The 57,671-nt window shown below is 32.2% G+C and carries 56 protein-coding genes (1 of these 56 running past the window's edge); 34 read left to right on the forward strand and 22 right to left on the reverse strand.

Annotated features, from left to right (window positions below):
* Window positions 1-181 precede the first annotated feature (181 nt).
* Both AC1EU5_RS04105 and AC1EU5_RS04110 read left to right on the forward strand, forming a co-directional pair.
* Window positions 182-973: a helix-turn-helix domain-containing protein gene (locus AC1EU5_RS04105; protein WP_480191090.1), complete on the forward strand. Its 792-nt coding sequence runs from the start codon at window positions 182-184 to the stop codon at window positions 971-973.
* Between the two features lie 64 nt (window positions 974-1,037).
* Window positions 1,038-2,432: a serine hydrolase domain-containing protein gene (locus tag AC1EU5_RS04110; RefSeq protein WP_480191091.1), complete on the forward strand. Its 1,395-nt coding sequence runs from the start codon at window positions 1,038-1,040 to the stop codon at window positions 2,430-2,432.
* Between the two features lie 429 nt (window positions 2,433-2,861).
* Here the strand turns inward: AC1EU5_RS04110 and AC1EU5_RS04115 are convergent, their stop codons facing one another.
* Genes AC1EU5_RS04115 through AC1EU5_RS04140 form a run of 6 tightly spaced genes read right to left on the reverse strand, consistent with a single transcriptional unit; the run spans window position 2,862 to window position 8,496 of the window.
* On the reverse strand, window positions 2,862-4,154 hold the full coding sequence (locus AC1EU5_RS04115; RefSeq protein ID WP_480191092.1) for a cryptochrome/photolyase family protein: 1,293 nt from the start codon (window positions 4,152-4,154) through the stop codon (window positions 2,862-2,864).
* Window positions 4,147-4,833, reverse strand: a complete 687-nt coding sequence (locus tag AC1EU5_RS04120; protein WP_480191093.1) for a lycopene cyclase domain-containing protein — start codon at window positions 4,831-4,833, stop codon at window positions 4,147-4,149. The genes AC1EU5_RS04115 and AC1EU5_RS04120 overlap by 8 nt, the downstream gene beginning before the upstream one ends.
* Window positions 4,834-5,280 carry a sterol desaturase family protein gene (locus tag AC1EU5_RS04125; RefSeq protein WP_480191094.1) on the reverse strand — a complete coding sequence of 149 codons (447 nt, stop codon included), beginning with the start codon at window positions 5,278-5,280 and terminating at the stop codon, window positions 4,834-4,836.
* Window positions 5,281-6,123: a phytoene/squalene synthase family protein gene (locus AC1EU5_RS04130; RefSeq protein ID WP_480191095.1), complete on the reverse strand. Its 843-nt coding sequence runs from the start codon at window positions 6,121-6,123 to the stop codon at window positions 5,281-5,283.
* Window positions 6,107-7,597: a phytoene desaturase family protein gene (locus AC1EU5_RS04135; RefSeq protein ID WP_480191096.1), complete on the reverse strand. Its 1,491-nt coding sequence runs from the start codon at window positions 7,595-7,597 to the stop codon at window positions 6,107-6,109. The genes AC1EU5_RS04130 and AC1EU5_RS04135 overlap by 17 nt, the downstream gene beginning before the upstream one ends.
* Window positions 7,597-8,496, reverse strand: a complete 900-nt coding sequence (locus AC1EU5_RS04140; RefSeq protein ID WP_480191097.1) for a MerR family transcriptional regulator — start codon at window positions 8,494-8,496, stop codon at window positions 7,597-7,599. Before AC1EU5_RS04140 ends, AC1EU5_RS04135 begins: the two co-directional genes overlap by 1 nt.
* Before the next feature lie 171 nt (window positions 8,497-8,667).
* Between AC1EU5_RS04140 and AC1EU5_RS04145 the strand changes: the two genes are divergently transcribed.
* Together AC1EU5_RS04145 and AC1EU5_RS04150 are read left to right on the forward strand one after the other, a co-directional pair.
* The gene (locus AC1EU5_RS04145; protein WP_480191098.1) at window positions 8,668-9,162 is read left to right on the forward strand and encodes an RNA polymerase sigma factor; all 495 of its coding nucleotides are present in this window, start codon (window positions 8,668-8,670) and stop codon (window positions 9,160-9,162) included.
* A gap of 4 nt (window positions 9,163-9,166) precedes the next feature.
* Window positions 9,167-9,790: a hypothetical protein gene (locus AC1EU5_RS04150; RefSeq protein WP_480191099.1), complete on the forward strand. Its 624-nt coding sequence runs from the start codon at window positions 9,167-9,169 to the stop codon at window positions 9,788-9,790.
* On the opposite strand, the gene AC1EU5_RS04155 is transcribed toward AC1EU5_RS04150, so the two are convergent.
* The 8 genes from AC1EU5_RS04155 to nusB form a co-directional block, all read right to left on the reverse strand.
* The gene (locus tag AC1EU5_RS04155) at window positions 9,785-10,405 is read right to left on the reverse strand and encodes an L-threonylcarbamoyladenylate synthase (RefSeq protein ID WP_480191100.1); all 621 of its coding nucleotides are present in this window, start codon (window positions 10,403-10,405) and stop codon (window positions 9,785-9,787) included. The two genes, AC1EU5_RS04150 and AC1EU5_RS04155, sit on opposite strands and share 6 nt — an antisense overlap.
* 40 nt (window positions 10,406-10,445) lie before the next feature.
* Complete coding sequence (locus AC1EU5_RS04160; protein WP_480191101.1) at window positions 10,446-11,144, reverse strand: response regulator transcription factor; 699 nt, start codon at window positions 11,142-11,144, stop codon at window positions 10,446-10,448.
* Between the two features lie 9 nt (window positions 11,145-11,153).
* Complete coding sequence (locus AC1EU5_RS04165) at window positions 11,154-12,719, reverse strand: sensor histidine kinase (protein ID WP_480191102.1); 1,566 nt, start codon at window positions 12,717-12,719, stop codon at window positions 11,154-11,156.
* A 105-nt stretch (window positions 12,720-12,824) separates the two neighbouring features.
* Window positions 12,825-13,415 (reverse strand): dephospho-CoA kinase, encoded by a 591-nt coding sequence (gene coaE, locus AC1EU5_RS04170; protein ID WP_480191103.1) that lies wholly within the window; start codon window positions 13,413-13,415, stop codon window positions 12,825-12,827.
* Window positions 13,412-14,365, reverse strand: coding sequence for a YbbR-like domain-containing protein (locus AC1EU5_RS04175; protein WP_480191104.1), 954 nt, complete (start codon window positions 14,363-14,365; stop codon window positions 13,412-13,414). Before AC1EU5_RS04175 ends, coaE begins: the two co-directional genes overlap by 4 nt.
* A gap of 84 nt (window positions 14,366-14,449) precedes the next feature.
* Window positions 14,450-14,773: a preprotein translocase subunit YajC gene (yajC, locus tag AC1EU5_RS04180; RefSeq protein ID WP_480191105.1), complete on the reverse strand. Its 324-nt coding sequence runs from the start codon at window positions 14,771-14,773 to the stop codon at window positions 14,450-14,452.
* 9 nt (window positions 14,774-14,782) lie between these two features.
* Window positions 14,783-15,250, reverse strand: a complete 468-nt coding sequence (locus AC1EU5_RS04185; protein WP_480191106.1) for a DUF1573 domain-containing protein — start codon at window positions 15,248-15,250, stop codon at window positions 14,783-14,785.
* A gap of 38 nt (window positions 15,251-15,288) precedes the next feature.
* The gene (gene nusB, locus AC1EU5_RS04190) at window positions 15,289-16,227 is read right to left on the reverse strand and encodes a transcription antitermination factor NusB (protein ID WP_480191107.1); all 939 of its coding nucleotides are present in this window, start codon (window positions 16,225-16,227) and stop codon (window positions 15,289-15,291) included.
* Window positions 16,228-16,406: 179 nt separating this feature from the next.
* Between nusB and AC1EU5_RS04195 the strand changes: the two genes are divergently transcribed.
* Complete coding sequence (locus tag AC1EU5_RS04195; RefSeq protein ID WP_480191108.1) at window positions 16,407-18,167, forward strand: ABC transporter ATP-binding protein; 1,761 nt, start codon at window positions 16,407-16,409, stop codon at window positions 18,165-18,167.
* 97 nt (window positions 18,168-18,264) lie between these two features.
* Window positions 18,265-18,633: a PUR family DNA/RNA-binding protein gene (locus tag AC1EU5_RS04200; protein WP_480191109.1), complete on the forward strand. Its 369-nt coding sequence runs from the start codon at window positions 18,265-18,267 to the stop codon at window positions 18,631-18,633.
* A gap of 231 nt (window positions 18,634-18,864) precedes the next feature.
* Here the strand turns inward: AC1EU5_RS04200 and AC1EU5_RS04205 are convergent, their stop codons facing one another.
* The 3 genes from AC1EU5_RS04205 to AC1EU5_RS04215 form a co-directional block, all read right to left on the reverse strand.
* A complete protein-coding gene (locus tag AC1EU5_RS04205; protein ID WP_480191110.1) occupies window positions 18,865-20,856 on the reverse strand; it encodes a toxin-antitoxin system YwqK family antitoxin in 1,992 nt (663 codons plus the stop codon).
* A 42-nt stretch (window positions 20,857-20,898) separates the two neighbouring features.
* A complete protein-coding gene (locus AC1EU5_RS04210) occupies window positions 20,899-22,587 on the reverse strand; it encodes a sodium:solute symporter family protein (protein WP_480191111.1) in 1,689 nt (562 codons plus the stop codon).
* A 115-nt stretch (window positions 22,588-22,702) separates the two neighbouring features.
* Window positions 22,703-25,204 (reverse strand): PIG-L family deacetylase, encoded by a 2,502-nt coding sequence (locus AC1EU5_RS04215; RefSeq protein ID WP_480191112.1) that lies wholly within the window; start codon window positions 25,202-25,204, stop codon window positions 22,703-22,705.
* Window positions 25,205-25,378: 174 nt separating this feature from the next.
* On the opposite strand from AC1EU5_RS04215, the gene dnaN reads away from it, so the two are divergent.
* The 5 genes from dnaN (at window position 25,379) to ggt (ending at window position 30,626) form a co-directional block, all read left to right on the forward strand.
* Entirely contained in the window at window positions 25,379-26,497 is a 1,119-nt protein-coding gene (gene dnaN / locus AC1EU5_RS04220; RefSeq protein WP_480191113.1) for a DNA polymerase III subunit beta, read from the forward strand.
* Between the two features lie 307 nt (window positions 26,498-26,804).
* A complete protein-coding gene (locus tag AC1EU5_RS04225) occupies window positions 26,805-27,500 on the forward strand; it encodes a hypothetical protein (protein ID WP_480191114.1) in 696 nt (231 codons plus the stop codon).
* Between the two features lie 55 nt (window positions 27,501-27,555).
* The gene (locus tag AC1EU5_RS04230; protein ID WP_480191115.1) at window positions 27,556-28,263 is read left to right on the forward strand and encodes a hypothetical protein; all 708 of its coding nucleotides are present in this window, start codon (window positions 27,556-27,558) and stop codon (window positions 28,261-28,263) included.
* A gap of 75 nt (window positions 28,264-28,338) precedes the next feature.
* Window positions 28,339-28,926, forward strand: coding sequence for an acyl carrier protein phosphodiesterase (locus AC1EU5_RS04235; RefSeq protein ID WP_480191116.1), 588 nt, complete (start codon window positions 28,339-28,341; stop codon window positions 28,924-28,926).
* Complete coding sequence (gene ggt, locus AC1EU5_RS04240) at window positions 28,923-30,626, forward strand: gamma-glutamyltransferase (protein WP_480191117.1); 1,704 nt, start codon at window positions 28,923-28,925, stop codon at window positions 30,624-30,626. Before AC1EU5_RS04235 ends, ggt begins: the two co-directional genes overlap by 4 nt.
* A 97-nt stretch (window positions 30,627-30,723) precedes the next feature.
* Here ggt and pdxR read toward each other — a convergent pair whose 3' ends face one another.
* A complete protein-coding gene (gene pdxR / locus AC1EU5_RS04245; protein ID WP_480191118.1) occupies window positions 30,724-32,205 on the reverse strand; it encodes a MocR-like pyridoxine biosynthesis transcription factor PdxR in 1,482 nt (493 codons plus the stop codon).
* An 80-nt stretch (window positions 32,206-32,285) separates the two neighbouring features.
* On the opposite strand from pdxR, the gene AC1EU5_RS04250 reads away from it, so the two are divergent.
* From AC1EU5_RS04250 to AC1EU5_RS04280, 7 genes are all read left to right on the forward strand, one after another.
* Window positions 32,286-32,804, forward strand: coding sequence for a DinB family protein (locus AC1EU5_RS04250; protein ID WP_480191119.1), 519 nt, complete (start codon window positions 32,286-32,288; stop codon window positions 32,802-32,804).
* 1 nt (window position 32,805) lies between these two features.
* The gene (locus tag AC1EU5_RS04255) at window positions 32,806-33,096 is read left to right on the forward strand and encodes a DUF1272 domain-containing protein (protein WP_480191120.1); all 291 of its coding nucleotides are present in this window, start codon (window positions 32,806-32,808) and stop codon (window positions 33,094-33,096) included.
* Window positions 33,093-33,563 (forward strand): hypothetical protein, encoded by a 471-nt coding sequence (locus tag AC1EU5_RS04260; protein WP_480191121.1) that lies wholly within the window; start codon window positions 33,093-33,095, stop codon window positions 33,561-33,563. Before AC1EU5_RS04255 ends, AC1EU5_RS04260 begins: the two co-directional genes overlap by 4 nt.
* A 30-nt stretch (window positions 33,564-33,593) precedes the next feature.
* Window positions 33,594-35,096 (forward strand): serine hydrolase, encoded by a 1,503-nt coding sequence (locus AC1EU5_RS04265; protein ID WP_480191122.1) that lies wholly within the window; start codon window positions 33,594-33,596, stop codon window positions 35,094-35,096.
* Window positions 35,097-35,179: 83 nt separating this feature from the next.
* Window positions 35,180-35,842: a pyridoxamine 5'-phosphate oxidase family protein gene (locus tag AC1EU5_RS04270; RefSeq protein WP_480191123.1), complete on the forward strand. Its 663-nt coding sequence runs from the start codon at window positions 35,180-35,182 to the stop codon at window positions 35,840-35,842.
* A complete protein-coding gene (locus AC1EU5_RS04275) occupies window positions 35,842-36,396 on the forward strand; it encodes a GNAT family N-acetyltransferase (protein ID WP_480191124.1) in 555 nt (184 codons plus the stop codon). Before AC1EU5_RS04270 ends, AC1EU5_RS04275 begins: the two co-directional genes overlap by 1 nt.
* Window positions 36,397-36,400: 4 nt before the next feature.
* Window positions 36,401-37,309 (forward strand): ATP-grasp domain-containing protein, encoded by a 909-nt coding sequence (locus AC1EU5_RS04280; protein WP_480191125.1) that lies wholly within the window; start codon window positions 36,401-36,403, stop codon window positions 37,307-37,309.
* A gap of 5 nt (window positions 37,310-37,314) precedes the next feature.
* Here AC1EU5_RS04280 and AC1EU5_RS04285 read toward each other — a convergent pair whose 3' ends face one another.
* Window positions 37,315-38,196, reverse strand: coding sequence for a porin family protein (locus AC1EU5_RS04285; protein WP_480191126.1), 882 nt, complete (start codon window positions 38,194-38,196; stop codon window positions 37,315-37,317).
* Between the two features lie 298 nt (window positions 38,197-38,494).
* On the opposite strand from AC1EU5_RS04285, the gene yidC reads away from it, so the two are divergent.
* Window positions 38,495-40,405: a membrane protein insertase YidC gene (gene yidC / locus AC1EU5_RS04290; RefSeq protein WP_480191127.1), complete on the forward strand. Its 1,911-nt coding sequence runs from the start codon at window positions 38,495-38,497 to the stop codon at window positions 40,403-40,405.
* A gap of 63 nt (window positions 40,406-40,468) precedes the next feature.
* Here yidC and AC1EU5_RS04295 read toward each other — a convergent pair whose 3' ends face one another.
* Both AC1EU5_RS04295 and AC1EU5_RS04300 read right to left on the reverse strand, forming a co-directional pair.
* On the reverse strand, window positions 40,469-41,992 hold the full coding sequence (locus AC1EU5_RS04295; RefSeq protein ID WP_480191128.1) for a hypothetical protein: 1,524 nt from the start codon (window positions 41,990-41,992) through the stop codon (window positions 40,469-40,471).
* A 17-nt stretch (window positions 41,993-42,009) separates the two neighbouring features.
* Window positions 42,010-43,023 carry a glutaminyl-peptide cyclotransferase gene (locus AC1EU5_RS04300; protein WP_480191129.1) on the reverse strand — a complete coding sequence of 338 codons (1,014 nt, stop codon included), beginning with the start codon at window positions 43,021-43,023 and terminating at the stop codon, window positions 42,010-42,012.
* Window positions 43,024-43,156: 133 nt separating this feature from the next.
* Between AC1EU5_RS04300 and AC1EU5_RS04305 the strand changes: the two genes are divergently transcribed.
* Entirely contained in the window at window positions 43,157-43,408 is a 252-nt protein-coding gene (locus tag AC1EU5_RS04305) for a type B 50S ribosomal protein L31 (protein WP_480191130.1), read from the forward strand.
* A gap of 74 nt (window positions 43,409-43,482) precedes the next feature.
* Here AC1EU5_RS04305 and AC1EU5_RS04310 read toward each other — a convergent pair whose 3' ends face one another.
* Window positions 43,483-43,998: a DUF2892 domain-containing protein gene (locus AC1EU5_RS04310; protein WP_480191131.1), complete on the reverse strand. Its 516-nt coding sequence runs from the start codon at window positions 43,996-43,998 to the stop codon at window positions 43,483-43,485.
* A 153-nt stretch (window positions 43,999-44,151) separates the two neighbouring features.
* On the opposite strand from AC1EU5_RS04310, the gene AC1EU5_RS04315 reads away from it, so the two are divergent.
* From AC1EU5_RS04315 to AC1EU5_RS04380, 14 genes are all read left to right on the forward strand, one after another.
* On the forward strand, window positions 44,152-46,413 hold the full coding sequence (locus AC1EU5_RS04315) for a transglycosylase domain-containing protein (protein ID WP_480191132.1): 2,262 nt from the start codon (window positions 44,152-44,154) through the stop codon (window positions 46,411-46,413).
* 139 nt (window positions 46,414-46,552) lie between these two features.
* Entirely contained in the window at window positions 46,553-47,323 is a 771-nt protein-coding gene (locus tag AC1EU5_RS04320; RefSeq protein ID WP_480191133.1) for a hypothetical protein, read from the forward strand.
* 82 nt (window positions 47,324-47,405) lie between these two features.
* Window positions 47,406-48,197, forward strand: a complete 792-nt coding sequence (locus AC1EU5_RS04325) for a DUF1295 domain-containing protein (RefSeq protein ID WP_480191134.1) — start codon at window positions 47,406-47,408, stop codon at window positions 48,195-48,197.
* Between the two features lie 262 nt (window positions 48,198-48,459).
* Complete coding sequence (locus tag AC1EU5_RS04330; RefSeq protein ID WP_480191135.1) at window positions 48,460-48,744, forward strand: hypothetical protein; 285 nt, start codon at window positions 48,460-48,462, stop codon at window positions 48,742-48,744.
* 51 nt (window positions 48,745-48,795) lie between these two features.
* Window positions 48,796-49,155, forward strand: a complete 360-nt coding sequence (locus AC1EU5_RS04335) for a cupin domain-containing protein (RefSeq protein WP_480191136.1) — start codon at window positions 48,796-48,798, stop codon at window positions 49,153-49,155.
* A gap of 60 nt (window positions 49,156-49,215) precedes the next feature.
* Window positions 49,216-50,751, forward strand: a complete 1,536-nt coding sequence (locus tag AC1EU5_RS04340; protein WP_480191829.1) for an amidohydrolase family protein — start codon at window positions 49,216-49,218, stop codon at window positions 50,749-50,751.
* A gap of 127 nt (window positions 50,752-50,878) precedes the next feature.
* Window positions 50,879-51,265, forward strand: a complete 387-nt coding sequence (locus tag AC1EU5_RS04345; RefSeq protein ID WP_480191137.1) for a DoxX family membrane protein — start codon at window positions 50,879-50,881, stop codon at window positions 51,263-51,265.
* Between the two features lie 76 nt (window positions 51,266-51,341).
* Entirely contained in the window at window positions 51,342-51,809 is a 468-nt protein-coding gene (locus AC1EU5_RS04350; protein WP_480191138.1) for a hypothetical protein, read from the forward strand.
* Window positions 51,810-51,855: 46 nt separating this feature from the next.
* Window positions 51,856-52,293 (forward strand): NUDIX hydrolase, encoded by a 438-nt coding sequence (locus AC1EU5_RS04355; protein ID WP_480191139.1) that lies wholly within the window; start codon window positions 51,856-51,858, stop codon window positions 52,291-52,293.
* Between the two features lie 44 nt (window positions 52,294-52,337).
* On the forward strand, window positions 52,338-54,176 hold the full coding sequence (locus AC1EU5_RS04360) for a tetratricopeptide repeat protein (RefSeq protein ID WP_480191140.1): 1,839 nt from the start codon (window positions 52,338-52,340) through the stop codon (window positions 54,174-54,176).
* A gap of 5 nt (window positions 54,177-54,181) precedes the next feature.
* Window positions 54,182-56,053 carry a tetratricopeptide repeat protein gene (locus AC1EU5_RS04365; RefSeq protein WP_480191141.1) on the forward strand — a complete coding sequence of 624 codons (1,872 nt, stop codon included), beginning with the start codon at window positions 54,182-54,184 and terminating at the stop codon, window positions 56,051-56,053.
* A 189-nt stretch (window positions 56,054-56,242) separates the two neighbouring features.
* Window positions 56,243-56,935, forward strand: a complete 693-nt coding sequence (locus AC1EU5_RS04370) for a hypothetical protein (RefSeq protein ID WP_480191142.1) — start codon at window positions 56,243-56,245, stop codon at window positions 56,933-56,935.
* A gap of 38 nt (window positions 56,936-56,973) precedes the next feature.
* Window positions 56,974-57,645, forward strand: a complete 672-nt coding sequence (locus AC1EU5_RS04375; protein ID WP_480191143.1) for a hypothetical protein — start codon at window positions 56,974-56,976, stop codon at window positions 57,643-57,645.
* 10 nt (window positions 57,646-57,655) lie between these two features.
* Window positions 57,656-57,671, forward strand: the 5' end (the start) of a protein-coding gene (locus AC1EU5_RS04380) for a hypothetical protein (protein WP_480191144.1). The gene runs 2,276 nt beyond the window's last position; only the first 16 of its 2,292 coding nucleotides appear in the window; the start codon lies at window positions 57,656-57,658; its stop codon lies beyond the right edge, outside the window.

A 57,671-nucleotide genomic window follows, 5' to 3' on the forward strand; every position in this document is an offset into this window, starting at 1 on the left:
CCCTGCTCCTCGAATTCCCAATCTAATAAATGCTACAATCAACACTTCACTAACGTGAAGCTAATTGACAATCAATAATTTAAGAGTAATAGGAAGTCTGATTCTCAAATTATTGATAAAGAATTTAGTATCTTTTCATTCTCAAAGCAGAACTACGTTTAACCCTTGAGTTGGCAGCAATTTGAAAAACAAAAAAGATATAAATGAATACCATCGACTTCCTATTCTTGACGGATTAGAATTGCTAAATGCAAAATCTTGTACATTTGATTTCCCATTTCACGCTCACGAATCTTTCAACATTTCTTTAATTTTAAAAAATACTTTTAATACAAAACTTAATTATAGAACTTTGCAAGCACCTGTTGGTGCAATTTGTATTACAAATTCCAAAGAAGTTCACGCCACGCCTTGCGACAGTTATGTAGGCAATTCATTTTTTACTTTCTATGTCTCACCAGACGTAATTAAAAAACTAAACAACAATCAAGATATGTTTTTTAAAGACAAAGTCATCTATGACCAGAATATATTTAATGAACTTTATTTTCTGTCACTTAATTTAAACAAAAACAATGTTCAGTTTGAAAGGAGACTAAAATCAGCCTTAACATCGTTGATTTCGAATTACTCAACTGTTAGAGAAATTAGCCACAAAACGAATCAACTTTTTCAAAGTTTTGTCAATAATACATCTTTTGATACTTTTTCATTAAGCAAAACAGCTTCGCAATTTGGAATGAGTAAATTCAAATTCATAAGACTGTTCAAGCAAGAAACAGGATTAACACCTAACAACTTTATTCTTCTAAAAAAAATTGAGCAAAGCAAAGAGATGTTGAAAAATGGAAATCCAATATTTGATGTTGCTATCGACTGTGGATTTTACGACAATTCTCATTTCTATAAAAACTTCAAGCGATTCATAGGAGTTAATCCGTTGGAATTCCAAAATGCTCTCTATGCCAATTAGTGCAATATTTTACAATAGAAACGAATTTTAAATTTTCATCTTTGCTTAAATTAAAACTAAGAAGATGAAAATTTATCTTTCAATAATATTTGTACTAATAACTGCTATTTCGTTCGCTCAAAACAAAGGGTATGCAATTGGAGGTTTAGAGAACAAACTCGATTCTTTAATTACAAAGACAATGGAATCCGAGCACATCCCAGGAGCATCATTTATTATTGTTAAGGATGGTAAAACATTATTAAAAAAGGGATATGGATTTACAACATTGGGAGAAAATTTGGCTTATGTGGATCCAGACTCAACCATATTTAGAATTGGGTCAATAACAAAAACTTTTACTGCACTTGCATTACTTCAACAAGTAGACCGTGGTAAAATCAAGTTAACAGACGATGTAAACAATCATCTGAAATTAGTTAAAGTTCCTAGTGCATTTTCAATTCCTATTACACCACATCATTTATTAACGCATAGCGCAGGATTTGATGAAATAGGTGGAAGGAGAGTGTTTGAAAAAAACAAACAAATACCTTTGTCAAAATTTTTAAATTCAAACCTTACTCGTATTCGAGAACCAGGCAAAATTTCAGCTTATAGCACCTATGGAATAGCTTTAGCTGGTTTGCTTGTAGAAGATTTAAGTGGACTTTCTCTAGAGAGCTATATGAGAAAGAACATATGGAATCCTTTAGGAATGACAAAAACCAGTATTGATTTACCAAAAAAAGACAGGGGAAGTCTATCATTAGGTTATGAAATGTATAACGGAATTAATCTTCCTCAGCCTTGGGAATGGTATCATACTTATCCTGCTTCGTCTATTAATAGTACCGTTTCTGATATGGGAAAATATCTGAAAATGCTTTTGAATAATGGCTCATTCAATAATCAAAGAGTATTATCTAAAGAAATTACTTTATCTATGCAACAACAACAACTATCTATACATCCAGAAGTTTTCGGTTTTGCATATGGTTTCTATGAAAAAAATCAATTTGGACTTAATGCATATAATCATGGTGGCGATATGTTGGGTTATAGTTCTTTCATAACTTTAGTACCCAAAATTAATTTAGGAATTTTTGTTGTTCATCATCACGAAAATACAAATTTGAGAGGTAAAGTTATATCTGAAGTTTTAAAGTACTTTGGTACTAAAATTATAATTGATGAAAATACCGACAGAATGAAAACAGATGTTTCCATATTTTCAGGAAAATACCAATGGATGAGCAATTGTAAAACTTGTCCAGGTAGTAACAAACGAAGAACTTATGAGCTTACAGAAAATGATGACCATACACTTTCTGGTTTTGGAAGAAAATTTTATCAAGTTGAACCTTTATTATTTAAAAGTTATGATGGTAAAAGGATTATGGGGTTTTTAAAAAACGAGAATGGAAAAATTCAATATATGTCATTAGGAAATGTAAACGCATTTGAGAAAGTGGAATAAAAACTGCTGGCAACAAAGAACTGATTTAAAAAACAAGCTTATTAGGCTAATTTTGAATATACAACTAATGATGGAAGAGAGGTCTTAATAAAGCAAATAATGCGCTATGAAAACAAAACACAAATCAATTGTATAGAATGGCATTATTATATTAATGGCGAATTTAATCCCTCCAAAATTTAGATATGAGAATGTTTTACCCTCAAGAGTTAGATTCCTATTTGGAAAGGAATGGTTTTAACATTATTCATAAATTTGGAGATTTTGAAGAAAAAATTTTTAATGATCATTCCGAAAAGCAAATTTTTGTTTGTCAAAAAACTGTTTAACTTATCATTTATAGTTAGCTTCTATTTACGGCTAAATGATATATTATGATATAAGTTAGGAAAACTTAAAAAAATCACTAGATCAAACCATATCTTTCACTCAGTTCAAAATACCAGCTTTGTAAGTTTCAATAGCCCGTTGCCGTGCTAATTTATGCTCAACAATTGGTTTAGGATACGTTAGTTCATCAAAATCATTTACCCATTTGCGGATATAAATTAAATCTTTATCAAACTTTTTTTGCTGAGATTCTGGATTGAACACTCTAAAATAAGGTGAAGCATCACAACCAGTGCCTGCAACCCATTGCCAATTACCATTGTTAGATGATAATTCATAGTCTAATAATTTTTCAGCAAAATAAGCCTCACCCCAACGCCAATCTATTAATAAATGCTTACATAAAAAACTAGCAGTAATCATTCGTACACGATTGTGCATATATCCCGTTTTATTTAGTTGGCGCATGCCTGCATCAACTATAGGGTATCCTGTTTTTCCTTCACACCATACTTTGAATTCATCTTCATTGTTTCGCCATTGAATTCCATTATATCTCGATCTAAAATTTTCTGTGACTACATTTGGAAAATGAAATAATATCTGCATAAAAAACTCACGCCAAATCAATTCACTCAAAAAGGTTTGGTTTCTTTTTCCACCTATTTGTGCTAACTGACGAATACTTACTGTACCAAACCTAAGATGTGGTGAAAGATAAGTTGTTTCATCTTTATAAGGAAAATCTCGATGTGATTCATAATGATCTACTCCCATCAAATCATAAGGCTGTACTTTTATAGTACTTTTTACAAATCCTATGGATTTCAGTAAAGGGAAATCATGCTTATATTTATAATATTGGGTTATTTCACAGCTATATTCAAAAAACTTCTCCATTTGATTGAATAGACTGAGCCATTTATTTTTATAAGGTGTAAAAACTGTATAAGGTTTACCATCATTTTTGACAACCTCAGATTCCTCAAATATTACTTGATCTTTACAAGCATAAGCTGCAACTCCGTTTGTATTTAGAAAATCAATAATTTCTTGATCTCTTTTTAGAGCATAAGGCTCATAGTCTTTGTTAAAAAATACTTTTTTAATCTTATAAGACTGCAGAAATTTTCTCCAAATCTCTAACGGCACTCCTTTTTCTATAAGAATACTACTTCCTTTTTCCAGAAGTTTATGATGCATGCTTTGCAGACAATCAAAAATAAAATTCACCCTTGGATCGTCGTTAGGTAATTTATCTAAAATATTATCGTCAAAAATGAAAACAGGAAGTACTTTTAAGCCAGATGTCAATGCTTTATGAAGTGCTACATTGTCAAACAAACGTAAATCACGTCTAAACCACATTACAGCAATTTCTTGACTAGACATTCTTGCGTTTCTTAAATTTTTCTATTAGAATTATACTTATAAATAACATACTAAAGGCATATCCAATGTCTTCAATAGGTATGGTACCTAAACGAATGCCAAGATTTTCGTCATTATTGTACCAAACTATCTCATCTTGAATAAAACTTCCTGTAAGAACACCATTAACAATAAAAAAAGGAATTAAAATCACTAGAAAATTAATATAGAAATGTTGCAATTCTTTTTCTTTACTGATCAAGCTATAAGTTAAAACTAACACCAGTAATAAGTAATTAAAAAAGGTATAATCCTTTTGAAAATTATAGATCATTACCAATGTTAGAACAAGTATGAGTACCATGGAAATAAGGTCAGTCAAATTTTTTGAAAGCTTTAAATTTGGAAAGAAATACTTTAGGGCATAATGTGTAAAAATACTTGCATAAGGAATACAGATAAAAAACAGCCATTCTTCTAATGGTAAGTTTAGAATATTTACGCCTAATAAATATGCATCGTTAAAACCCCATACTCCATTTCCGGTAAAAATCACATCCCAAACTATAAACAAAATACCTGTGATGAAAATGGCCAAAAACACTTCTCTCCACCATTGAATAAAGCGCATGCGTTTTTCAAAACTGTAGATCAATGGAATGCTAATAGAAGCTAGGTTGATCAGTAAATACAAATACATCTATACTTTGAAGTATTTAAACGGAACGAAGAGCATGCCAAAACATTCACCATCTTCCTTTCCCAGATGTTTATGATGTATTTTATGCGCTTTTCTTAACCCTATTAAATATTTATTCTTTGTACGCTTAAACCATTTAAATCGTTGATGTATTAATACGTCATGTACTAGGAAATAGGCCAATCCATAAAAAAAAATACCGAGTCCTATAAAAAATAAATAATTCAAACCTCCTTGCAACCCAAAATAAAAGAGTGAAATACTAGGAAGGGCAAAAATTACAAAGAAAGCATCATTCTTTTCAAACGTATGAGGATATCCAGGTTGATGATGATCTTCGTGCAAATACCAACCAAAACCATGCATTATATACTTATGTGTACACCAAGTGATGCATTCCATTATGGCAAAAGTTGAAATAGTGATTAGAATATACAGAACAATCATTTAAATCAAATTTAACTTATACTTCACATAACTACGTGCAAGTAAATTTAACTTCATAGGATCTGAGATACGCACTCTGGTTTCTATAATTTTTGTTGAGGGTACGTGTTTCAATTTTCTCAACAATCTTGTATAATATCTATACGCCATATAAACACCAAATTTGGCTTCAACAGGTAGCTTTAAAATACCATGTTTTAAAGCATAATCAAAATCATCTTGAATTTCTCTGATAATGGCATCTTTAGACTCAGCATCTAATGATTTTAAATTAACTCCAGGAAAATAAGAACGATTCAAAAACTCATAGTCATCTTTTAAATCGCGTAAAAAATTAACTTTTTGAAACGCTGAACCTAAACGCATAGCAGCTTTTTCTAATTCTTTGTATTGCTGTTCATCTCCATTTACAAACACTTTTAAACACATTAATCCTACAACGTCTGCTGAGCCATAAATGTACTCTTTATATTCCTCTTCTGTTGTATAGTTTGTTTTGTGTAGATCAAGCTTCATGCTGTTGAGAAAAGCCTGTACCAAATCATCTGTAATATTATATTTCTTAACGGTTAATTGAAAGGCATTTAAAATAGGGTTCAAACTAATACCATCTTCATAAGCTTTGTAATAATCAGCTTCAAATTTAGTAATTAGTTCCTCCTTATTGAACTCATGAAATGTATCTACTATTTCGTCTGCAAAACGCACAAAACCATAAATGCTATAAATTGCATTTCTAATTGTAGGTGACAACATCTTAACAGCCATAGAAAATGAAGTACTGTAAGACTTAGTTACCAATTTACTACAATCAATTGATACGCTATTAAACAACTTTTCCATAAGCTTTACTTATTATTGGATAATTTTTAAGAATTAAGTTGGCGGCAATCTTACCCGAAATTAATGATGGTGGTACGCCTGGTCCAGGAACAGTCAATTGACCAGTAAAAAATAGGTTTGTAACTTTTTTGCTCTTTATTTTTGGTCTTAAAAAAGCTGTTTGGGTTAAGATATTTGCTAAACCGTAGGCGTTTCCTTTATACGAATTGTAATCTTCAATAAAATCATTAACACAATATGAATCTTTAAAAACAATATCTTTTGTAACATCTTGTTTTGTTAGTTTCTCAAATCTTTTAATGATTTTATGAAAATACAAATCGCGTATTTTGGGAGTATCTTTGATACCTGGAGCTAACGGTATTAAGAATACACCTGCTTCCTTACCTTCAGGGGCAAAAGAATCATCAGTCATACTAGGAAAACTAGCATAAAACAGCGGATCATTAGGCCAAGAAGGAACATCATAGATAGCTTTAGCATGTACATCAAAATCAGTATCAAAAAATAAAGTATGATGCTCTACATTCTTTAACTTCTTATCAAAGCCAACATAAAAAAGTAATGATGAAGGCGCGAAAGTTTTCTTGCTCCAATATGATTCTGAGTATTGCCTAAATGATTTATCAAGAAGCGTTTCTGTATGATGATAATCAGCACCACTTAGCACAATATCGGCATCAAAAAAGCCGGCATTGGTTTCAACGCCTAAGGCTCTACCATTTGCTACTTTAATTTTTGTAACACTTTTATTTGTTTGAATTTCTACTCCTAAACTCTTAGCGAGTGAAGTCATTGCTTTAATGACTTCATACATTCCGCCTTTAGGATGCCATGTACCTAAACCAAAATCAGCATAATTCATAAAATTATAGAAAGAAGGTGTATTGCTTGGCTTGGCTCCTAGAAATAATACTGGAAACTCCAGTATTTGAATCAACTTTTCATTTTTAATCTTCTTTCGTACCCTTTTACGAATACTTGTAAAAAATTGATGTACCCTTTTTATCGTAATTGGGGTAATAAGTTCTGTAATTGAGTTGCCTGGTTTGTAGACTAGATCTTTAATAGCAACTTCATAATTAAATTTAGCGGAATTTATAAAGTCAATTAAATGCTTAGAACTTCCTGGTTCAACTTTTTCAAAAAGTTCAATAATATCTTCTAAATTATCAGGAATCGTAATCGTATCCTTCTCACCAAAATATACTGAATAGGCCGGGCTTAATTTTTCTAGTGTATAATAATCAGAAGGTCGTTTTTCAAAATCGGCAAAGAAACTTTCAAACACATCGGGCATCCAGTACCAGGTAGGCCCCATGTCAAATTTAAATCCATCTTTATGCAATACTCTTGCCCTACCCCCTAGTGAATTATTCTTTTCTAAAATTGTAACATCATACCCCGCTTTTGCCAAGTAGCAAGATGCTGCCAATGAAGAAAAACCTGAACCAATAATAACAACTTTGTTCACTAGATAACTTTTAGTAAATCTTGCAATGACGTAAAAGACCTAATGCCTTTTGGGAGCTCCTTTCCTTCAAACAAAAATGCTTTTCTACCTAAAAACCAGAAATTATTGTCTGTATCTTCTATGAGTTCTTTTTGAAGATTCTCTATATGTTCATCTATTTCATCATCTTTAGGTTCTACTGTAAAATATGAAATGAAGTGAATACTCCTGTAGAATTTTTTAAGGTCAGCTATATTATCAGTTGATATATTCTGCCCTAAATAAATGGAGTGATATCCTTTTAAAGTCAGTTCATAATGCAAGTACAATAAGCCTAATTCATGTATCTCATGTTGAGGTAAATACAACACATATACTTTATCAGTATCATGAATGATTGACTGGTTTTTCTCAATATTAGACTGTAATTTTTGAATAATCAAATTAGAAATAAAATGCTCATGAACCGGCTTTATAGACCTAGTTTGCCATAAATCACCAATATGTTCTAATAATGGTATAAATACATCTAAAAATACTTCTCTGAATGTTTTATGCCCTAAAAGCTTGGTATAAGATTCATTGAATAAATTGATGTCAAAATTTAACATAGCCACTTTAAATGAATTCAAAGCACCCTCTTTAACAGCATCTGTATTAACAAGTTCCTTTGCTTTTGAAACTAAAGTATCTTCAGAGAATTCAGCGATCTTAGATATTTTATAACCGTTGTTATAAAGGAGATTTATATTTAAGAGCTTTACAAAATTATCTGAATCGTAAAAACGAATATTAGTATCCGTTCTTTTAGGCTCTAAAAGCTTGTAACGCTTTTCCCAAATTCTAATGGTGTGCGATTTAATTCCTGTAAAATTTTCGAGATCTTTGATCGAAAATTTCGTTTTAATGGCATTGAGCATAATTATATTTTGTTTAATATAATTTAGAAATAGTTTAACAAAAATACATTTTTTTTACTACAATTCTTATTCATAGTCATAAATTTAACTTAAAATTGGGTTAAAATTAGTTTTGATAAAGTGTAACAAAACCTCATTTTTGTTTACCTATAAGTTGAAATCAACCAACTAGTGACAAAAGAACTTGAACATAGTTTTGTATCTGATCTTGAAAAGCATCAAAATATTGTACATAAGGTATGTAGATTATATACTAATAGTCAAGATGCACATAATGACCTTTTTCAGGAAATAACTATACAACTATGGCGTGCATATCCAAAGTTTAGAGGTGAGGCAAAATTTAGCACCTGGATGTATCGGGTTGCCATTAATACTGCCATCACCCTATATCGTAAGTCAAAGCGAAGTATAAAAACGCAAGATTTTGAGAGTGTATTGTTCAAAATTCAGTCAACAGAATATGATGATACTGAAGAAGAGCAACTACGACTCATGTATAAAGCCATTAAAAAGCTATCTGATATTGAAAAAGCGTTGATCTTTTTATATCTTGAAGATAAGAATTACCATGAAATATCAGAAACGATGGGTATTAGTGAGGTAAATGCACGCGTAAAAATGAACCGAGTAAAAACTAAGTTGAAAAAAATATTAAATCCGTAGTGTTATGGATCAATTAGATTTGTTAAAAAAAGACTGGAAGAAACAAGATAGTTCCCTCCCAAAATTATCATATGATGATTTATCAAAACTCATTCACAAAAAATCATCTTCTATAGTAAAATGGATATTTATTATAAGTTTACTTGAGTTTGTAATACCTCATGTGCTATTGTTATTTATGGATAGTGATAAGACAAATAGCTTAATGAATGATTTAAACCTAACGAGTTTTAATTTTATTGCTAGCTTTATTTTTTACTCAATTGTACTGGTCTTTATCTATCTTTTCTATAAAAATTATCGGTCAATTTCTGCGAACTCAAATCCCAAAGTATTGATGCAGAACATTTTAAAAACACGAAAAACAGTTAAATATTATATTTGGTTTGTTCTTTCAGTTATACCAGTAGTTGGTGGCGTTATTTTCTATAGAGCTCTTAATTCTGATGAATTCTTGCAAAGTATACCTGAAGGCACCAATATGATTATGGTCTGGACCGTGGCAATTTTCTTATTATTAATAATTATGGGTTTTTTCTGGTTGATCTACCAGTTGCTATATGGTATATTATTAAGACGATTAAAAGCTAATTATAAAGAATTGATCAATAATAATGGTAAACTATAAAATATCTAGACTTCCTTTCCCTTCTCTTGTAACTTCAATTTCATCAGATGACAAATCTATAATTGTTGAAGGCACATTGTCTCCATAACCACCATTAATGACTATGTCAACCTGGTCCTTCCATTTTTCGTAAATAAGTTCAGGATCAGTAGTATATTCTATAACATCATCTTCATCATAAATAGATGTAGAAACAATAGGATTGCCCAATGACCTTACAATTTCTCTAGCTATATTATTATCGGGCACCCTAATACCTACCGTTTTTTTATTCTTAAAAGCTTTTGGCAAACTGTTATTGCCCGGTAAGATAAAAGTGTAAGCACCAGGTAAAGCTCGTTTTAAAATTTTATACGTAGATGTATCTATTTGTTTGACATAATCCGAAAGGTGACTCAAGTCATTGCACACAAAAGAAAAATTGGCTTTTGCCAATTTAATATTTTTGATACGGGCAATTTTCTCTAATGCTCTGTTATTAGTAATATCGCAGCCCAATCCATAAACAGTATCTGTAGGATAAATGATCAAACCTCCTTTACGAAGTACAGCTACTACTTTGTCTAATTCTCGTTGATTAGGATTTTCGTTATATAACCTTATAAACTGCCCCATAGAGCAAATTTACAACTTAAAAACTTAAAGAAATTTATTCTTAACCATTAACGATCAAACGAAAACCTTCACCATGAATATTAATAATTTCTACTTCAGGATCTGGTTTTAAGTACTTTCTCAACTTTGCAATATAGACATCCATACTTCTAGAAGTGAAGTAATTATCATCTCTCCAAATTTTAGTAAGTGCTAATTCTCTAGGCATTAAATCATTGATATGCAAGGCTAACATTTTCAATAACTTATTTTCCTTTGGTGATAATTTCTTAGGCTCACCACCATCAAAAGAAAGATGCCTCAACTTTGTATTTAGATGAAATTTACCTATTTGAAATTCATGCTGTTCCTCTTCCGTATTTACATCTACCTCTTTACGTTGCAAAATAGCTTTGATTTTATACAACAATACTTCAGAATCAAAAGGTTTATTTAAATAGTCATCAGCACCTACTTCATACCCTTTCAACACATCTTCTTTCATGGTTTTGGCTGTTAGAAAAATGATGGGAATGTCTGCATTCGTAGCTCTAATATCTTTTGCCAAAGAAAAACCGTCTTTTCTTGGCATCATAACGTCTAAGATGCAGATATCGAAATCGTCATTTTTAAACATAATTAATCCTTCCAAGCCATCTTTGGCATGAGAAACAGAATAATCATTTAACATTAAATAATCCTTTAAGACTGTTCCAAAATTAGGATCGTCTTCAACTAATAATATTTTTTTATTTGTCATGTTTATAATTTATATCAATGGCAGTTTTACAGTAAAAGTGCTTCCTTTCCCCTTCTCGCTTTCTACATATACACTACCATGATGATGTTCAACAATTTTTTTCACATAGGAGAGGCCTAATCCGTGACCTTTTACATCATGTATATTTCCTTTTTGTTCTCGGTAAAATTTATCAAAAACATACTTCTGTACATTTTTACTCATTCCAATACCTTGGTCTTTTATTTTTATCAGGATATAATTTCCTGCATTTTCAGTGGTAATATCAATTTTAGGAGAATGTTGAGTATATTTTATCGCATTATCTAGCATATTTACAATCACATTTGTAAAATGAAATTTACTTGCCATAACCTCAACTTGACTCGCATTTAAATGTTTTTTTACATATCCTCCTTTATCATTAACTATAAGCTTTACATGCGTAATAGCTTCTTCAATAACCTCGTGAATATTGACAACCTGAGCTGATAAATCTAGTTGATTCTTTTCTAATTTAGATATTCTCAATACATTCTCAACTTGCCCATGCATTCTCTTATTCTCCTGACGAATCATATCTGTATATCTAAGCACTTTTTCTTTATCATCTATGATCTTTGGGTTCTTAATAGCATCTAACGCCAAATTAATAGTGGCAATAGGTGTTTTGAACTCATGAGTCATATTATTAATGAAGTCTGTTTTGATCTCAGATATTTGTTTCTGCCTGATCAATTGATACAAGGCACTTGCAAAGGCAGCAATGATAACAAGAATAAACACAGCTGCTAGAATCAAAATATTTGAAATGGTTGCCAATATGTATTTTTCTTTTTCAGGAAAACTAACATACAATTCGTACTCACTATTTCCTTCATTATCTAGGAATAAGGGCACTCCATAACTTTTATACTTCTCCTTTCTAAAACCATTTGATTTAACCTTAGTTGCCAATCCTTCCTGAAAAACCCCAAACTCAAAATTAGCTTCAACCCCTAAATCTCTCAGTTCATTATCAAGATTTATTCGTATTTCTTTTGTTGAAACCCTATCATAGATTGGCGTTCTTGGAGCAATATCTTTAAATACGTTATTAAACTGAGCTTTTTCTAAGTTTATTTGTCTGCCAACTTGATATATCCTTTCTTCTGGAGACAATTCTTCAAAATCATTTTTATTGAAAGAAACTTTTGTAATTTCCTTTTCTTTTTCGCTCAATAAAGTTGTAAAACTCAAGGTATCGCTATCAAATAAAGAAATAGACGGTTTATAATTACTTTCAAGAATACTTTGCCTAAACGTAAAAATTTCATTTCTTGCCGTATCTAATTGCTGAAAGAAGAAATCTTTTTTACCACTTTCCAAAGAACGTTTAGAACTGTCAATAACAGCACTATATTTATCGTAGTAGTCATTTAACTCTCTTTGCTGAATATTTTCAGACACCTTAGCGAGCGCAAATTTTACATCTGTCGTGAATTGTTTATCACGAATTTGTATAGAACTGTTAATCCAATAAATCTGTACCGCAATGATGCCTATTAAGGCAATACTCATTAATACAATTAAGAGTATAAATATTCTCCTACTCATTTAGAACAAATTTAATCCTTCTCAATATTTTAACTGATTCTTTAACTAATATTAACTAAACCAAAGTGCATTTAACACTTTTTTAAGATTTATTCATCTTAACAATTATTGTTTAGCCAGTAAGACGAGCTTTTTGTGAATTTGTTTCACCTTATTTTGTGTAGTCATTAAATCGTCATTTACAATAACAAAGTCTGATTGCGTTATTTTGAATTTATCAGGCAATTGATTTTGCATACGAGCTAATACTTGGTCTTCATTAACCCCATCTCGCTGCATGACTCTTTTAATTTTATCACTCTCAGAAGCTGTTACAGTAATAATATAATCAAACTTTTTAACATTGTCATTTTCAAAAATGATCGCATTTTCCTGAATTACATATGGAAACTTCTGCTTACCAATCCATCTTTTAAAACTATTTGAAACAGATGGATGTACTATAGCGCTAATAGCTTCTAACTTTGACTTGTCATTAAATACTATTTGGGCTAAGTAAGCACGATTTAATTGTGTTCCAATATAAGCCTTGTTCCCAAACTCTTTAATCAATTTTTGTTTGACTACTTTAGAACTTTGCATCAATCTCTTGGCATGATCATCAGCAACATATACTGGAACACCCAACTCTTTAAAGAAATTGGCTACGGTAGATTTACCACTACCAATGCCACCTGTTAATCCTACAACTATCATTTCTCTAGCAAGAACTCAATTTTATTAGGCACTATCTTTAAACTATTGGCCAGAGCAGGTTTATTTTTAATTTCTGGAATTAAAAAATCTATACCTTCTTCTTTCGTTCTTTGGTAATCACAAATAATCTCAAAATCATTTTCTGAAACTTTATTAAAGTCAGATAAACCTATTTGAAATTTTGCTTTTACCTTCTGTGGAATCAAACTCACTTTGTACCCACTTGGTGCATTTACAAGTTTGACAGTGACTTCAATGGTTCGCTCTGTAAATTTTTCTACCTTTCCAATAATATTAACCTCAGAAGCTGAAAAAGTCAACTTAGATTTATTATCAATTCCCTTGATTGCCAACTTTTTATTAATTGTATCATAAACATTAGTTAGCTTCGCATTTTTAGTTTCAATAAAAATAACTGAATCCACAAGTTTTTTGGGGCCTGAAACTGTTATATATTCAGGATTTATTTGCAATTTTCCCGAAAGATTATACCCTGATTTATATTGAATAGAAATATCTGGTTCTACTTTTACTTTTTTACTTACACTTCTTCCAAAGTCAAAATACAAGGTATCTGGATATATACCTAACACCTCAGATTTAGAAAATGACTTACCTATGTCTACCAAGACATCAGATGAAGTATAATAATAGGTAGATCCTCGCATTCGCTTTACCTCTTTTAAACTAACCGTAGCTCTATTCTTAGTGAATTTATGTCGTAGCAAACCAAAACCTACAGATTTAAGATTTACTTTGATTTTTGACAAAGGTTCATTTTGAAGCATCTTGTTTTCTGGAAGATCTACATAACTGAGTTTCACATCAACTGAGGATGTATATGTTCTAGAAAGCTTTATCAGCATCCAAAAAACAAAAGCAAGTATTAAAAATAGTAGAAATACCCGGAGTTTTTTATTATTCTTTAATGCTTGCCTGGCCTGATTCATAAGATACTTATTCAGTAATTAAAGATATAAAAAAAGTGAGTCTTGAAATCAAAACTCACTTTTATCTAGTAGTTAGAATTTGAACTATTTTTTGGCTACTTCTTTGTTATATTTTTTAGACAGCTCCATTGAAAGCGCAGAACGTTCAAATTTTATTTTTCCAGCCCCTGTTTCTATAACACAGGTATTATCGGTATTGTTTAATTCCACTATCTTACCATGGATGCCGCTTGTTGTAACTACTCTAGCTCCTTTTTTAATAGAAGATTGAAAGGTTTTTTCCTTTTTCTGACGTCTCATTTGTGGTCTTATCATAAATAAATAAAAGACCAAAATCATTAAGACGATCATAATATAATTAGACATACCCGCTCCTCCAGAAGCTTGTAAGAAAAAATTTAAAAACATGTGTATAGATTATGAGTTAGCTTCTTTTTCTTTTGCTTTAATCTCAGTTTTAATCACCACAGACTCTTTACCTTCTGCAGTATTGGTAGTTAAGGTAACCGTTTTAGTTACTTTATTAGATTTACCTGCTGAGTTAAATTTCACTTTGATTTTTCCTTCACCACCTACTGGTATAGGTTCTTTTGGCCATTCAGGTACTGTACAACCGCAAGTACTAGAAGCATTAGTAATAATAAGCTCAGATTTACCAGTGTTTTTAAATGAAAAGGTAGTCTCTACCACATCTCCTTGAGTTATTGTTCCAAAATCATGTACCTCTCTGTCAAAAGTTAAAGCTGCGGCTCCTTCATTTAACTTATAATCTCTGGCCTTAGCCATTTCTAAATTTTCCTTATTTATTTTGCCTGCTACATTTTCTTTACAAGAAATGAAAGAAACACAAGCAATTAATCCAATTGCAAAAAATACATTCTTCATTTTTATTATTTAATTTTTATGGGTTAAAATTAAAACATTTATAGTAATCCTCTACCTACTTTTTTTATTTTTCCAGAGTTCTGATATTCTTTTGACAGTTTATCCAAAACCCCATTTATAAAAAAACTACTCTTATTGGTAGAGTAATCCTTTGCTATTTCTATATACTCATTGATAGTTACCTTAACAGGAATGGATGGGAAATACAGAAATTCTGTCAAGGCCATTTTTATTAATATAAGATCTATTTCAGCAATCCGCTCAGCATCCCAATTAGGTGTCTTCGCATCAATATCTTCAGTAAATTGATGATGATGTAATGCTACTTTATTAAACAATTCTTTTACAAACACTTTATCATCATCATCACCATATAATGCATCTCCTTTAAATGCTTTTTTAGAGCTCATTCGTGAAAAGGTCTTCAAAATAGATGTATTCACGAGCGGTAAATCGTCCACCCAACTAAGATTTTCGCTCTCAAAATAATCAAACAACTTATCATTGGGCGCAACAACTTCCTTAAATATAAGACTCAAAAAATTGCGATCATCATTAAAAGATAATTCTTCAGAATTTACATATTCATTGTAAGCCTTACTCTCTTTGATGGCATCCCAAATAAGACGTACATATTCACTATCATTCTTCCAATTCTTAAGCTTATGATTTTCTAGATATTCCTTTAAAAATGAACTTTCCTTTAAAATTAGAAGCAACCTATTTTTAATAAACTTTTGATTGGGGTTAATGTCTTCCGAAGTAGGTAAAAACTTCTTTTTTCCTAATTCTAAATGCGACTCCGCAAGATCTCTAACTTCAACAAGTAAACTTAATAATAACACATAAAGATCATATATCTTATCAATACTATAATAAATAAACTTTTCCTCTCGTTTTAAGTCATCATTATTTGATTGTAGCAATGCATAAATAGATTGCATTACCTTAATTCTAATATGTCTTCTGTTTAACATTATTTAAAAGAGCGCCTTGATTAGTTTCTGAATAAAAAGAGTTTGATTTTATAAAACCGCTGCAAATATAATTTTAATAGCACTCGAAGCAAAATATTAAGAGATTAAAATAATGTTAACAGATTTTAAATTTTAGACTCTTATTTTTGCATCAATAAAACTTAGATACAACCAACTTATTGAAGGCGCTTAAATACTTAAACAAATACTTTTTTAAATATAGAAACCGATTAATTCTGGGTATTGTAACAACAATTGTAGCTAGAATTTTCTCATTATTCACTCCTAGACTCATTAATAAATCACTAACCTCAGTTGAACAATACACGAAGGGGGTGGTTACTGATATTAGTGTTGTAAAAAATGACTTATTAATAAATATTCTATTAATTATAGGTGCTGTACTACTGTCAGGCTTTTTTACTTTTATTATGCGTCAGACTATTATTGTTATGTCTCGTTATATAGAATTTGATTTAAAAAATGAGATCTATCAACAATATCAAAATCTTACACAAAGATTCTACAAACAAAACAGAACCGGTGATTTAATGAACCGTATCAGTGAAGATGTAGGTAAGGTACGTATGTATTTTGGCCCGGCTATTATGTATACTATCAATACAATTACGCTGTTTGTCATTGTAATTGCCAATATGCTTCGCATTGATATGACCTTGACCTTATATACGCTTTTACCATTACCCATTTTATCAGTATTAATTTATACGCTAAGTAGAGTTATAAATAAACGTAGCAGAGTTGTTCAGGAATCATTATCAAACTTAACTACCCAAGTACAAGAAGTATTTTCAGGTTTAAACGTTATCAAAGCTTATGGAATAGAAAAACTTTCATTTAGTAAGTTTGACGAATTAGCTGTAATTAGCAAAGAGAAAAACATTTCTTTATTTAAGGCTAATGCGCTCTTTTTTCCGTCCATGATCTTACTTATTGGACTAAGCAATGTGTTAGTGATTTATATAGGCGGTATGCGTTATATTAATGGAGATATCAATAGCTTTGGTGTTATTGCTGAATTCATTATCTATGTAAATATGCTTACCTGGCCCGTAGCTGTTGTTGGCTGGGTAACCTCTATTGTTCAGCAAGCTGAAGCATCTCAAAAACGCATCAATGAATTTCTAAATGAAGAACCTGAAGTAACAAATACCGCTGAAGGAAACTCTAGAATTGAGGGTGAAATAGCATTTAAGAATGTATCTTTTACTTATCAGGATACTGATATTACTGCCTTAAAAAATATCAGCTTTACACTTGAAAAAGGCAAGACACTTGCCATTTTAGGAAAAACCGGATCAGGAAAGTCAACTATCATTAGCCTGATTGCCCGATTGTATGATGCTAGTGAAGGCCAGGTATTAATTGACAACAAAGACATTAAAGAACTAAACTTACATGATCTAAGAAATAGCATTGGTTTTGTACCACAAGAAGCTTTCTTGTTTTCTGATAGCATAAAAAACAACATTAAGTTTGGTAAAAATGATGCTACTGATGCAGAGATCATTACTGCAGCAAATAATGCACATATTCATCATAATATTGATGAGTTCAATGAAAAATACGATACCGTTGTTGGTGAACGTGGCGTAACGCTTTCAGGTGGTCAAAAGCAGCGAATCTCAATTGCAAGAGCCATTATTTCTGACCCCCAAGTTCTTATTTTTGATGACTGCCTTTCTGCTGTAGATACAGAAACCGAAGAGATAATTCTTAATAACCTTGAAAAGGTGAGTAAGAATAAAACCACAATTATTGTGAGTCACAGAGTATCTTCAGCTAAAAATGCCGACCATATTATAGTGCTTGATAAAGGTGCAATTATACAGCAAGGCACTCATGAACAGCTTTCTAATCAAGATGGATATTATCAAGATATTTACAATCAACAACTTACGGAACAGACTGCCGAATAGCTTAAAAGAAATTTAAGAAAATATTGCGCACCTAATTTATTTTTTTAGATTTGTTCACTATTAACATGAAATAAGATTCATAAAGTTTTAGAAGATTATGAGCGATAAAGACTTTGCAGAACAGGAAGAGATCTTTTCACAGGTACTAAGAGCAGGTAGAAGAACTTATTTTTTTGATGTAAGATCAACCAAAGCCGGAGACTACTACTTAACCGTTACGGAAAGTAAAAAATTTACCCATGATGATGGTTCTTTTCATTACAAAAAGCATAAAATCTATTTGTATAAAGAAGATTTTAGTGAGTTTAATGAAATGTTAGCGAAGGCTACAGATTTTATTATTAATGAAAAAGGTACTGAAGTAATTTCTGAACGTCATCAGAAAGATTATCAAAAGCCAAGTGAAGTGACCGTAGATGGAACTTCTACTGATAGCTTTACTGATATTGACTTTGACGATATTTAAAAGATAATATTCTAACGAATAGAAAAAATCCCTAACGCTTAAAGTTGGGGATTTTTATTTTAAATGAAAATGCAAGAATAGAATGATACCAATTATCCAAATTATCATTGATTTTCTTTACAAAGTATTTGTAGAAATACTTTTTGAAGGAATTATTCTAGGCTTCTTTAAGTTTTTATTGAAAATCTATACCAGCATTACATCTATCTTTAAAAGAAAAAATAAGGACCTTTAAAATCGTTTTTTCTTGATCAATTTACCATTCTGATCATACGCTCTCCAAACACCATACTTTAAATCTCTTTTATACTTCCCTTTTAATTTTATCTCTCCATTGGTATAGTACTCATAATACCTACCATGCTTTAGTCCATCTTTTAACTCAACTTTAAGGTGAAGTTTCCCATTTGTATAGTTCTTGACATACGCTTTTGCATTTAGATCATTTGGATATAAAGTAGGAACATAAAACACGTCTTTTGTTTTTGGAACACCAATGATATTATCTTTTTTATTAAATGGTAAACCAGGACCAATAGGTCTTATATCTTTAAATTGTTCTTTATTTTTTACCAATTCAATATCCTGATAGTTTATAACTAATTTAGTTTTAAAAATATTTCCACTAGGTGAAAGATGAAATCCTATTTGAGGAAAGCAGATGATAAAATCTTTGTTTTTTAATAATTGTTGTTTTGTTTTTACATCAGCCAATTCATAGATATTTTCAAACAGTACTGGTGTATTCATATAGATAAAAACCGATGATTTAGAATCAAAATACCTTCTAAAATGCCTATAGTCTTCAGAATCACTTAGCGTATTTTTAGCTATATAATCATCTATAATACTCTTTAATGTGTTTGGTTGATTGCTAAAGACAATATAGTCTTCAATGATGGTAAAATACGGTTTGTCAAAAGCTTTAAAATAGTTCCCTAAAAAGAGTTTGAAAAATCCTTTAATTGATAAATAGTGAATCGCATGTTCTTTATAGACAACCTCTTTGAATTTAACAGGTGTTCTTCTTCGTATTTGCTCTAACACCTCACTTAACTTTACATTTGCATGCGCTTTATCATTTACTTTAATCACTACAGCTATATCATCCTTTTTACCCGTTATATTAGATTGCATTTGCAAAAAGGTTACCTCATCCCCTATCCAACTCAGCAATTGTTTTTCAACATTAATCTTTAACAGCTTTTCTATTTGTTCTTTATTTAACAGGTAATTTTCATACTCTTCCTGTTTTTCCTTTAGGTTTTCAATAAAATTTTTATAAAAATCATCGAAATTATTAAAACCATAATTTGCATAAAAGGCAGTTCTCTTAGGCACTATTTTAGAGATGGTTCTCTTAGACTCACCTGATTGTTGCAAAACCTTTAAATAACTGATATTATTCTGACTTATGTTTGAATAACCTTCTGCTGTTATGGTATTATTACTTTCTAAGTCAAAATGAAAACCTGAAAAAGAAAAATTAGTACTTAGCAATTGTACCCAATCATAGGATTTATTAGAGAAATAGTTAAAATATTCATCAAAAAAATTATGTTGTAGATAGAGTCTGAACATATCACTATAACCTGTTTTCTTTTTGACTTCAATAAAATCTAGATCACGACCAATTTTAGGCTCTTGAAACTGATCAATTGAAGCCTCTACCAAGGTATGAACATATGAAGCTACTAATTGATTCTTAATAAATGATAAATGAAGTGTTTCTCTACTTTTCTTATCGTATAACTCTATAATTTCATGACTTTTATAAGTACGTTTACTTAAAGAGTAATCCTCATTAAGCAAGGTATTCAAATAGGTCTTTAGCAACTGTAGTTTGGCTACCCTCTTAAGGTCAATAACATAAAAAAGTCCATAATCTTTTGGTTTGTACATATGAACTGAAAAGAACAAAGAGCGCGTATCAAAAAGCTCTATCAACCTTCTTTTTTTATGAAAAACGGTATCCATTTTATGAATACTCTCTGTCAAATCAAAAAAGTATTCATTTTTCTGAAGATGCTTCCACACATCACTTTCACGGATCTGATCCCAATTTTCTACAGGCTCTTGAGTTTCTACAACAAAAACTGCATCTTTAGGAATGAGATAAATAGATTGCAAATTAGAGCTCGGACCAAAATAAAAGTAATAGGCTGCATAACCTAAAATACCTATAAAAATAGCTAATAAAGCAAGTAGGATTTTCTTTGTCATCTAGTTAGAATCAACAAATATTCAACGAAGAATATAGAGGATTTAGTGTGTAACTAATTCTCCTTTTGTCCCATTAAAAAATGGTTGGAGTAAAATGGCTATAAACATAACTAAAGCACAACCAAAAAGGTTAAGCCATAAATAAGGCATCCAATCATAATACCAGCCAATAATCACAATTATTTGAGTTATAATAGCAGCAATAAAAACCGCTCGGCTTTTTACATATTTTATAAAGAAAGCTAGTAAGAAAATACCCAAAACATTTCCATAAAATATAGAACCAATAATATTCACCAGCTGAATTAAATTGTCAAAAAGGTTAGCTACACATGCTACTAATATTGCTATTACCCCCCATAAGAACGTAAACCATTTTGACGCTTTTAAAAAGTGAGTATCAGAGCGCTCACCTTTTACATTGCGCTTGTATAGATCAATAGCAGTTGTTGAACCCAAGGCATTTAACTCTGATGCTGTAGATGACATAGCTGCAGAGAGAATGACAGCAAGCAATAAACCAATAAGCCCTTTTGGTAAATTATTTAAAATAAAATGAATAAATACATAATCTTTATCATTAGTTTCAACTGTATTATCTGCTTTTTTGATAACCTCTTTAGCTTCTGCTCTTAACCCTCTATCTAATGATTGAAGCTCAACGATACGCGCTTTTTGAGATGCTGTAAATGAATTATTGGCTAATTCTAACTGCAATGTCTTTTTTTCTTGTTCTACTTTTAGGTGCGCATCCTCAATTTTTTTATAATCTTCTATATAAGCAGAGTTGTCAATAGCCTCTTTAGTTTCAGGATTAAAATTTAAAGGAGTTGTATTAAACTGATAAAATACAAACACCATAACCCCTACAAGTAAAATAAAAAATTGCATTGGTACTTTTAACAATCCGTTAAAAATCAATCCCCATTGCATTTCTTTTACAGACTTACCAGATAGATATCGCTGCACTTGGCTTTGGTCTGTACCAAAATAGGATAAAGCCAGAAAGCTACCTCCTATTATTCCACTCCAAAAAGTATATCTATTCTCAAAATCAAAAGAAAAATCAAGAATATTCATCTTACCAGAAGCACCTGCAATATCTAGTGCTTTTTTAAAGGTAATACCATCAGGTAGCTTACTTAGAATGATATAAAATGCAATAAACATTCCTGTAAAAATGACTGCCATTTGCTGTTTTTGCGTAACACTAACCGCTTTAGTTCCTCCTGAAACCGTATATAGAATGACTAGTGATCCTATAGCTATATTAAGCGTAATCAAATCCCAACCCAGAACAGCCGATAAAATGATGGCGGGTGCAAAAATGGTAATTCCTGCTGCCAATCCACGTTGAATCAAGAATAAGATTGCTGCCAAACTTCTTGTTTTTAGGTCAAAACGAGACTCTAAATACTCATAGGCTGTAAAGACTTTTAAACGATGGTAAATAGGAATAAAAACCATACAAATAATTACCATGGCAATAGGCACACCAAAATAGAACTGAACAAAACCCATTCCATCATGAAAGGCCTGCCCTGGTGTTGATAGAAAAGTAATTGCGCTAGCTTGTGTAGCCATTACAGAAAGGCCAATAGTCCACCATTTAGCTTGACTACCTCCTTTAATAAAATCTTTTACGTCTTTACTTCCGCTTGTTTTCCAAGCTCCATATAAAACTATAAATAATAAGGTACAAATAAGAACTATCCAGTCTAGTTGCTGCATACTATTAAGAAAAGGCTTGCATTAAAAAATAGAACAAAACAATATAAATAGCATTTAAAAATAACACTAGTGAATATATTGGTTGCCATTTATATTTTTGATTCTGATTCATCTGTTAGTTTTTGGTAGATATTTCGTAATCATTCTTACCAACGGAAAGCATATTGGTAAACAATCTATATGCTCCTGGAACTCCAGCAGGTAATTCCCTAAAGAAACTTAATCCTGTATAAATAAAATGACCTTTACCATACTCTGCAATTAATAAACTACCCTTTTTAGCAGTTTCTCCCTTATCATTCATAGATAGTAAGGGAGTAAAAGCTGCATCCCATTTATTAGGAAAGTAAAGTCCTCGTTCCTGTACCCAGTCTTTAAAATCATCTTCAGTAATCTTATTAGGGTAATTCAACAACTCATGTTGATCATCAAGTATTGATACTTCTGAATTTTCATCTGTCACTCTGTCTCTAGACAGCTCTAAATTATAGGGTGCTACTTTGTCAACTTTTGTTCTAAAATTCGTGTTGTATTGCACAATCATAGTACCTCCTTGGTCAACGTAGTTATGCAATATATCTTGATAATACTTTGACTTCTCATTTACATTATAAGCTCTTATTCCAAGAATAACAGCATCATATTTTGAAAGCTTTTCAGTGGTAATACTACCTTCTTCCAATTCATCAACCGTATACCCTATCTGGCGTAAACTTTCCGGAATCTGATCTCCTGCACCTTGAATATATGCTACCTTATCTCCTTTCTTTTTAATATCTAATCGAGCTATTTTTCCTTCTGAAGGTAGCAATACAGATTGTTTAGGTATATGATCATAATTGATCTCAATCAGTTCTTGGGTATATGATTTTCCATTAATAATAATTAAAGGCTTTACCTTTCCCATACTTTGGGTTACAGGAGGCTGTACATTAAAAACAACTTTTTTCTCTTGCCCTTTTTGCACCATTGAAAATGGAATGGAGGTAGGATTCGCTTTCCATCCATCTGGAAGTCTCAACTGAATTTCACCTTGAATATTCTTGCCATTCGCTTTTATTTTTACCGCTAATTCTTTAGGCTTATCGTCACTAAAAATAATAACTTTATCAACCACGCTTGAAGTCACTTTAGGAACAACCTGAAAAGGCTCGTACAATTCACCTTTATCTGGTTTGGAAAATCTTCTAATAAGAGGCTTCTCAAAATCAATAGAGACTCCGTCGATTAATAATAAAAATCTCATCATCAGAGGTTTCGTTTCCGGAGTACCGATAACGGAAGTATCATTTACGGTATACATCCCTAAATTACCTTCAGCCAACAACCAATAAGGTGCTGTTTTTTGTCGATTTGGCTTAATTATAAGTTGTTCTTTATTCGTATATTTTTGATTATTACCTAATTCTTTATCCAAATTAATAGAATTTCCGTTATAACTTATGCTTGTAAGTTTTACTTCAATAGGGCTTCTATTTAAAGCTTCTATATTAACAGTCACACTACCTCCTGGATTTGCATAACTTTCACTAGCTGAAGCTTCTAAATATAATCCCATACTCCAACTAATAATTTCTTTGATCTCTTTGGATTTAATTACGCACCAATGCGTATCATCTAACTTTTCAATAAGCTGATATGCTTTTAACAACTGTGGAATGTGTTTATAAGGGTTTTTAAAATCAAAGTTTTTTTCAACTTCATATAAGATAGCTCCTATTTCATTTCCTCCTTTCAATCTGCTCCATGAAGTATTAATACCTTCAAAAGCATTTGATTTATCTTTGGGTAAATCGCCTTTTACCAATTCTATGTATTCATCTTCTATACCACGATTAGTTAAACGACCAAAACCTTGGCATAAATGCTGGCTACTTGCCATAGCTGCAAGTTCATTATTTGATAATCCTTTTAAGGGGTAATAAACTCCTGTATCAAAATGGAGCATATTGCTTCTATCTGCCTTATCAAATTTTTCACGACTTCCATAAAACCACCAGCTGGTATTAAAAAACAATCGTTTAGGCTGCCATGGTTCACCAAAATGTGTTTTGAAATTTTTATCATTTGCCAGGTCAAAAGCCTCTGTGCTTAGCATAGCTGATGATGTATGGTGTCCATGGGTTTTTCCAGCGCTTTTATGATCAAAACGATTGATAATTATATCTGGTTTAAAATTTCTAATTACTGAGACCACGTCTTTTAAAACTTCATCTTTATTCCAAATAGTTAAAGTTTCATCAGGGTGCTTGGAATAGCCAAAGTCATTGGCTCTTGTAAAAAACTGTTCACCACCATCAACATCTCTAGCTGCTAATAACTCTTGTGTACGTATAACACCTAATAATTCTCTTAACTCTGGACCTATTAAGTTTTGGCCACCATCTCCTCTTGTCAAAGAGAGATAAGCTGTTCTAGCTTTTACATGATTTGAAAAATATGATATTAATCGGGTATTCTCATCATCAGGATGCGCAGCTACATACAAAACAGAGCCTAAAAAATTTAGCTTTTGAACCGCTTCATAAATTTCAGAAGAACTTGGTTTTTGAGGTTTTTGAGCTAAAATAGTAGTGAAAAAAATAAAAGAAAAAAGTAGTGTAAAGGCTTGTTTCATTAGTAATTTAAAGTGGTTTCTGAACAAAACTAAACATAAAAATGAGCTTTCATAATTAATTGTGAAAACCTTAACATTTTAATAGAAAATACCCTAATTTGAATACTATATTTTTTTTGTAGCTTCATATAAATAGATATATTTGTAATTCATTTTTCTAAACCTAATCTTTCGATGAAATTCATAGTTTCAAGTATTCAATTATTGAAGCAGCTTCAAATTCTAAGTGGTGTTATTAATAGCAATAATACATTGCCTATTTTAGACAATTTTCTGTTTGAATTAAGCCCTAATAAATTACAAATTTCGGCTTCAGATCTTGAAACAACCATGAGTACTTCAATTGAAGTAGAAGCCAATGAATCTGGCTCTATTGCAGTACCTGCAAGATTACTATTAGACACTTTAAAGACATTTCCTGAACAGCCTTTAACCTTTGTAGTTGAAGAAAACAATACGATTGAAATCAGCTCAAACAGTGGTAAATATGCGCTAGCTTATGCTGATGGCGATGAATTTCCAAAAGCAATTGAACTAGAATCACCTAGTTCAGCTAACATATCTGGAGATATATTGGCAACGGCCATTACCAAAACCATATTTGCATCAGGTAATGATGATTTAAGACCTGTAATGAGTGGTGTTTTCTTTCAGTTTTCACCTGAAAGTTTAACTTTCGTGGCTACGGATGCTCACAAACTGGTAAAATATGTGAGAACTGACGTAACAGCCAGTGAAGTTGCTGAGTTTATCATGCCCAAAAAGCCTTTAAATTTGTTAAAAGGTATTTTAGCAGCTTATGGAGATGATGTGTTAATTGAATACAATGAATCAAATGCTAAATTTAGTTTTGATTCAACTGTACTAATTTGCCGATTGATTGATGGTAAATACCCTAATTATGAAGCTGTAATTCCTAAGGAAAATCCTAATAAGCTTACGTTAGAAAGAGGTTCATTTTTAAATTCGGTAAGAAGAGTTTCTATTTTCTCTAGTAAAACTACACATCAGATTCGTTTAAAAATGGCCGGTACTGAGCTTAATATTTCTGCTGAAGACTTAGACTTTTCCAATAAAGCAGATGAACGTCTTCAATGTAATTATGAGGGTGACGATATGCAAATTGGTTTTAATTCTCGTTTTTTATTAGAAATGTTAAACAGCTTAAACTCTGATGAGGTTCTGTTAGAAATGTCTTTACCGAACAGAGCAGGTATTCTTACTCCTATTGACAGATTGGAAGATGGTGAACAAATCACTATGCTTGTTATGCCGGTAATGCTTAACGGATAACCTTTTTTAAGGTAATGCCATTCTTTTTTATTAACACTACTTTTTAACAATTTGTAATATATATTGATGCATGTCGTTATGTATATATTATGAACATTGGTTTTTTTGAATATATTTGCTTTCAAACCAGTGTTAATAAGTAATGGTTTTTTAGGTAAAAACTGTTAATTTAACTAGAAGTCAAAGTTTTGAAAAAATTCTTAAAATTATAGGTAGGAATTTTACTCCGATAGTTGTTATACTTATGCCAGTGGTATGTAAAATTGACTTTTCAAGAGTCAACATAACGTTTAACTTAAGGGTTTATATGATTAAGAAGTTGCTCCCCTTTATATTCTTTTCAATGGTATGCTGTCTTACCTTTGGACAGGCTGACTATTCTAATATAAAATTCAAAAGTAAAATCTACAAATACAAAGAGAGTCTTCCTAGAACGCAGGAATTAGGTGTAGAAAGAGACATTTTAACTAATATTGTTGACCTATTAGCTGGTGATTTCTATACGCAAAAGGAGAAAACAGATATGGTCAACAAATTATGGCTAGCTTTTACCAGACCCAAAACATTTGACTTTGTTTATAAAGATTTTGCTATCAAAACAAATAAGAGTTGGAGTTATACCAATAGCAGAGGAGAACTTGTCCTTGAGCCAAACCCCTACCTTACAGAGTGGACTATTAATGATAGTGAATACCCTTATTTTCAAATAGCATTGAACAAGATTTTAGATTATTATGGATTACTCACCTATGGTGATGATGCAGAAACCGTACAATCATCATTTAATGAGCTATTATTTACTAAAGATATAAAAATTCAAGAGCCCAAAGAAGATGACTGGGCTTATTCATATTTACAAAAATTAAACAATCAGCTATCAAAAAAAGGGTTAATTGCTTTGGTAACCAAAGGCCATTACGACATAATAGTTTGTAAGGTAAACAATAAAGATAAAGTTACAGAGTTATTTGAAAAGATAAAATGGGAGTTCGTAACCCCTTAAAGAAAATTAACCAGACCCTACAATAAAGTATTATTATTTGCTAATGCTATTTAAAATGAAGAAACTATACTTCTTTTTATTTATCTTCCTTGGGGTTTATTTTTGTGGGTTTTCACAAGAACCTATTCCTGATTATACCACTATAAAATTTAAAAGCTACGTAAAAGAGTATAAAAAAAAGAAACCTAGCTTTGAAGGTTTAGATGTTGATAGAGAAATGGTTGCTGAAATTGTAAAATTATTAGGACAATCATTTTACAAACAAGACCACCTAGAAGACATAACTGATAAGATATGGTTGGTATTCCGAGATCCTAAAAAATTTGATTTTATTTATAAGGATTATGCCGTAAGATCTATGCCAAATTGGGATAAACCCAATTTTCAAGGAAAACTAGTTCTAGAACCTAACCCAAATTTAAAAGCATGGACTAAGGCCTATTCTGAATTGGATTATTTTAAAATAGCTATGCACAGAATTTTAATGTATGAAGGTCTTATGGGTTATGGAGAAACAGCGAAAGACACAAAAAAGTCTGTTCAAAAAATGTTGTATACCAAAGGCTTCAAATTTAGACCTGTATATAGCAGAGATTGGACAGGATCTTACCTTGAAAGTCTAAAACCGCAGACATCAAAAATAGGTACAACTATGTTTCTCACAGATCATGAAAATTTTGAATTCATGATTTGTAGAGAAGCTGTAAAAGACAAATTACTAAAACTATTTGATAGGATGCAATGGAAGTTTGTAGAAATATAAACACCCAAGCCAATCTGTTTCAAGCAACTTTATTCTATCTAGAGTAAAGTTGTTTTTTTATGCTATTTTCACAAAGTGAATTTCTTAGCTCATATTTACTTATCAGGTGATGATGAAATGGTAACCATTGGTAATTTTATGGCTGATGGCATCCGTGGTAAGCAATACAAAAAATACTCTGAAAAAATCCAAAAAGGTATTCTACTACACAGAGCCATTGACACCTATACAGATGCTCATCCAACAGTACGAAAAAGCACAAAACGATTGCATGAAAGATATAGTCATTATTCAGGTATTATTGTAGATATTTTATATGATCATTTTTTAGCAAAAAACTGGAAAAATTATAGTTCAATTCCTTTAGCGAAATATGTTAATCAGTTTTATGATTCTTTAGAAGACAACTTCGAAATTTTACCGCTAAGAATACAAAAAATGATGCCATATATGATTGCTGACAATTGGCTCTTAAGTTATGCTTCTATTAAAGGCATTGCAAAGGTTCTAGATGGCATGAATAGAAGAACACAAAACAAATCAGGCATGAACAATGCCGTTTATGAACTCAACACTTTTTATCAAGAGTTTGAAGAGGAGTTTACTTCCTTTTTCCAAGAACTCATTGATTTCTCAAAACAAAAACTTATAGAATTATCATGAAAAAAATCAGCTTACTTTTCTTATTTCTTTGTTTAGCCATAGCGTGCAAACAAGCACCTGAATTAAAAGTAGAGAGCACGAAGTTAAGGGGATTAGTGGTTGACAGTGCTATGGTTGTTTCAGCCAGAGCCGAAGCGTCTAAAATTGGTGCTGATATTCTAAAAAAAGGAGGTAATGCTTTTGATGCCATGGCTGCAACAGAATTGGCATTAGCCGTTGCTTACCCCTACGCAGGTAATTTAGGCGGTGGTGGTTTTATGGTTTACAGAAAAAATAATGGCGAAATTGGTACAATTGATTACCGTGAGAAAGCCCCGCTGGCATCAAAAAAGGGTATGTTTCTAGATGCTAATGGCAATGTTATTGAAGGAAAAAGCACATTAGGAGCTATGGCTGTGGGAGTTCCCGGAAGTGTAGCAGGCGTATTTGCAGTCCATAAAAAATTAGGCACACTACCAATAGAAGAAATTATACAACCATCTATAGACTTGGCAAAAAGAGGGGTTGTGGTAACGAAAAAACAAGAATATCGTATTCAAAAATATCAAAAGTACTTTCCGAAAGCAAACAAAGATTCTATTCTATTCGATAATATGTGGAAAGCAAATGATACCATTAAATATCTGGCTTTGGCCGAAACCTTAACACGCATTTTGAAAAATGGAAGAGATGAGTTTTATAAAGGTAAAACTGCAAAAATTTTGGCAAAATTCATTCAGAATAATGGAGGAATTATTACAGAAGAAGATTTGGCTAAATATGAAGTTAAATGGAGAAATCCGATAACTTTTAAATACGATGACCTTAAAGTTATATCTATGTCACCTCCTTCCAGCGGAGGGGTATGTCTGGCTCAGATTCTAAAAATGATAGAGCCTTTTGATGTGGCTCAATACGGTCATAATTCTGCCAAAGCAATTCAAGTAATCACCGAAGCTGAACGTAGAGCTTATGCCGATAGAAGTTATTATTTGGGAGACCCAGACTTTGTAAATGTACCACAGAATGAGCTCATAAGTGATACATATCTCAAAGGACGAATGAGAGATTTCTCTTTTGACAGAGCCACTTTATCTAGTGATGTCTCACATGGCAATATTGAAATTGTTGAGAGTGATGAAACTACCCACTACTCAATTGTAGATCAATTTGGAAATGCCATTTCTGCTACTACCACACTTAATGGTGCTTACGGATCAAAGCTCTATTGCAGCGAACTAGGATTTTTCTTAAATAATGAAATGGATGATTTTAGTGCCAAGCCAGGTGTTCCGAATATGTTTGGACTTATAGGTGCTGAAGCAAATAGCATAGCCCCAGAAAAGCGTATGTTAAGTTCTATGACACCAACTATTGTTGAAAAAGATGGAAAATTATTAATGTCTGTAGGCACTCCGGGGGGTTCAACAATTATTACGTCTGTCTTGCAGACAATTTTAAATGTGCATGAATTTGAAATGACGATGCAAGAAGCTGTAAATGCACCTCGTTTTCATCATCAATGGCTGCCAGATGAAATTAGAATGGAACCAAAATCCTTTGATAAGAGCCTGATTAAACAACTTGAAGCTCTTGGTTATAAAATCAATGAAGAAGATTCTCCGGTTATTGGAAAAGTAGATGGTATTCTAATGCTACCTGATGGTAAATTAGAAGGTGGTGCTGATAGACGTGGAGATGATACGGCAATAGGTTTTTAAAAACATAGCATCTGTCATTTCGAGATGAACTCTTAAAGACAATTGAGAAATCTCATCATTTTAAATTTATCAACTTAAGTAGTCAAATAGTAAGTACTTAATAGTTCTTTATTATTTCCATTGTCTTTTTTAGTTTTTCAATCAAAGTATAAATTTCTTCCTCATTATAAGCCGCAAAACCCATTCGTATAGCATTGTGCCCTGAATTTGCCATGTCATATCGTTTCCAGTTACCTACTTCCAAATTAAATTCTTTAGCAACTCTAGAAACATCCTCCCAAGTGTATTTTTTCTTTAGTATAACCCAAACAGCCATTCCACCTTTAGGCACTTCAAAATCAAAGTATTCATCCAGTTCCTCTCGCAATAACTTACAGAAAACATCTCTCCTATTCTCGTAAATTCTAAGCACTTTTCTGATATGCCTATCTAAATCACCAGACTTTATAAACTCTGCAAATGTCAATTCTAATAAAGCATCTCCTTGTCTATCAATAATTCTTCTTAACCTAGCAGCTTCATCAACAAACGCCGTTGGAGCAATTAAATAACCAATTCTAAAAACAGGAGCCACTGTTTTACAGACAGAGCCAATATAAATCACATTTCCATTTATATCATGGCTGGCTAAGGGAAGAATAGGTGCATGATTATAATTAAAATCATAGTCGTAATCATCTTCAATAATTGCAAAATTGTATTGTTTTGCTAGATTTAAAAGGTGAATTCTACGTTCGGCTGAAAGTGTCACAGTAGTTGGGTGATGATGATGAGAAGTGACAAATACTGCCTTTATTTTTTGCGTTTTCAAAAGTTTTTCTATAGCATGCACATCCAAGCCATCTTCATCTACCGGTATACGTACTATTTTGGCTTTCCTTTTTTTAAATGTAATATCGGCTGCTATATAATTGGTTTGCCCAACAACAATTATATCTTTTTTCTCTAATAATAATTGTGCTGAAAGATAAGTACCCATTTGACTGCCTCTAGTAATCAATACTTGCTCTTTAATGATTTTTAAGCCTCTTGTTTTATTTAGATACTCTACCAATACCTCACGCAATTTCTCATTACCGTGTGTTGGACCATATGTTAAATGAGTGTAACTATTTTTCTTAGTAGTAATTCTTCTATAAATTCTTGCCAATTCATTAATCGGGGCCAATCTTTCATCACAAGTTCCATCATTTATTTTCATAAAACCCTCTTCTTTCAGATAGTGTTTACTATCCAGAACTTTATCTTTATAGAATGAAAATCCCAAACTAGGTTGGTTTCTTTTAATACTACCTTTTGTGAGATGATGCCCTTTAAGCTCAGGTAGATTGGTATGTACAAAGGTTCCTTTTTTAGGAAGACTTTCAATCCAGCCCTGTAGAAGTAACTCGTCATAACAAGCAACAATCGTTTTTCTATGTACATCTAATAAATCGGCTAAGGTTCTGCTACCTGGAAGCTTGGTTTTAGGTGGCAGTTTTCGTTCTTTGATGAGCTCTATGAATTGATTTGCCAATTGTAGATAAATGGCTTGATTTGCTCTTCTATTTACTTTTAGGCTTGTTTTATATGGAAACATCTGGACTACTAAAAATTTTTATTCTGGATGAAAATAACCGTCCATAAATGTATTACTTTTGAGTGACAAATACAGCATTTATGAAAAAATCAGAATTAAGTCCCAATGAGTTTAATGAATATTATGGTCTTTATATTCATAAATTAAACAATGATTCTAACCTTATTAGTAGTTATGAAAATGGAGAAAAAAACGCAGTTGATTTCTTTTCTTCTATTCCTAAAGAAAAACTTAATTACAAGTACCAACCTGAAAAGTGGAGCATCAAAGAAATACTACAGCATCTTATTGATACGGAGCGGATTTTTATGTACAGATGTTTGAGGATTTCACGTGGTGATTCGACTCCTTTAGCAGGATTTGATCAGAACATCTACATAGAACCATCTGGAGCCAGCCAAAAGAGTCTTGATACTTTGTTAAATGAATTTAAAATTAATAGAACGCATTCTATCTCCGTATTAAGAAGTTTATCGCATGACAACCTCAAGTCTATAGGCAATGCAAGTGGTTATGATCTATCTGCAAGAGCTGCTGCATTTATTATTCCTGGTCATGATATTTGGCATATGGAAATTATAAAAGAAAGGTATTTATAAAATGTTAGAAATACGTCCAAATTGCGAGCATTGTGGTAAAAATTTGCCGAATAACTCAGATGATGCTATGATTTGCTCTTTCGAATGCACTTATTGTACGGTATGTGCTTTAGAACTATTTGAAAATGTATGCCCAAGTTGTGGTGGTAATTTTATTCAGAGACCGGTGCGTCCTTCTAAAATGTTAGAAAAGTATTCTCCTTCAACAAAACGGGTATTTGAGCCTAAAGACCTTTTAAAAGCTAAAAAGTTATCAGATAAGTTTAAGAATATACATCCAAATAAAAGATGAATCAAGAATTTGAACAGTATCAACACAGAAAAATTGACTTTATAAAAACCATAGAGTCAAATGATTTTAATGTTAAGATATATACCATTACTAACAGAAATAATTTTGAGTCGGTTGAAACTTTAAATGCCAGTTTGGAGGCCTTACCTTTATGGTTAGAAAAAGCACAAAATTCAAGTATACCAACACATAGGCATGCTTTTTTAATGGTTCATGAAGCCCGAGAAGGTGTATTAATTTTATTGAGTTGGTGGACAGGCGAAAACATGGTAGAAACCAATATTTATTTTGCCAGTTTTAAGTTGCCTAATGAAATAATTCCTTCTATTTATAACCCTAAACAATTGGTTTGTATTTGGGAATTAGAAATTTTCTACCATGAGCGTAAAGCATGGATCAAGCATGTATTATCAAAAGCTGAAAACCCAGATTTTAAAGCATACCTACGAGATACTTACTCCAATTAAAGACGAACAATTGGATAAAAAATCAAAGAAATGAATTCAATCAGAATAGTTTACTTTTTGATCTTACTTTTGTTTTCATGCACTCATCAAAAAGAAGACAAAAGAATAATAAAAATTGATGAATTACTGACTTCATTACATGCCCAGAAGAGCTTTAATGGCAATGTGATTATTGCTGAGAAAGGTAAAATACTCTACGAGAAATCGTTTGGACTATCGAATATCCAAGCCAATAAACAGTTAAGCTCAGAGAGTATTTTTAATATTGCGTCAATTTCTAAGACTTTTACTGCTTTGGCTATTCTACAATTGAAAGAAAAAGGATTACTGCAACTAACAGATACTATTAAAAAGTATTTTCCAGATTTTCCTTATGAAGGCATAACAATTGAAAAATTGCTTACACATACTTCTGGACTATATCGCATTCAGAGTGAGCTCATTCGTGAAAAAATAGATCAAAAAGGATTAACTAATGAAGAAATTTTAGAAGTGTATAAAATAGTGAAGCCAAAGGCATATTTTCCTCCTGGCATGGGATATAAATATGCCAACACAAATTATATCCTGCTTGGCTTAATCGTTGAGAAAGTATCTAGAATTCAATATAACACATACATCAATAAAAACATTTTTCAAAAAGCTGGAATGACCGGTACTTTTTTAAAGGAATGGAGAATTCCTGAAAAACTACAGAACAACATAGTTTCATATTATAGAAAACCAAAGTGGCTTTCTTATAAAATGGAAAACATTAATACTCTAAAAGATGATCTAGCCGAAAAGCGAACGTTTGAAAATAATTATGGAGAAAGTGCCATATACACCACTGCAAGGGATTTGTTAAAATATCACAATGCTATGCAAAACGGCATTTTACTCAATTCTTCATCCATATCAGAAATGTATAACCCTTTTAAGTTCACCAATAATAAGGACTACACTGTAAATTCAAAGTCAAATTATCCTGATCATGCCGGACTATCATGGAGTATTGCAAAAGACAATACAAAAGGAAAAATTGTTTTTCATGCAGGAGGTTTCAGAGGTGGACGCAATTTTTTTATACGTAATGTATCCGAGGATCAGTGCATTATTATGTTGACCAATAATGACCTAACAGATAGTCATACGTTCACCGCACCCATGCGAATTTTAAACAATCAAGCGTATCAGATTGATAAAAAATCATTGCCTAAATTATTCTCAAATGAATACCTCGAAAATGGAATTGATTCAGCTCTTAAGAAGTATAACGAATTCAAAAATCACAAGAATTATGTTCAGTTTATAGATTGGGATTTTGAAGAGATAGGAGAGGAGTTGACGATTAAAAAAGATTTTCAATCCGCGATCGCACTGTATAAATTATACACTAAACAATATCCAAAAGATGAATTTTCATGGTCTTTATTGGGCGATGCACTTTATGCCAATGGTGATTTGATAAACGCCTTAGAAAATTATCGAAAATCTCTCTCAGTTAATCCAGAACATCAACATGCCAAAGAAATGATTGAACAATTAGAATAAAAACCAAATACAATATAGCATATGATATTCATTACAAGCAAAAGCTTATTCTCATTTATACATCATTATAATTACATTTAAATATGAAAGAATACCCACAGTCTAAATTAAACAGAGTTAAAAGAGGTCAAAACAGGGCCACTTATGATGTTTCAAAAATCAACCAAATTTTAGATGCTGGTTTTATTGGTTTTGTAAGTTATGTTTACCAGGGTAAAGCTATAAGTTTACCTATGGCCTATGGCAGATTAGATAATAAAATATTTCTACATGGGTCACAAGGAAATAGAATGCTTTTGTCATTGCTTGAAGCAAAAGAAATGAGTATGACAGTAATGCACCTTGACGCCTTAGTTTTAGCACGTTCAGGTTTACATCATTCGGTTAACTATCGTTCAGCTACACTTTTTGGCTCGGTAAAAAAAATAACTGATAAAAATAAAAAAGAAGCTGCCCTAAAATGCTTTATGGAACATATGCTTGAAGGACAATGGGATCATGTTAGACCTATGCATCCACATGAATTAGATAGAACTATGGTTGTAGAAATGACCATAGAAACTGCTTCAGCTAAAATTAGAGATGTTGGGGTGAATGATGAACCTGAAGATTATGAATTACCTATTTGGGCTGGTTTAGTACCTTTAAAACAAGTTGCAGAGTTTCCTGTGGCTGATCCCGATTTGCCAAAAGGTGTTAAACTCCCAGAGCACATATTGAATTATTATCAAGAACACAAAGTCTAATGCAAGATAAATTTTTTGTCAAAGAATTAGCTTTTGAGGATATTGAAAACGTTATTGATTACTTTCTGAATGCAGATAATGAATTTTTATTGGGTATGGGAGCCGATCCAAAAAAAATGCCCTCTAAAAAAGATTGGATGGTCTATATGACTAATGAATTTGAAAAAGAAAATCGACTAAAATTAATTTACTATGTTATTTGGCAATTAAATAATGAATCTATTGGCCATTGTAATATTAATGATATAAAGTTTGGATTAGAAGCATTTATGCACTTGCATATGTGGAAAAAATCAACTCGAAATAAAGGATTAGGCTTTGAGTTCGTTAAAAAAAGTATTCCTTACTTTTTTGATCATTTCCAACTAAAAAAATTATACTGTAGACCATATGCTTTGAATCCTGCTCCAAATAAGGCACTTCAAAAATCAGGTTTTGAATTCCTTAAAACATACGAAGTAATTCCTGGTAGGATTAGTTTTAAGCAAAAAGTAAATTTGTATAAGTTGAGCAAAGAAAAATTTGAACATCTTTATAAAAATTTCACCTATTAAATATATGAAAGTTTTTGATGTAGTTATACTTACCGATCGTCGTTATGTAACCCCAAAAGAAATAAATGATTACAATCGTAATGTGCTTCTTGAAGATAAATTAGTTCAAGATGCTTTAGAAGAACTAGAATTAAAAGTTGCACGACTATCGTGGGACGATGCTGAATTTGACTGGTCAACAACATCTTATGTTCTATTTAGATCCACCTGGGATTATTTTGATAGATTTAATGAATTCTCATCTTGGCTAAATAGAGTAGGAAAACAAACCAAAATGATCAATTCTGAAAATATCATCCGTTGGAATATTGACAAACGTTATTTTAAAGATTTAGAAGCCAAAGGTATATACTGTGCCCCAACGACCTTTATTGAAAAAGGAAATCAAAAATCGCTAGGGCAACTCCATGAAGAAAATGATTATACAGAAGCTGTGCTAAAACCGGTTTTTTCAGGAGGTGCTCGTCATACATATAAATTGAATCAGGAAAACATCTCGGCTTATGAAGATATATTTGCTGGGCTCACCTCCAATGAACCAATGATGTTACAACCTTTTCAAAACAAAATTGTAACAGAAGGTGAAAAATCTCTTATGCTTATGGGTGGTGAATATACGCATGCTGTTCTGAAAATTGCCAAACAAGGTGATTTTAGGGTGCAAGATGATTTTGGTGGATCTGTACATGAATATCATCCAACACAAGAAGAAATCTTATTTGCTCAGAAGGCAGTTAGAGCATGCAAAGAGCTTCCGTTATATGCAAGGGTTGACATTTTTAATGATAATGACAACAATATTGCGTTAGCTGAGTTAGAATTGATAGAGCCAGAATTATGGTTTAGAAATTATCCAAAAGCAGCACAAATGCTCTCCAAAGCCATAAAAAAATATATAAACAGCCAGAAGTAATGAGTTTAATTGAATGTATATGTCAATCCAAAATTAATACCAAACGATGAATATGGTGCCTCTGTAGAAGGTAAATCACCTTCTCCCCACTTAGCTTCATCCTGTAGTAACGGTAAAAATCGAGCTAATGACTCCTTTGTAGAATCAGGAGTAGCCGGTGAAGCAAGTAAACTCTCTATTCCTGCAACAACTTGATCTCTACTTACATTTTGACCACCAAAAGAAGCAGAGAATTCAGCCAACTCAGAGGTATCTCTGGTTACATTAATACCCATATATTCTAGTTCAGCGAACAAATTTAAATTATCCCCAATAGGAAATTTATAGCCGGCAGCTGCAATACCTCCAATAGGCAGCTTACCATGAAAATCTGTTGTAAAGTCCACATTAAGATCTGCTACAATCGTAGGATCCATAACACTAGGGTCAAATAGAAGTACGGGTAAATCATTAACAGCAACTTTACTAACCGCCTCAGTTCTTCCTCCAATTTTGGTTAACAGACCCGCTCGAACATAGATGTTTTCCGTAATATTATAAATACCAGATAAAGAAGCTCCAAATGCTCTACCTCTAGCAAAAATTTCTGTCTCTGGTAAAGTAGGCACACCAGACACCCTAGCAACGTCTTGATCTGAACCATGTAAATAGCCTAATCCTAATTCAATTGCCCAATTTTCATTAAACAAATAGCCTCCTCTAAGCTGAGCATGTATACCTTCTCCATAGCTTCCTTTTAAATCACTTTGTCCTGCAGCAGTAATTTCTGAGCCTAATGTTTTTTTACCTACTCCAATGGAATAACCACCGCTACCTGAAACATAAAATTGTGCATACGTAGAAAAACAAATCAAACTCAAAAACAGCGAAAGAAGAAACTTATTCATAAAACCAAATTTAATGTTAGTACTATAAATGTATGTAAAATTATTTAGTCAGTATGATATAACCCGAAAAATGATCTTATTTAACAGATTTGGAATACTATTTGACCAATAACTTACAAGTGTAAAATAATGAAAAACACATAGATCTATCATTGTAAATTTAACATTGATAAATACAGCCTAATTAGCTAGTTTTTCATACTTTCGCGCAGGAAAATCTGCAAATGTTTTTTGACTCTTTGTCTGATTTTTAACAACTTAATGAACATTATTCTATGCCAAGTTGGCATGCAAGTATATGGAAGAAAAAAAATTCGATGTTAATACCCTTGTAGGTTTTATATTATTAGGTGCCATTATGATGTGGTACTTGTATACCAATCAACCTACTCCTGAAGAAATAGCACAACAAAAGACAGAGCAAATTCAGGATTCTATTCAAAAAGCACAACAAGCTACTAAAGAGATTGACTCCTTAAAAGAGACTACAGTTGGAGAGGTAGTAAATGATTCTTTAGCATTATCAAATGCTCAAAATCAATTGGGTGCATTTGCCTTTAGTGCAACATTACCATCTGCAAAAGAACAAGAAACGACATTAGAGAATGACCTTGTACGAATAAAAGTTAATAATAAAGGTGGACAGATTTCTGAAGTAGAACTTAAGAACTATAAAACCTGGAAAAAAACGCCTTTGTATCTTATAAAGGATTCCAATGCTTCCTTCAATATTAATTTTGGAACGACAGACAATCGTACCTTAAATACAAAGGATTTATATTTCGAACCCTCTTTGACAACCAATGGTGAGAATCAGGTACTTTCAATGAAGTTGAAAGTAGATGGCAATCGCTTTCTTGAATATAGATATGAGTTAAAGCCCGATGACTATATGATGGATTTTGCCATTAGATCTCAAGGGTTAAATAATGTTATCAATACCTCGCAGGCATTGAATTTAGATTGGGAGTTAAAATCATATAGAAATGAGAAAAGTTATTATGCTGAAAATATGTACACCTGGTACTATTTTAGAGCTGATAATGATGTAGACTACCTTTCGACAGATGATGATGAAACAGAAGAAGATGTTGATTGGGTAGCTTATAAGCAACATTTTTTCACCTCCATTCTAAAAACAGATACGCCTTTTAGTACAGCAAAAATATCTTCAAAAGAACTCGTTGAAGATGAAGATATAGACACCATTTATGGTAGAAAATTTACCATGCAGGCTCCACTGGATATGAAAAGTGGTGAGCTGAACTACGCTATGAATATGTACTACGGACCTAGCGATTATGATACCTTAAAACAATATAAGGGTACTGATCTAGATGAGTCTGTAGATTTAGGCTGGGGTATTTTCGGCTTTATCAACCGCGTAGTTTTTGTGCCTGTATTCAATTTTTTAAGTGGATTTATCGGAAACTATGGATTACTAATCATCTTGATGACTATTGTAGTACGCATTTTAATGTCTCCTGTTGTTTATAAGTCATACTTATCAAGTGCTAGAATGAAAGTGCTGCGACCTGAAATGCAGGCTATTAATGACAAATATCCTGGTAAGGAGAATGCTATGAAACGTCAGCAGGAAACAATGGCATTGCAACGCAAAGCTGGTGTAAGTCCCTTGGCAGGGTGTATCCCGGCATTGATACAAATGCCTATTTTCTTTGCCCTATTCAAATTTTTTCCGTCTGCTATAGATTTACGTCAAAAAGGATTCTTATGGGCAAATGACCTATCATCATATGATACTATTGCCAAACTGCCTTTTAAAATTCCTTTTTATGGAGACCACATAAGTTTATTCCCTATTCTGGCTTCCATTGCTATCTTTTTCTATATGCGTATGACCCAAAGTCAACAGGCAAATATGACACCACCTGCACAAGAAGGTATGCCAGATATGGGCCAGATGATGAAAATGATGATGTATTTTTCACCATTATTAATGTTGGTTTTCTTTAATAATTATGCCAGTGGGTTAAGTTTATATTACTTTATTTCAAACTTGTTGACCATTGCCATTATGTTCGTTATCAAGAACTATGTAATTGATGAACAAAAAATTCATGCTCAGATAGAAGAAAACAAAGCACGCCCAGAAAAGAAGAAAAGTAAATTTAGACAACGGTTAGATGATGCTATGAAGCAAGCTCAAGCTCAACAAGCAGCTCAACAAAAATCTAAGAGGAAATAGGCTATCTCTACTTTATTATAAAACAATAAAAAAACGAAGTTAAGCTTCGGTTTTTTTATTGTTTTAAAGATCGTCAAAAATGATATGTTGATAAGCACCTATGTCTGGAGAAGCAATTCTATCAACATTCAAAATGTCTAATGGAACCGCTAGAGCACCATCTAAAGAAGCATTTCCTATAGCTCCTGACTCTTCACCAATAATAAAATTATTGGTGTCAATGTCTCTATAATCCGGTATTCCATTTCTAATGATATTTTCATACAATGATGTGTTCGTAAAATCATATAATGGATTACTCAATAGATCCTGACTGCTGGTATTGAACCTAAGTAAAGAATGAGATAGCTTAAAATTAAAGTCTGCTCCATCTAATCTATCTAAAACAAACTCTACATTTTGATTACCATCTATGATACAATTGGTAAAATTAGCTTCCTGCAAATCAACTAAATTAGCTACTTCATTTCCATTTTCAATAGTAATGAAAAAGTTATTAAGCAATAAAGTAGGTAACTGTCTAAAGTTGGAACTCCAATAATTAGCAAATGTACAATGAGTAAAATTGTAGATTCCACCTGCGGTGCAGGCCACACTTGATTGCCCATTATTACCTATTACTAAATTTTCGCCATTTATATTGGTAGCGCGTCCTAAGATACCATGATTAGATGTATTATAGATTTGAGTATTAGTAACGAATAGTGTAGGGTTAGAATTTACATTATTATCAACCAGTAATCCAACGATACCATTTTTTATAATAGCATAATCAATTTCATTATTTACACTACCGGATCGCAACCATATAGTTCCCCATTGACCAGGCACTTCTGAAAACTCAGGTTCTAAACGATCGCCTTCAAACAATACTTCATTTTCAAGTATTCCGTTAACCTTTAAGGATCCTCCTTCTTGAACCAAGATTCCAGAATCTGCATGAAAGTTTACCGTAGCACCCGCCTCTATAGTTAATGTTTTTCCTTGCGGGACAGCTACATAGCCATAAACTACATGTGGTTTATCACTTTGCCATGTAGTATCGTCATCTAACAAAAAACCACTAACAGAGAGTTCGTTTCCTTCTTCATCAAGCCCTAAAAATATTGTTTCTCTTACGGTTTGTGAGAGTTGCCTTGGAAACCAAAAATGGGCATCTTGTACCAGTGTAACGAGATCTACATCTTGAAGATTTGCACCCGCATCAAAAACTACCGAATCTGTATAAATGGGATTACTCACTTGTTCAAAATCTATGGTAGCTTCTACAAAGACAAAAATGCTATCTTTAGCAAGGATATCTATATTTTCAAATGATTTTCCTGAAACGCCATCTACATTAAGTCGGTAAAAAGAATCTTCTCCCCTACCTAACGTAATGGTAGGAATGGTAATAGCATCATTACCCCTATTATACACTTTAAAACTTCTTGTGCTTGATCCAATATTGGTGAAAACAGTATCTAAAAAAACGGTATCTCTAGAAAAAGTGAGGTTACCGCTACTGCCAATAGTGTCAAAATCCTTACGGCAAGAACCAATAGATATTAGTAATACAATAATACTAACGAATTGAAGAAATCTCATAAGAATTTAAATGTAAATTATTTTTTCTTCAATTTAATTTCAAAAACTTTATTCCAGTTTTTACCCGTAACAAATAGGCGATCATTATCAGCATCGTAAGCTATACCATTTAATACATTATCTGATCCTTTTTGGCCGGCTTTAGGTTGTAGACCTTTTAAATCTACAATTCCTTCAACTGTACCATTCCCTGGGTTTATAATTAAAATACTATTTTGTTGCCACTTATTGGCATAGACTTTTCCGTTAATATATTCAATCTCATTTAGCTTATCTACTTTTCTATCATGCGTGTAAGCCTCAACAAACGAATCTTCTTTCTGAGTATTGGGATCTAAAAACCATACACGCTCAGTTCCGTCTGTTTTAATAAGTTTGTCGGCTGAATGTGAAAGTCCCCATCCTTCTTTACTTTGAGCGTAAAAAAATTCTTTTTCTTCATCAAAAGAATCTAAGTCAAATACAAAACCCTTCTTACTTTGCCAAGTAAGCATAAAGATCTTATCATCATAAATAGTCATTCCTTCACCAAAATATTTTCTGTTTAAATCTTTCTTTTGAAGTACCTCACCGGTTTCCAGATTTACTTTTCTAAGAGAAGATTTCCCATATTGTCCAGTACTCTCATATAAAAAACCATTGTGAAACTCTAAACCTTGTGTAAATGCATTCTTGTCATGTGGAAATTCATTTATGATTTCAAAGTCATAAATCTCTGGGGCTTTAGAAGCCAGAAAATGAACCGTATTTATTAGTTGTTTTTGTGTATTATTAAAGAATACTGTAGCCGTAACAGCATGTTTACCTAAGCGCATATTAGATATATCTATACCTTCATTGGTGATTCTCTTACCATCCAAATAATACAAAACAGAATCTATTATCTTATTGTTTTTTTCAACAACATTTAGACTAAGCTTTTGATTGATCTGAATATTTTTTGGTGAAACAAGTGATAACTTATATCCATCACCACAAGCGGTAAAAAGAACTGCCGAAACCGCTAAAACCATGAGTGTTTTAAGATTCATACGTTTTTTTATTCAAAAAGTATTTTAATTGTTTGAATTTTCAAAAATAGTATTAAATTTGCACTCTCAAAACCGAGAGGTAGATTTTTAGTCATATAAAGACTATAATTTAACAATTAAAAAAAGTTTTACGATGAGAAAAGGAATTCATCCAGAAAATTACAGAATGGTAGCTTTTAAAGATATGTCTAATGATGATGTATTTTTAACAAAGTCTACTGCTGAAACAAAAGAAACGATTGAGGTTGAAGGTGTTGAATACCCATTGGTTAAGTTAGAAATTTCAAGAACATCTCATCCTTATTATACTGGTAAAGTGAAATTAGTTGATACCGCAGGCCGTATTGATAAGTTCAAGAACAAATACGCTAAGTTCAAAAAGTAATTTCAGTCTAAAGAACAATAAAAAACCTCGGAATTTTCATTCCGAGGTTTTTTTATTTAAATCTATTGTAAAAATTATATTTTCTTCATTTGTTGCTTCATCATCTGAATCTGCTCTTTCAGCACACCATGCTTATCTAATTTCTTAGCTTCGGCAATTAAATTAGTAGCTTCACGCTTTCTACGCTTGGTCATGGCTATACCAGCCAATTGTAATTTTGCCATTGCCAAATCATGATGCATAGATAATCCCAAACCAATAGCTCTTTTAAAATACTTTTCGGCCTGTGTTAAGTTGGTTTGCGAAAGCATAATACCTTGCAAAAAATTATAATAACCTTCCTGTTTTTTTATCAAAGCGGCGCTCGGGTTTTTAATATATGATAACCATTTAGATGCGCCTGCAAAATCCTGTCTTCGCATCTTCAAAAAAGCTAATAAGATAAATTCATTCTTAAAATAGAAGAACACAAAAATTCCAGCCAATAAAACCAGTGAAATTCCATTACCAATATTTCCTTCTACAAACTGATAAATTGCCCATGCAAATACCAGTACTGCTATAACTAACTTAATATTTTTATTAAACATTTATATCCTAAATTTTGAAGGCGCAATTTACAAAATGATTTTGGCTTAATGACAATTTACAAGGCTATTCATCTGTTGATAAAAAGTTCAGTCTAGAATATACTATCTTTATTCTTTAAACGTTTAAAATCTACGATTTTAACCCTCCCCTTTATGTTTAAGAGAATACTTAAATATCTTCTCATTCTTGTTTTTATTGGTGTATTGCTATTAGGTGCATTTATAGCCTCCGTTTATTATGGTGTTTTTGGTGAACTCTATACCGAAGAAGAACTAAAATCTTTCAAAAATCAAACGGCTACACTGGTCTTATCTGAAGAAGGTGTTATCATTGGAAAATTTTATGCCGAAAACAGAACCAATGTAAACTATGATAAGATACCTAAACACCTTATCAATGCATTAGTAGCTACAGAAGATGCACGCTATTTTGAACATAAAGGAGTAGATTCACGTAGCCTACTACGTGTACTATTCAAAACAATTTTGCTAAATCAAAAAAATGCGGGTGGCGGTAGTACTATAGATCAACAGCTTGCCAAAAATATGTATGGGCGTAAGAGTCATGGTTTCTTGACAATGCCTGTCAATAAAACCAAAGAGGTCTTTTTAGCAAGAAAGCTTGAAGATATTTATAGTAAAGAAGATATTTTAACACTATACCTTAATACTGTTCCTTTTGGGGAAAATGTGTTGGGCATTGAAGCTGCCTCCAGACGTTTTTTTAACAAACCTGTTGAAAAATTGAAAGTTGAAGAAGGCGCTGTTTTAATTGGAATGTTAAAAGCCAACACCTATTATAATCCAAGGTTATATCCAGAAAATGCCGTACAACGGAGAAATGTGGTGCTCGGTCAAATGGAAAAGTACCAATACCTGACAGCCACAGAAAAAGATTCGCTTCAGAATATAAAACTTACTCTTGATTATGCCAATTTAGAATCAGAAGGGCCTGCCAATTATTTCTTAGTGCAGGTAAAGGATGACGTTAATGAAATACTAGAAGCTTATAACAAAAAAAATGGTACTGATTATTCTATAGAAAATAGTGGACTTACTATAAAAACCACCCTAAACCTCAATCTACAGACCTATGCATTAAGAGCTTATAAAAGTCATTTGAGTGTGATGCAAGACCGGCTTAGAAAACAATATAGAAGTGGTACCAGTAGAACTGCCCTAAATAATTTAGTTACTAAAGAATTGAAGCGTTTAAAATTGACCAAAACGGCAAATGAAAAGAAAAATAGGGAGGTTTTCGGTTGGAACGGTTTTTATACCGATTCTATCTCTGTAAAAGATAGCTTGCGGCAGACCATGACTTTATTACATGCCGGATTTTTAGCTATGGACCCGAGGAATGGGGCTATAAAAACTTGGGTAGGTGGTATAGATTATAGAACGCAACCTTATGATCAGATATTTGCTCAACGTCAAATTGCTTCAACCTTTAAACCTATATTATATGCCACAGCTTTAGAAGCAGGTAAAGACCCTTGTGAGTATTTAGATAATGAACGATTAGTCTTGACTGATTTTGATAATTGGGAACCACAAAACTATAATAGGTCCATCGGCGGAAAATATACAATGGCCGCTTCTTTGGCAAAGTCAATGAACATTCCCACAGTAAATTTATTCTTAGAAACTCCGTATTCTAGTTTGAATAACGTTTGGAAAAAAATGGGTTTTTCTCAAGAACTGATAAACAAACCATCTATAGCCCTAGGTACTTCAACCGCTAGTATTTATGAATTAGCAATTGCCTATGCCGCTTTTGCAAATAGTGGTTATAAAGTAAAACCTCAAACTATTTTATCAATAAAAACATCGGATGGTGAGGTAATCTACTATAATAAATTACTGAGGAGTAATAACAAAGTACTTAGTGAGCAATCAGCAAACTCAATGAATGCAATATTACAGAAAGCTATTAATGAAGGTACAGGTGTGTCCTTAAGAAGCACTTATGGTATTTCATTGCCCCTAGCTGGAAAAACAGGAACATCACAAGATTATGCAGATGCCTGGTTTGCTTCTTACAATCCTAATTTAGTAATGGTAACACGTGTAGGTGCTTCCTCTCCACTAATTAAATTTAATACAGGTTCAAATGGGTCTGGTAGTAAGCTGGCTTTACCATTAGTTGCTAAGATGCTTCAGACTGTGCAGCGTACTAATTGGATCAAAAAAACTTATTTTACAAAATTTAATCCTGTTACTGAAATATTTCAAGACACCATTTACTGCCCTGATTATATAGAAGTAACCGGACTAGAAAAGTTTTTTGAAAATATTTTTAAAGGACAAAATACAACACTGGAAAAAGAACAACGTCGTGCTGAACGAAAAGCCAGAAGAAGACTAAAAAGAGAAGAGAGAAGGCAAAAAAGAGCGCAGAAAAAATCGAATTAACGTTTTTTTTGTGCCTCTGGGGGTAGGAATTTTACTAGCTAAATTGTTATATTGTTAAGGAAAATAATATCTTTGAATTAAATTACTATTTATTTTAAAGAAAAAGTTTAACAATTTTACTAGTAAAAAATGACTTGTTATGGTAAGAAAACTCCCCTATTTTTTAATTGCTTGCTGTTTTATCGCGCTATCCTTTTATAGTGAAAAGGATTCTGTAAAGTATTATAAATCAGCATTTGGTCAAGGCTATATTAGCATTGAAACTACAAAAGATGATAAAGGCAATACTGTTATCAATACTACTGTTGATGCTAACTTTGCCAATGAGGTATTAGATTTTAACTTAAGCACAACCTGTGATTCAGATAAAATGTTAGAAGCTACCGGAATGGTATTTGATGGTACTATTGATTCCAATATGGCTCCTGTTAATTTTTCAGGTGAGCGTGTAAAAACAAAGAACAAAGCTTCATTTTGGGCTTTTAAAGGTGACTTTAAACATAAAATGAGTCCTGATCCTGAAGTGAAAGAATTTATTCCTTCTAAGCATCATGCAATGATTAGAATGCCAGAAAGAACAATTCCATCATTTAATATTTTAGCAATTGTTCCTAATCTAAAATTTGAGAAAGAAGGTACTTTTAAGTTCAATTCATTAGATGAAACGAAGCTTTATGTGAAGAAAAACCAAACAGTTAACTATTTAGGTAAGCATAAAGAGTTCATTGATGGTGAAGAAAAAGAATTACACAAATTTGTACACCAAGGTAAAGGCATGAAAGATGCTTATTACTGGGTGGATGATAATAAAGAGTTAGTAAAAATACTATTTGACGGTAAATTTGCGTTTACCCTAAGTAGTAAAGAAGCAATATTCCAGAATAATGTTGCAGATGGTAGCGAAGATTAAGTTACCAAAATTTAGAGTTTAAGTTTGAGAATCCGTAGTGTAAAAGCTACGGGTTTTTTTATGTATTTAAACGCAAGCTTTAATGGATTTCATATTCATTTTTTTTCAAGGGTTGTTGGCAATCCTTTCTCTTATGACCATAGTTTGGCTTATAAGTATATTCATAAAAAATGTAAGTATTGTAGACTCCTTTTGGAGCATTGGCTTCATCATTGCAGCATTCGTTTATTTTATACAAACTAATGGTTTTGAACTTAGAAAACAACTAGTCTTATTCTTAGTAATCATATGGGGTCTACGATTGTCTATTTACATTACCTGGCGTAATTGGGGTAAAGGAGAAGATTATAGATATCAGCAGTTCCGTAAAGACTATGGAGTAAAACGTTATTGGTGGTTTAGTTTTTTTCAGGTCTTTGTATTGCAAGGTCTTTTATGTTGGCTTATTTCTGCTCCATTGTTAGCAGCTATGCATTATAAAACTGATACTTCATTAAATATTATAGATATAATAGCTATCATAGTTTGGCTAGTCGGTTTTATCTTTGAAGCGGGTGGTGATTATCAATTAGCTAAGTTTAAATCTAATCCCAACAATAAAGGGAAAGTTTTGCAAACCGGTTTTTGGAAATATACCAGACACCCTAATTATTTTGGCGATGCAACAGTTTGGTGGTCATTTGGTTTATTTGCTGTTGCAGCCGGAAGTTATATTCCATTATTTAGCTCGTTATTAATGACTGTACTAATACTCAAAATTTCAGGAGTTGCATTATTGGAACGAACCATTAAAGACAGAAAACCAGCCTATAAAGCATACATAGAAAGAACCAGTGCATTTTTCCCTTGGTTTCCAAAAAAACCAAAAAAATGAGTTGGATTCAAAACAATATATGGTTATTGTTATTTATAATTTGGGGACTTCCACTCACCTACTACAGAAGCAATTTTAGAAAAATTGTGTATGAAACTGACCACTGGAGTATTAATATAAAACCCCTATTTATTAAAGAGTTAAAAGGGTTGTTTGGCAATCTGTACCCAGAAAACAAAGAATATATTAAGGCAAGAAATTTTTATCGATTTTATTTACTTGTATACTTAACTCTATTCTTATTTTATTTAAATTTTTATTAGTGAAAACCAACCATAAAATAGTCACAGTTCTTTTTTTTAGTCTACTTGCCGCTTTACTCCTTTTAAGCAAGACGGATCGTAGCGTTTGTACTGTTTGTGGCGCTGAACGTTATACCACATATATCTTGAGTACAAAGGTTGAATTACTGAGTAAGAAAGAACATGATCCTTATGATTACTACAAGAAATGGCAAGCTCAATTTGGCAAGGAGCATACACCTCATCAATGGCTACTAATTAAGGAAAAGAATAAAGATATTATTAAGTGGATAGATAGCCTTTAGTTTATAGTTCCTGAAAATAAGTATCTTTAGAGTTCTTATACAATCAATCCCTTGGAAGCAGTCAATATCAACAACAAATTTTCGCTATTTACAGAACATTGGAGCCCTAAGATTATTGGGCAGCTAAACGGGCAAGATGTAAAACTTGCCAAATTAAAAGGAGAATTTGTATGGCATGACCATCAAGATGAAGACGAACTGTTTTATATCATTAAAGGTGAACTTCAACTTGAGTTTCGCGATAAAATCATAACACTTTCCGAAGGAGAAATGCTTATTATTCCAAAAGGTGTAGAACATAAACCTATTGCCAAAGAAGAAGTATGGGTATTGCTATTTGAACCTTCAAATATTAAACATACCGGCGACGTTCAACATAAGTATACCAAAGAATCATTTGATAAAATTTAGTAGTAAACAATGAAAAATAACATCAGAACTTTAACCGTTTTATTCTCTTTCTTACTTGTTATGGTTTCAATTCAAGGCCAAAATAGTGATACCACATCATTTAGCGAGGGGCCTTTTCCACAATTAATCATTCGCGGAGTAACACTTATTAATGGTAATGGTGCCCCACCGATCAGTCCTGTTGATATTGTAGTTGAAAATAATATTATAAAAGACATTAAAGTTGTTGGATATCCCGGAGTTAAAATTGATGAGAGTAAACGTCCAAAATTAAAATCTGGCGGAAAAGAATTGGATGCCACAGGTATGTATCTCTTACCAGGGTTTGTAGATATGCATGGGCATATTGGTGGCGTTCCTCAAGGAGCTGACTCTGATTATGTTTTTAAATTATGGATGGCACATGGCATTACCACTGTACGTGAACCCAGTGGCAGAGATATTGACTGGGCGCTTGATTTAAAAAAGAAAAGCGAGAGAAATGAAATTATAGCACCAAGAGTTATTGCATACACGGGTTTTGGGCAAGGCAGTAAAAAACCCATAAGTACTCCTGCAGAAGCACGCGAGTGGGTACGAAATAATGCAAAAAAAGGTGCAGACGGTATTAAATTTTTTGGTGCAGAACCTGAAATTATGAAAGCTGCATTAGATGAAAACAAAAAACTAGGTTTAGGATCAGCATGTCACCATGCACAAATGAGTGTAGCTCGTTGGAATGTATTGAATTCTGCCAGAGCAGGCTTAACCACCATGGAACACTGGTATGGATTGCCAGAAGCCCTATTTGATGATAAAACAGTACAACATTACCCTTTAGATTATAATTATAATAACGAGCAACATCGTTTTGAAGAAGCTGGTAAACTATGGCAACAAGCTGCAAAACCTTATTCTGAACACTGGAATAAGGTAATGAATGAATTACTAGAACTTGATTTTACTCTTGACCCAACTTTTAATATCTATGAAGCCAGTAGAGACCTACAAAGAGCAAGACGCGCAGAATGGCATGAAGAGTATACACTACCTTCTTTATGGAAGTTTTATCAACCTAGTAAAATTTCACATGGTTCTTATTGGCATTACTGGGGAACAGAACAGGAGATTGCCTGGAAAAAGAATTATAGTTTATGGATGACATTCATAAATGAATACAAAAACAGAGGCGGGCGAGTGACTGCAGGATCTGATTCAGGGTTTATTTTTCAATTGTATGGTTTCGCCTATATCAGAGAGTTGGAATTGTTACGAGAAGCTGGTTTTCATCCTTTAGAAGTAATTAGAGCAGCAACCTTAAATGGTGCTGAAGCATTAAAAATGGATAATAAAATTGGTTCTGTGCAAATAGGAAAACTTGCAGATTTTGTAATTGTAGAAGAAAACCCTTTGGTAAATCTAAAGGCATTATATGGTACAGGGGCTATAAAACTTACAGAAGACAATAAAGTGGTACGTGTTGGAGGCGTGAAGTATACCATTAAAGATGGTATTATTTATGATGCTAAAAAATTATTGAAAGATGTCAAAAGACAGGTTGATGAAGCCAAGAAAAAAGAAAATTTTAAAATCTTACAGCCCGGTATCAAAGACTAAAATAGTTTTGTCTCCTTGAGCGCAGTCTAAAGGGTGACAAAACATTTCAATTTGTTTCATAAAACAACACTAGTTTGTAATGATTTTTATTTAAGTCGTCTAAAACTGCAACTTAAAAGCTTAAATAATGATCAAAAAATATTTTCCTCTAGTCATTCGTATTATAGTAGCAGCTATTTTACTGCAGACACTCTATTTTAAATTTGGCGGGCACCCTGATAGTCTTTATATCTTTGAAAAAACAGGATTAGGTGATGCTGGAAGAATAGGTTCTGGTATTGCTGAGCTTATAGCCGCAATTCTAATACTAATCCCTAGGACTGCATGGGTAGGTGCCGCTTTAACGGTTGGTATTATATCTGGTGCTATTTTTATGCATTTAACCAAATTAGGTATAGAAATCAATGGTGATGGAGGTACTTTATTCGGCATGGCCGTTGTAGTTTTTGTGCTTTCACTCATTACATTACTAATTAATAGAAAAAGTATACCAATTATAGGTGAAAACCTGTAATTGGTTAATTTAACTTATATCAATACCGTTTTTCCATTATTTTTGAAAGTACTTGAAACCCCTTTATAAAAATGCTATGAATATATTAAAGGAAATTCAGGAGGAATTTTACCTCTCTACCTATAAAATTGATAACTTAGTTATTAAATACCTTATTAAACGCCTAGGTGTAAAAAGCAGTCAAACTATTGATGCCCTTGGTTTAAACGGTAAAAAAGCGTTTGAAAAAAGATTAGACCTATTGGTGCAGGTACGATCAATTTCAAAGACTAAAGAAAGAAAACTAGGTATTTACTCAAAATTATATCAAGCATTTGTACTCGGAAAACATCTAGAACCAGATGTTAGAGATTTTGCCTTTCTTGCTGATACCTATCCACAAAACAATAAGGATAAAGGTTCAAAGCTTATAGAAAACATATTAAGTGACTTCTTAATTGATGTTCAACAAATAGTTGAACGTTTATCTAAAATTCCAACGCTACGAATTGTAAGTGATAACAGAAAAAAGTTTGAGGAAGAAGTACAACTTTCTGTACTGTAAAAGTTCAAACGACATCTTATACTAAATTTAGTACTATTTTTGTGTTATGACGAAAGATACATTTCGCATAGCAGTGATGGCAGTGATTGTTAATGAGCAAAACCAAGTGCTTATTGGCTCATCACCGCGGGATGGTGGTTATAAATTCCCTCAAGGGGGATTAGATCCAGGTGAAAATGCCTTAGCAGGTGTAAAACGGGAACTCAGTGAAGAGTTAGGTCTTGATTTGCAAGATGATCATATAGATTATCTCTGTGAAGAAACCGTAGAATATGTATACCCACCTGAAGACCCCTATTATATTTATAAAGGTCAACGACTTTCTGTTGTAAAGATAACTTATAACGATGCTATGAAGTTAATACCTCAGGACGATGAGTTTGAAGAACTGCTGTGGATCAGACCTTCTGAACTCACTAATTTTGACATTGGCTTTAGAGGTAAAGCTTACTACAAAGCCTTACAATTGTGTAAGTTACTTTAGCATAGCAATCTGAAATTCAATATATTTAGGGTAAATAATCTGTCGTGAAGTTTGCCCTACCCCTTTTTATAATTTTAGACTTATTCCTATTTCATACTATCACAGCTCAAAATCAGAGAAAAATTGATAGTCTTTTTAACACTTATATAAAATCTGCACCAACAAAACTAAAAGTCTTTTTCTTACACGATGATTTTGACACTTCTTTATATAAGGATCCTGAAGAGGCAAAAATCTATGCACAAGAAATTCTAACTATCTCAAAAAATGCTAATTATAAGCTCGGAGTTGCCATTGGTCATAACCTTCTAGGAATTTATTATGATACTATGGAAAAAATGGATTCTGCAAGCTTCCATTATCAAAAATCGCATTATCAATATACTATTATTAAGAACTCTGACGGTATAGCAGCAACAATGCACAATATTGCCATCATAAAATTCACTGAAGGCAATTATAAGGAGGCTCTAGAATTAATTGATAAAAAAATCAAAATACAGCTCAATTCAAAAGACTTTGATCCAGCTGGTCTTGCTCAATCGCATAAGTTGAAAGGAACTGTATATTCTAGTAGAGGAGATTATAATTTGGCACTTAAAGAAACTCTAATTGCCCTCAGATCTTTTAACAATATGAATAATGAAATAGACAAAGCAGATGTCTTGAGGCAGCTAAGCACTATTGAATATTACCTAAAAAATCATGAAAAATCCATTGAGTATGCTCTAGAAGCGTTACCCATATACCGGTCAAAAAACGACTATATCTATGAAGCACTAGTACTTTCATATCTGGGAACTTCCTATTACGAATTAGAGAAATATGAGCAAGCATTAAAAGTGGTGACACAGAGTTTAAGGTTAATAGAGCAATCATCCAGTCCATCTGGCAAGGCAGATGCCTATAGACTTCTCGGAAAAGTACATATCAAAATGAATAACTTAAAAAAAGGATATAACTATTTACAAAAAAGCTTGATTCTTTTCGAAAAAACCGGATTATCCAACGAGATTTCATACGCATTGATAGATATTGCTAATGTATACAAAGAAACGAATAAACCTAAAGAAGCGTTATCCCAATTGAACAGAGGTATAGAACTTTCGAAAAATGCTGAAGATAAAAATCTTTTAAAATCAATTTTTGAGGCCAGAGCCGAAGTAAATGAAATTTTATTAAATAGCGAAGAAGCCTATAAAGACCTCAAAACAGCGACACTTTATAAGGATAGTATATTTAATTTAACAGCTTCAAATCAAATTGAAGAGCTTCGATCTATTTATGATACTGAAAATAAAGAAAATCAAATCACTATCTTAAAACAAAGAGAAAAAGTAGGTAGTTTGCAACGACTTTTAATGGGAATAGTGTTATTATTATCTGTTTTTGGATTTTATGCTTTACGACTCAAAATAAAGAGGAACAAGCTCGAAAAAGAAAAAATAGATGCTGAACTTGCTTTTAAAAGAAAAGAATTGACCACCCACGCCCTGAATCTTGCTCGTAAAAATGAGACCCTTGAAAACCTAAAACAGAAAGCCGAAGAACTTAAAGAAAAAGAAGCCACTAAAAATGGCTATCAGCAACTCATAACAACCATTAACTTTGATTTAAAAGATGATAATAACTGGGAAAACTTTAGTAGATACTTTCAAGAAGTACATAAAGATTTTAATAGTAAAATAAAACAAAAATTTCCAGACGTTACTTCCAATGAGTTACGATTAATGTCATTATTAAAAATGAATTTATCCTCTAAAGAAATAGCCAATATTCTGAATATTTCACAAGAAGGTATTAAAAAAGCGCGCTATAGATTGCGCAAGAAACTCGGTATTTCAACAGAAGATTCTTTGCAAGATCTGGTTCTCAATCTTTAGTACGAATGAAAAGGATAGTTTTATTCATATCGATTAGCATTTTTTTCTTTTATCAGGAGGCATTATCTCAAATCGAAAAAAACCTTGATAGCTTACTTCAAGTCTACCAGCTACAAAAAGAGGATACATTAAAAATAAAAACTGCTAATGCACTTTTTGAAGTTTATTATTGGACGAATCCTAATAAGGGCTTACAATTAGCGAAGAGCACCTTAAAATTAGCTCAAGAACTTAAGTATGATAATGGTATTGCCACTTCAACTAAGAATTTGGGCAGATACTTTAGTAGAAGGCATAATTTAGATTCGGCGGAGCATTATTTAAACAAATCTCTAAAGTATTACAGTTCGTTGAATGATAGTCATCAAACAGGGCTTGTAAAATATTACCTTATTAATATTCTATTTAAAAAGGGAAATTATGAGAAAGCACACCTTGAAATTGACAAAAACCTAGAATACTACAGCACCGTAAAAAAAGATTCAGCTGTACTTCTTAGACTACATAAGCTAAAAGCTAATGTATATATGCGGCAGACCAAATACGATTTAGGTATTGAAAATGCATTTACTGCCGTTGAGATTGCCAAAAAAACCAACGATCAAAGAGAATTGCTTGGCTGCTATACAACTATAGGAAATCTGTATAACTATATTATAGATGACGAAAATTCTATAAAATATCAGAAAAAAGCCCTTGAAATCGGCAGGAAATTGAATGACAAAGCAGCTATAGCAAACAATTTAAGTAATTTAGGGAATAGTCACTATTTTATAAAAGAATACGACAAATCTTTAAGTTATCTATTTGAAAGCTTGAAGATTAAAGAGGAATTAGAAAATTATGGTGGTATCGCAATAACCACATTCATTATCGGGCGATTGTATGTTGAAACCAACAGAGTAAATGAAGGTATTGAATACTTAAATCGTTCTATTCATTATTCTAAAAACATTGCAAAGACTCCTTTATCTCAGGTTTGGGGATTAAACGGGCTAACGACTGCTTATATAAAGCTCAATAAACCTTTACAAGCAATAATGCTTTCTAACCAGGCTATTAAAATAGCAGACTCTATTGGAAATATTGATGATCTCTATGTTGCCTATCAAAATAAAACAAATGCTTACAAATTAACAGGAAACTACAAATTAGCTCTAGAAAATCACATTAAGTATAAACAAGTCTATGATTCTGTTTATAATTTAAAAAAGAGTAAGGAAATTCAAAGCTTAACAAAAGAATTTGAAACCAAAGAAAAAGAGCAAGAAATTATACTACAGGAAAATGAAATAGCTTTACTTGAGCAAAAAGATAAGGCTAATAAATTGCAAAAAATATTATTAGGAGGTGGACTACTACTAAGTATAGGTATTGTTGGTTTTGGTTTCTATGGCTTTCGCCAAAAAATAAAACGTAAACAAATAGAAAAAGAAAAAGTAGATCGTGAATTAGCATACAAAAAGAGAGAATTGACAACACATGCTCTACATTTGGCTAAAAAGAATGAAGTTTTAGAAGGGTTAAAGCAAAAAGCAGAAGAGCTTAAACAAAATGAGACTTCAAAGAATGGCTATCAACAACTTATCAGAACCATCAATTTTGACTTAAAAGACAATAACAATTGGGAGAATTTCAGTAAATACTTTCAAGAAGTTCATAAAGATTTCAATAAAAATATAAAACGTAAATTTCCAAATGTCACTTCTAATGAATTGCGATTAATGTCCTTATTAAAGATGAACCTATCCTCTAAAGAAATTGCCAATATTCTAAATATTTCACAAGAAGGCATTAAAAAAGCACGCTATAGATTGCGTAAAAAATTGAATATCTCTACTGAAGAGTCCTTACAGGACTTAATTTTAAGCATCTAAAAATAAGATACTTAAATAGGTGTCCACCCTTTGTCCACCCTCTAAATTTTTATCATCTGATTTCCTAAGATATGTTTGTGTAGTCATGTAATTGACAAACCGTTTTGTGGTGTCTTGCGCTTACTCGGGCTGCAGACCTTTAAGGCGCAAGTTCACACAAAACAAAGTTTAACCACAAAACAAAACATCATGAACATTTTTAAAAAAAATCTAACAGTGCTATTCATATTAGTATTGACGTTAGTCAACTACTCATGTAGTAGCGAAGATGAATCTCCAACCGTAACAATAGAATCGGTATTATCAACTTCTAAATTTGCCTATCAAAACGCTAACAATGGAGATTGGATTTCGATAACCGAAGAAGAATATAATTTATTAGCAACTTCACTAAGTGATGTTACAAAAATTGGAACCTCCGATGAGCAATATGATTATGACAACCCGATCCTTGTAGCCTCATCATCTAATAATGGAATCTCATTTGCTAATAATAACGGCGTAACCATACCAGCAAATAACTACTGCTTTGCTTTTAAATATTATGTAGCCGATGGGCCAACATCCAATACTACCAAAGTGAAAATTTCTAGTACAGATGCTACTACCGGCTATGCTACTTTGGGCTCGGCACTTCCAGAAGAAGATCCAGCAGTAGTAGGCAATCGCTATTTTGTACTTAGAGGAAACGATACATCAGTAAACGAAGTTAGTTACTTAGCTATTTACTCATTATTAAATGTTGGTTTTAAAAGAAATCCAGACGACACCAGCTATAGTTATACCTTCAGCGAAAGTGAAACTATAGATCAAATTGTGAATAATAAAAAAACGATTATTCTATATCAAGGATTAAGTACTTCAGAAAAACAATGGGATTAAGGTCTTATTATTAAAGTTTAACCGCAAGACAAAACATCATGAACATTTTTAAAAAAAATCTAACAGTGCTAGTGATATTGGCATTGACGTTAGTCAACTATTCATGCAGTAGCGAAGATGAGTCTACAACCGTAACAATAGAATCGGTATTATCAACTTCAAAGATTACCTATCAAAACGCTAACATTGGTGATTGGATTCAAATTACGCAATCAGAATACGACTTATTGGCAAATTCATTAAATAATGTGTCTAGAGTGGGTACAACAGAAGAGCAATATAATTTTGAACCGAGAACATTTCAACAAGGCGATATAACTCTTGCCAATAATAATGGTGTAAATATACCACCTGATAGTTACGTTTTTGCTTTTAAATATCACACAATACGCCCTGAAGCTCCATCAATTGTGATTAAACAATCTTCAACAAGTGTTACCGAAGGCTATAGAGATATTGGTAATCCAATTCCCGAACATGAAGGTGATGGCAACCTTTATTTTGTCATTAAAGGTAGTAACCTTAAAACTACATCTGAAGGATTTTTAGCAGTGTATATTGGAAAAGGAAATTCTACCGGTATGAGAACTGATATAGCCGAAAGTATGACTGCTCGAAATAATGGAAATAGTAACTCGTTATTCCGCGTGTCTAATGGTTCTCTTCATTTATACCAGGGATTAAGTACTAACGAAAAACAATGGGATTAAAACTTAAGCCATGAAAACACATATTA

It is taken from the genome of Maritimimonas sp. 2405UD52-3 (genome assembly GCF_056591715.1).

Coding starts and splice junctions, on each gene's coding strand:
- AC1EU5_RS04110 (WP_480191091.1), top strand. CDS start 1,038: ATGAAAATTTATCTTTCAATAATATTTGTACTAATAACTGCTATTTCG.
- AC1EU5_RS04115 (WP_480191092.1), bottom strand. CDS start 4,154: ATGTCTAGTCAAGAAATTGCTGTAATGTGGTTTAGACGTGATTTACGT.
- AC1EU5_RS04120 (WP_480191093.1), bottom strand. CDS start 4,833: ATGTATTTGTATTTACTGATCAACCTAGCTTCTATTAGCATTCCATTG.
- AC1EU5_RS04125 (WP_480191094.1), bottom strand. CDS start 5,280: ATGATTGTTCTGTATATTCTAATCACTATTTCAACTTTTGCCATAATG.
- AC1EU5_RS04130 (WP_480191095.1), bottom strand. CDS start 6,123: ATGGAAAAGTTGTTTAATAGCGTATCAATTGATTGTAGTAAATTGGTA.
- AC1EU5_RS04140 (WP_480191097.1), bottom strand. CDS start 8,496: ATGCTCAATGCCATTAAAACGAAATTTTCGATCAAAGATCTCGAAAAT.
- AC1EU5_RS04150 (WP_480191099.1), top strand. CDS start 9,167: ATGGATCAATTAGATTTGTTAAAAAAAGACTGGAAGAAACAAGATAGT.
- AC1EU5_RS04155 (WP_480191100.1), bottom strand. CDS start 10,405: ATGGGGCAGTTTATAAGGTTATATAACGAAAATCCTAATCAACGAGAA.
- AC1EU5_RS04160 (WP_480191101.1), bottom strand. CDS start 11,144: ATGACAAATAAAAAAATATTATTAGTTGAAGACGATCCTAATTTTGGA.
- AC1EU5_RS04165 (WP_480191102.1), bottom strand. CDS start 12,719: ATGAGTAGGAGAATATTTATACTCTTAATTGTATTAATGAGTATTGCC.
- coaE (WP_480191103.1), bottom strand. CDS start 13,415: ATGATAGTTGTAGGATTAACAGGTGGCATTGGTAGTGGTAAATCTACC.
- AC1EU5_RS04175 (WP_480191104.1), bottom strand. CDS start 14,365: ATGAATCAGGCCAGGCAAGCATTAAAGAATAATAAAAAACTCCGGGTA.
- yajC (WP_480191105.1), bottom strand. CDS start 14,773: ATGTTTTTAAATTTTTTCTTACAAGCTTCTGGAGGAGCGGGTATGTCT.
- AC1EU5_RS04185 (WP_480191106.1), bottom strand. CDS start 15,250: ATGAAGAATGTATTTTTTGCAATTGGATTAATTGCTTGTGTTTCTTTC.
- nusB (WP_480191107.1), bottom strand. CDS start 16,227: ATGTTAAACAGAAGACATATTAGAATTAAGGTAATGCAATCTATTTAT.
- AC1EU5_RS04200 (WP_480191109.1), top strand. CDS start 18,265: ATGAGCGATAAAGACTTTGCAGAACAGGAAGAGATCTTTTCACAGGTA.
- AC1EU5_RS04205 (WP_480191110.1), bottom strand. CDS start 20,856: ATGACAAAGAAAATCCTACTTGCTTTATTAGCTATTTTTATAGGTATT.
- AC1EU5_RS04210 (WP_480191111.1), bottom strand. CDS start 22,587: ATGCAGCAACTAGACTGGATAGTTCTTATTTGTACCTTATTATTTATA.
- AC1EU5_RS04215 (WP_480191112.1), bottom strand. CDS start 25,204: ATGAAACAAGCCTTTACACTACTTTTTTCTTTTATTTTTTTCACTACT.
- dnaN (WP_480191113.1), top strand. CDS start 25,379: ATGAAATTCATAGTTTCAAGTATTCAATTATTGAAGCAGCTTCAAATT.
- AC1EU5_RS04225 (WP_480191114.1), top strand. CDS start 26,805: ATGATTAAGAAGTTGCTCCCCTTTATATTCTTTTCAATGGTATGCTGT.
- AC1EU5_RS04230 (WP_480191115.1), top strand. CDS start 27,556: ATGAAGAAACTATACTTCTTTTTATTTATCTTCCTTGGGGTTTATTTT.
- ggt (WP_480191117.1), top strand. CDS start 28,923: ATGAAAAAAATCAGCTTACTTTTCTTATTTCTTTGTTTAGCCATAGCG.
- pdxR (WP_480191118.1), bottom strand. CDS start 32,205: ATGTTTCCATATAAAACAAGCCTAAAAGTAAATAGAAGAGCAAATCAA.
- AC1EU5_RS04250 (WP_480191119.1), top strand. CDS start 32,286: ATGAAAAAATCAGAATTAAGTCCCAATGAGTTTAATGAATATTATGGT.
- AC1EU5_RS04255 (WP_480191120.1), top strand. CDS start 32,806: ATGTTAGAAATACGTCCAAATTGCGAGCATTGTGGTAAAAATTTGCCG.
- AC1EU5_RS04260 (WP_480191121.1), top strand. CDS start 33,093: ATGAATCAAGAATTTGAACAGTATCAACACAGAAAAATTGACTTTATA.
- AC1EU5_RS04265 (WP_480191122.1), top strand. CDS start 33,594: ATGAATTCAATCAGAATAGTTTACTTTTTGATCTTACTTTTGTTTTCA.
- AC1EU5_RS04270 (WP_480191123.1), top strand. CDS start 35,180: ATGAAAGAATACCCACAGTCTAAATTAAACAGAGTTAAAAGAGGTCAA.
- AC1EU5_RS04275 (WP_480191124.1), top strand. CDS start 35,842: ATGCAAGATAAATTTTTTGTCAAAGAATTAGCTTTTGAGGATATTGAA.
- AC1EU5_RS04280 (WP_480191125.1), top strand. CDS start 36,401: ATGAAAGTTTTTGATGTAGTTATACTTACCGATCGTCGTTATGTAACC.
- AC1EU5_RS04285 (WP_480191126.1), bottom strand. CDS start 38,196: ATGAATAAGTTTCTTCTTTCGCTGTTTTTGAGTTTGATTTGTTTTTCT.
- yidC (WP_480191127.1), top strand. CDS start 38,495: ATGGAAGAAAAAAAATTCGATGTTAATACCCTTGTAGGTTTTATATTA.
- AC1EU5_RS04295 (WP_480191128.1), bottom strand. CDS start 41,992: ATGAGATTTCTTCAATTCGTTAGTATTATTGTATTACTAATATCTATT.
- AC1EU5_RS04300 (WP_480191129.1), bottom strand. CDS start 43,023: ATGAATCTTAAAACACTCATGGTTTTAGCGGTTTCGGCAGTTCTTTTT.
- AC1EU5_RS04305 (WP_480191130.1), top strand. CDS start 43,157: ATGAGAAAAGGAATTCATCCAGAAAATTACAGAATGGTAGCTTTTAAA.
- AC1EU5_RS04310 (WP_480191131.1), bottom strand. CDS start 43,998: ATGTTTAATAAAAATATTAAGTTAGTTATAGCAGTACTGGTATTTGCA.
- AC1EU5_RS04315 (WP_480191132.1), top strand. CDS start 44,152: ATGTTTAAGAGAATACTTAAATATCTTCTCATTCTTGTTTTTATTGGT.
- AC1EU5_RS04320 (WP_480191133.1), top strand. CDS start 46,553: ATGGTAAGAAAACTCCCCTATTTTTTAATTGCTTGCTGTTTTATCGCG.
- AC1EU5_RS04325 (WP_480191134.1), top strand. CDS start 47,406: ATGGATTTCATATTCATTTTTTTTCAAGGGTTGTTGGCAATCCTTTCT.
- AC1EU5_RS04340 (WP_480191829.1), top strand. CDS start 49,216: ATGGTTTCAATTCAAGGCCAAAATAGTGATACCACATCATTTAGCGAG.
- AC1EU5_RS04345 (WP_480191137.1), top strand. CDS start 50,879: ATGATCAAAAAATATTTTCCTCTAGTCATTCGTATTATAGTAGCAGCT.
- AC1EU5_RS04350 (WP_480191138.1), top strand. CDS start 51,342: ATGAATATATTAAAGGAAATTCAGGAGGAATTTTACCTCTCTACCTAT.
- AC1EU5_RS04355 (WP_480191139.1), top strand. CDS start 51,856: ATGACGAAAGATACATTTCGCATAGCAGTGATGGCAGTGATTGTTAAT.
- AC1EU5_RS04365 (WP_480191141.1), top strand. CDS start 54,182: ATGAAAAGGATAGTTTTATTCATATCGATTAGCATTTTTTTCTTTTAT.
- AC1EU5_RS04370 (WP_480191142.1), top strand. CDS start 56,243: ATGAACATTTTTAAAAAAAATCTAACAGTGCTATTCATATTAGTATTG.
- AC1EU5_RS04375 (WP_480191143.1), top strand. CDS start 56,974: ATGAACATTTTTAAAAAAAATCTAACAGTGCTAGTGATATTGGCATTG.